Below are 56,293 nucleotides of genomic sequence, written 5' to 3'. Positions count from 1 at the left end.
TCAGCCCGGTCCACGCCTACCTCGCTCACTGGGCCGCTCTCCTGGAGATCGAGCGGCATCCTGATACGGCGCGGGCGTATCACCGGGCCGAGTACCTCGCCCAGGTAGCGACCGCTCCCGATGAGGCACGGGAACACCTGGTCAAGGCCGCAGCGATCTATCGCGACGCAGCCCGGGCGGTACGCGCGGCGTGACATGGCACTGGGAGTACGTTCCCGACGAGGAGACCGTGGCGGCAGGCGCGCCTCCTGGCTTCCTCGCCGAGGTCGAGAAAAAGGCTGACGAACTCGTGCGGGCGGCAGCGGCGCTGCACTTGCATGGAGCGGCCTGGCAGGCAGCGGATGAGGGTGCCAGGCACGCTTTCGTGGCGGGCGGTTTCTTCGTCTACATGATCACGCCGCGGTCCGAACTCGTCAGCATCTGGCAGGTAACGCCGGACCCGCTGCCCTGATCAGCAACAGCTCGGAGCCAGCTGGAAAAGACACCGGCGGACACAGTGACGACGCCTCCAGCGGGGTACTTGGAGTCGCGGATGGCTATGTGCGCCGTCAGGTCGGCGACCTCGACGCATTCGCCTCCGGTGCCCCCGCTGTAGGAGGCTTTGCGCCACGTTGCGGTGCCGAGGGGCATGCACTCGACGCACTGGCCGCCGGTGTCGCCGCTGTACGAGGACTTACGCCATATCGCGCTCGGCAGACCCGGGTTCGTTGCCATATCGCTCCTCCATAACGCGGGCGATCAGAGCCGCGGAATTCTCCACGGAGAGCGCTGCGGCTTGGAGTTGATCGTAACGGACCGCCCCTTCCCGGACAGCGTCCGGATTGGCTGTCATGTGCCCCTGGATGAAGTCCTCGGTGTAGATGATGTCGGGGTCCCGGTCGAAGCGCAGATGGGCGAACGAGCCCATCATTCCGGTGTGCGCGCCTGCCTCGAACGGCAGGACCTGCACCTTCACCCACGGTCGGTTGCGCATGGTCAACAGATGGGCGAGTTGGTCCCGCATCACCCCCCGACCGCCAACCTCCTGGTGCAGCACTGCTTCGCTGAGCACCACCCACGTCATCGGGGGACGATCCCCGCCCAACAGGCGCTGCCGGTCAAGTCGCGCGGCCACCTTCGACTCGAGCTCCGTGTCGTCGCGGATGCCAAGGACCGCACGGGCATACCCCTCCGTCTGGAGGAGACCGTCCACCAACTGCGCCTGGAAGGTAGAGATATACGCCGCCCTCGCCTCCATCTCCGCATAAGGCTGAAACCAACTAGGCAGCTGGCTGCGCAACACCAACCCCACCAGCCGAGAAAACGTCCCATCCGTCCCCAGCGCAGCATCCACCCGCTCCGAGAACTCCCGCGTAGGCACCCGTACCGTCGTCTCGATCTGGCCGATCAGGGACCCCGTGCAGAACACGATGGACCCCAATGCCTGCTGGGTCAGTCCCGCTGCCTCCCGAGCCCGCCGTAGCTCATAGCCGTAGTAGTCCAAGGGCGACCCGCTGGGATCAAGTTCGCGGATGTGCATGGCCACCACCTCCCTTTACAGAGAGTAGCCACACAAGCGCTCACAGATATGACCCCTGTGGAAAACAAATTAATACAAGCACGCTTGCTTGTTTCTGGCGCCGCTGCCATGCTCGCCCCATGGCTGACCCGACGCCCGTGATCGACGATCTCTGTGCGGAGAGTGAGGAACTCGACCGCATCGTGGCCGAGTTGGGCCCGGAGCAGTGGGCGCTCCAGACTCCCGCACCCGGCTGGACCGTGGCCCATCAGATCGCGCACCTCGCCTGGACCGACCACCACTCCGTGCTGGCCGTGACGGATCAGGACGCCTTCTCCCGTGAGGTCGAGAAGGCGCTCGCGCAGCCCGGTGACTTCGTCGACAACGGCGCGGCGGAGGGCGCCGCCAAGCCGCCCGAGCGGCTGCTCGCGGACTGGCGGGCCGGACGCAAGGCGCTGGCCGAGGCGCTGCGGGCCGCGCCCGAAGGTGCGCGTTTCCCCTGGTACGGCCCGCCCATGGCCACCGCATCCATGGCGACCGCCCGCCTGATGGAGACCTGGGCCCACGGCGGGGACGTGGCGGCGGCCCTCGGCGTGGAACGCACCCCCACCGACCGCCTCCGCCACATCGCCCGCCTCGGCGTCCGCACCCGCGACTTCGCGTTCGGCGTGCATGGGCTGCCGGTGCCGTTCGAGCAGTTCCGGGTCGAACTCGGCGCGCCATCAGGTGAGTTGTGGGTCTACGGCCCCGAGGACGCCGACGAGCGCGTCACCGGCCCCGCCCTCGACTTCTGCCTCCTGGTCACCCAGCGCGCCCACCGCTCCGACCTCGCGCTCGTGGCCGTAGGAGAGAACGCCGACCGCTGGCTGGACATCGCGCAGGCCTTCGCCGGGCCCCCGGGCAAGGGCCGCGCGCCGAAGGGGGATGCCCGGTGACGACCCGGCCACCCTTGCGCATCGGCAACGCCTCCGGCTTCTACGGCGACCGTTTCGACGCCATGCGCGAAATGCTCACCGGCGGCGAACTCGACGTCCTCACCGGCGACTACCTCGCCGAACTCACCATGCTGATCCTGGGCCGCGACCGGCTGAAGGACCCCGCCGCCGGGTTCGCCCGCACCTTTCTGCGCCAGTTGGAGGAGTGCCTGGGCCTCGCGCACGAGCGCGGGGTCCGCATCGTCACCAACGCCGGCGGCCTCAACCCGGCCGGACTCGCCCACGCCGTACGGCAGTTGGCCGAGCGGCTCAGCATCCCCGTCCGTGTCGCCCACGTCGAGGGCGACGACCTCACCGCCGCCCACCCCGGCAGCCTCGCCGCCCACGCCTACCTCGGCGGCTTCGGGATCGCCGCGTGTCTGCGCGAGGGTGCGGACGTCGTCGTCACCGGCCGGGTCACGGACGCGGCGCTGGTCACCGGGCCCGCCGCCGCGCGCTTCGGCTGGCAGCCGGGGGAGTACGACCGGCTCGCGGGCGCCGTCGTCGCCGGGCACGTCCTGGAGTGCGGGACACAGGCCACCGGCGGCAACTACGCCTTCTTCGGCGAACGGGCGGCCGATGTCCGGCGCCCCGGCTTCCCGCTCGCCGAGGTCCACGAGGACGGCAGCTGCGTCATCACCAAGCACCCCGGCACCGGCGGCTTCGTCGACATCGGCACGGTCACCGCGCAGCTCCTGTACGAGACGGGCGGTGCCCGGTACGCCGGGCCCGACGTCACCGCTCGCCTCGACACCGTGCGCCTCACCCAGGACGGGCCCGACCGCGTCCGGATCGACGGCGTACGCGGCGAGGCCCCGCCCCCGACCCTCAAGGTCGGCCTCAACCGCCTCGGTGGCTTCCGCAACGAGGTCGCCTTCGTCCTCACCGGCCTCGACATCGAGGCCAAGGTCGCGCTCGTGCGCGAGCAGATGACGGACGCGCTCGCCAAGTCGCCGCCGGCGGAGGTGCGTTGGGATCTGGTCCGCACGGACAAGCCCGACGCCGCGTCCGAGGAGACCGCGAGCGCCGTGCTCCGGCTCGTCGTACGGGACCCGGACGAGGCGGTCGTCGGACGGCCGCTGAGCGGCGCCGCCATCGAGCTGGCACTCGCCAGTTATCCCGGCTTCCATGTGCTGGCCCCGCCCGGAAAGGGCGCGCCCTACGGGGTGTTCGACGCCGCCTACGTCCCTCAGGGCGACGTCGAGCACGTGGCGGTGTTCGACGACGGGCGGCGGATTTCCGTGCCGCCGGCCGCCGACAGCCTCGTACTCGAAGACCTGCCGGAACCGGAGGCGCCCGAGCCGCTGTCCGCGTCCCGGGTCCGCCGCGCCCCTCTCGGGCTCGTCGCCGGTGCCCGCAGCGGGGACAAGGGCGGGAACGCCAACGTGGGGGTGTGGGTGCGGTCGGATGCCGCCTGGCGGTGGCTGGTGCACACCCTCACCGTCGAGCGGTTCCGTGAACTCCTGCCGGAGACGGCGGACTTGACCGTCGTACGGCACGTTCTGCCGAATCTGCGCGCGCTGAACTTCGTCGTCGAGGGCATCCTCGGCGCGGGTGTCGCCGCCCAGCACCGTTTCGATCCGCAGGCCAAGGCCCTCGGCGAATGGCTGCGCTCCCGCCATTTGGACATCCCGGAGGACCTGTTGTGACGGAGGACCTGTTGTGACGGTGATCAACTCCGGTCTGGACACGGCCGGTTCCGACTACCGCGAGAACCGCGACGCCATGCTCGCCAAGCTCGCCGACCTCGACGCCGAGCACGCGAAGGCGCTCGCGGGCGGGGGCGAGAAGTACGTGGCGCGGCACCGGAAGCGCGGCAAGCTGCTCGCCCGGGAGCGCATCGAGCTGCTGCTCGATGCGGACACGCCCTTCCTGGAGCTGTCACCGCTCGCCGCCTGGGGGAGCGACTACGCCGTGGGCGCCTCGCTCGTCACCGGCATCGGCGTCGTCGAGGGCGTGGAGTGCCTGATCACCGCCAACGACCCGACCGTGCGCGGCGGCGCCAGCAACCCCTGGTCGCTGAAGAAGGCCCTGCGCGCCAACGACATCGCGCTCGCCAACCGGCTGCCCTGCATCAGCCTGGTGGAGTCGGGCGGCGCCGATCTGCCGTCGCAGAAGGAGATCTTCATCCCCGGCGGCGCCATCTTCCGCGACCTGACCCGGCTCTCGGCCGCCGGCATCCCGACCATCGCCGTCGTCTTCGGCAACTCGACGGCCGGAGGCGCGTACATCCCCGGCATGTCCGACCACGTGATCATGGTCAAGGAGCGCGCCAAGGTGTTCCTCGGCGGGCCGCCGCTGGTGAAGATGGCCACCGGCGAGGAGAGCGACGACGAGTCGCTGGGCGGCGCCGAGATGCACGCGCGCGTGTCGGGCCTCGCGGACTACTTCGCGGTCGACGAGCCGGACGCCCTGCGGCAGGCGCGGCGGGTCGTCGCCCGCCTCAACCACCGCAAGGCGTACGAGGATCCGGGACCCGCCGCGCCTCCCAAGTACGACGCGGAGGAGCTGCTCGGCATCGTCCCCGGGGACCTCAAGATCCCCTTCGACCCGCGCGAGGTCATCGCCCGGATCGTCGACGCCTCCGACTTCGACGAGTTCAAGCCGCTGTACGGGACCAGCCTGACCACCGGGTGGGCCGCCCTGCACGGCTATCCGGTCGGCATCCTCGCGAACGCCCAAGGGGTGCTCTTCAGCGAGGAGTCGCAGAAGGCCGCCCAGTTCATCCAGCTCGCCAACCAGCGCGACATCCCGCTGATCTTCCTGCACAACACCACCGGCTACATGGTGGGCAAGGAGTACGAGCAGGGCGGCATCATCAAGCACGGCGCGATGATGATCAACGCCGTCTCCAATTCGAAGGTCCCCCACCTGTCCGTCCTCATGGGCGCCTCCTACGGCGCCGGGCACTACGGCATGTGCGGACGCGCCTACGACCCGCGCTTCCTGTTCGCCTGGCCCAGCGCCAAGTCGGCCGTCATGGGCCCGCAGCAGCTCGCCGGCGTCCTGTCGATCGTGGCCCGCCAGTCGGCGGCCGCGAAGGGGCAGCCCTACGACGACGAGGCGGACGCCGGGCTGCGCGCCATGGTGGAGCAGCAGATCGAGTCCGAGTCGCTGCCGAAGTTCCTGTCGGGGCGGCTGTACGACGACGGCGTCATCGACCCGCGCGACACCCGCACCGTCCTCGGCCTGTGCCTGTCGGCCGTCCACACGGCGCCCTACGAGGGCGCACGCGGCGGCTTCGGCGTCTTCCGGATGTGAGGCCCATGATTACTTCCCTGCTGGTGGCCAACCGCGGCGAGATCGCCTGCCGCATCTTCCGGACCTGCCGCGACCTGGGCATCCGGACGATCGCCGTGCACTCGGACGCCGACGAGAACGCGCTCCACGCGCGCGTGGCCGACACGGCCGTACGGCTTCAGGGCGCGGCGCCCGCCGAGACGTATCTGCGCGGCGACCTGATCGTGAAGGCGGCCGTCGCCGCCGGCGCGGACGCCGTCCACCCCGGCTACGGCTTCCTCTCCGAGAACGCCGACTTCGCACGCGCCGTCATCGACGCGGGCCTGGTGTGGATCGGGCCGCCGCCCGAGGCGATCGAGGCGATGGCGTCCAAGACGCGGGCCAAGCAGCTGATGGGGATCGAAGCCCTGGACCGGGAGCACGTCACCGAGTCCGACCTGCCGGTCCTGGTGAAGGCCGCCGCGGGCGGCGGTGGGCGCGGCATGCGGATCGTGCGCCGCCTGGACGACCTCGACGCGGCACTGGAGGGCGCCCGCGCCGAGGCCGCGAGCGCCTTCGGCGACGGCGAGGTCTTCGTCGAGCCGTACGTGGAGGGCGGCCGCCACGTCGAGGTGCAGATCCTCGCCGACACCCACGGCACGGTGTGGGCGCTCGGCACCCGCGACTGCTCCCTGCAGCGGCGCCACCAGAAGGTGATCGAGGAGGCGCCCGCCCCCGGCCTCTCCGAGCAGCTCACGGACGAACTGCACACACTGGCCGTACGCGCCGCACGAGCGGTCTCGTACGTCGGTGCGGGCACCGTCGAGTTCCTCGTCGCCGGCGACCGGGCCCACTTCCTGGAGATGAACACCCGCCTCCAGGTCGAACACCCCGTCACGGAAGCCGTGTTCGGCCTCGACCTGGTCGCCGAGCAGATCCGCGTCGCCGAGGGCCACCCCCTCGAGAACGACCCGCCACGCGCGCGTGGCCACGCGATCGAGGCCCGCCTGTACGCCGAGGACCCGGCCGCCGACTGGGCCCCGCAGACCGGCACCCTGCACCGCCTGGCCGTCCCCGACGGCGTCCGCCTCGACACGGGCTACGTCGACGGCGACGACATCGGCGTCCACTACGACCCCATGCTCGCCAAGGTGATCGCCCACGCGCCCACGCGCGCGGAGGCCGTCCGCAGACTCTCCGGCGCCCTGGAACGGGCCACCCTGCACGGCCCGGCCACCAACCGCGACCTCCTCGTCCGCTCCCTGCGCCACAAGGAGTTCACCAGCGCCGGCATGGACACCGGCTTCTACGACCGCCACCTCGACGACCTCACCACCCCGGCCCCCGACCCGTACGCCCCGCTCGCGGCCGCCCTCGCCGACGCCCGCACCCGCACCTCCCGCTTCGGCGGCTTCCGCAACCTGCCCTCCCAGCCGCAGACCAAGCGCTACGCCATGGCGGGCGAGGAGCACGAGGTCCGCTACCGGCACACCCGTGCGGGCCTGGAAGCAGACGGCGTACGCGTCGTGACGGCCACCCCCGACCTCGTAGTCCTCGAAGTGGACGGCGTACAGCGCAAGTTCGAAGTGGCCCGCTACGGCGACCGGGTCTACGTCAACACCACCCCCCTCACCGCCCTCCCCCGCTTCCCCGACCCCACGGCCCAACACGCCCCTGGCTCCCTCCTCGCCCCCATGCCGGGCACGGTCGTCAAGATCGCCGAAGGCCTGACCGAGGGGGCCCCTGTCGAGGCCGGACAGCCCCTCCTGTGGCTGGAGGCGATGAAGATGCAGCACAGGATCACAGCCCCCGCCACAGGAACGCTCACTGATCTGCCGGTGGCCATGGGCCAACAAGTGACGGTCGGCACGTTGCTGGCGGTCGTAGTGCCCACCCAGGGGCGCGGGGAACTGCGCGACCAGCCACAGACCACCCGCAGCCCGAAGGAGTCCTGATGGCCCTCGTCGAATCCGAAGAACACAAGGCGCTCCGCGCATCGGTGGCCGCCCTCGGCAAACGCCACGGCCGCACCTACGACCGCCAACAACTGTGGGCGGAGGCAGCCAAGTTGGGCTACCTGGGCGTCAACCTCCCCGAGGAGTACGGAGGCGGCGGCGGAGGCATAGCAGAACTCTCCATCGTCCTGGAAGAACTCGGCGCCGCAGGCAGCCCTCTGCTCATGATGATCGTGTCCCCGGCGATCTGCGGCACGGTCATCTCCCGCTTCGGCACCGACACCCAGAAACAGAAATGGCTCCCGGGACTCGCCGACGGCACCCGCACCATGGCCTTCGGCATCACCGAACCCGACGCCGGCTCCAACTCCCACCGCATCACCACCACCGCCCGCCGCGACCCCGACACCGGCGACTGGCTCCTCACCGGCCGCAAGGTCTTCATCTCAGGCGTCGACATCGCGGACGCCACCCTCATCGTCGGCCGCACCGAGGACGCCCGCACCGGCAACCTCAAGCCCTGCCTGTTCATCGTCCCGCGCGACGCGGACGGCTTCGAACGACGCGCGATCGACATGGAACTCAACGCCGTGGAGAAGCAGTTCGAGCTGACCCTCGACGACGTACGGCTCCCCGCCGACGCGCTCGTCGGCGACGAGGACGCCGGCCTGCTGCAACTCTTCGCCGGCCTCAACCCCGAACGCATCATGACCGCCGCCTTCGCGATCGGCATGGGCCGCTACGCCCTCGCCCGCGCCGTCGAGTACGCCCGCGACCGCCAGGTCTGGAAGACGCCCATCGGCGCCCACCAGGCCATCGCACACCCCCTCGCCCAGGCACACATCGACCTCGAACTCGCCCGCCTGATGATGCAGAAGGCCGCCCACCTCTACGACGCCGGAGACGACATCGGCGCAGGTGAGGCCGCCAACATGGCCAAGTACGCGGCGGGGGAGGCGTGCGTGCGGGCGGTCGACCAGTCCGTGCACACCCTCGGCGGCAACGGCCTCACCCGGGAATTCGGCCTCGCCTCATTGATAACCGCCTCGCGCGTGGCTCGTATTGCCCCGGTGAGCCGGGAGATGATTCTCAACTACGTCTCCCACCAGACCCTGGGTCTGCCCAAGTCGTATTAGGCCGTCGCCTTGGAGGAACCATGTTCCGCAGCGAGTACGCCGACGTCCCGCCCCTCGAAATCCCCATCCACGAGGCCGTCCTGGGCCGGGCCGCCGAGTTCGGTGACGCGCCCGCCCTGATCGACGGGACCGACGGCACCACCCTCTCGTACGAACAACTCGACCGCTTCCACCGCCGCATCGCGGCCGCGCTCGCCGAGGCGGGCGTGCGCAAGGGCGACGTGCTGGCCCTGCACAGCCCCAACACCATCGCCTTCCCCACCGCCTTCTACGCCGCCACGCGCGCGGGCGCCTCCGTCACCACCGTGCACCCGCTCGCCACCGCCGAGGAGTTCGGCAAGCAGCTCAAGGACTCCGCGGCCCGGTGGATCGTCACCGTCTCGCCGCTGCTGGAGACGGCACGTCGCGCCGCCGAACTCGCGGGCGGCGTCGAGGAGATCCTCGTCTGCGACAGCGCGCCCGGACACCGGTCGCTGATCGACATGCTGGCCTCCGCGGCCCCGGAACCACAGGTCGACATCGACCCCGTCGAGGACGTCGCGGTCCTGCCGTACTCCTCGGGCACCACCGGCATCCCCAAGGGCGTGATGCTCACCCACCGCCAGATCGGCACCAACCTCGCCCAGCTCGAACCGCTCATCCCGACCGCCCCCGGCGACCGCATCCTCGCCGTCCTGCCCTTCTTCCACATCTACGGCCTGACGGCCCTGATGAACGCGCCGCTCCGGCAGGGCGCCACCGTGGTCGTGCTGCCCCGCTTCGAACTGGAGACCTTCCTCGCGGCCATCCAGAACCACCGCATCACCGGCCTGTTCGTGGCCCCGCCCATCGTCCTGGCCCTCGCCAAGCACCCCCTGGTCGCCCAGTACGACCTGTCGTCGCTGAAATACATCATCAGCGCCGCCGCCCCCCTGGACGCCTCGCTGGCCGCCGCCTGCTCCCAGCGGCTCGGCTTGCCACCCGTCGGCCAGGCCTACGGCATGACGGAACTGTCACCCGGAACCCACGTCGTCCCGCTTGCCGCCATGCACGACGCACCGCCCGGAGCCGTCGGCAAGCTCATCGCCGGCACCGAGATGCGCATCGTCTCCCTCGACGACCCCGACAAGGACCTCCCCGCCGGCGAGTCCGGAGAGATCCTCATCCGCGGCCCCCAAATCATGAAGGGCTACCTGGGCCGCCCCGACGCCACCGCCCAGATGATCGACCCCGACGGCTGGCTGCACACGGGAGACGTCGGCCATGTCGACGACGACGGCTGGCTGTTCGTCGTCGACCGGGTCAAGGAACTCATCAAGTACAAGGGGTTCCAGGTCGCCCCCGCCGAACTGGAGGCCCTCCTGCTGACCCACCCCGGCATCGCCGACGCCGCCGTCATCGGCGTCTACAACGACGACAACAACGAAGTCCCGCACGCCTACGTGGTGCGCCAGCCGAACGCGGCCGCCCTCTCCGAGGGGGAGGTCATGATGTACGTCGCCGAGAACGTCGCCCCCTACAAGCGCGTCCGCCAGGTCACCTTCATCGACGGCGTCCCCCGCGCCGCCTCCGGCAAGATCCTGCGCCGCGAACTGCGGGCACTGAGGGAGCGCACGTGACCCTGATCGGACGCACGCGCGCGCGTGGAGTCGAGACACTCAGCCTCGACTCCACCGCCAACCGCAACGCCCTGTCGGCAGCCCTCGTAGGAGAACTGGCCGACGCGCTGACGGACTGCGCCAAGGACGGCGACGTACGCGCCGTCGTCCTCACCCACAGCGGCAACACCTTCAGCGCGGGCGCCGACCTGCGCGACCCGCCGCACCCCGACGCCCTCGTGGACCTGCTCCGCCAGATCGTCACCCTGCCCAAACCCGTCGTCGCCCGGGTCACCGGACACGTCCGGGCGGGCGGACTCGGCCTGCTCGCCGCCTGCGACATCAGCGCGGCCTGCACCACGGCGAGCTTCGCCTTCACGGAGGTCCGCATCGGCGTGGCCCCCGCGGTCATCTCCCTGCCCCTGCTGCCCCGCACCGACCCCCGCGCGCTGGCCCGCTACTACCTCACCGGCGAGCGCTTCGACGCGACCGAGGCGGCCCGCATCGGCCTGCTGACGGTCGCGGGAGACGACGTCGACGAGGCGCTCGCCCCGATCCTCGACGGCCTGCGCAGATCCGCGCCCCAGGGGCTGGCCGAGACGAAAGCGCTGCTCACGGCTAAGGTGCTCAAGACATTCGACCAGGACGCGGCCGACCTCACCGCACTCTCGGCCCGGCTGTTCGCCTCCCCCGAGGCCCACGAGGGGATGACGGCCTTCCTCGAACGAAGAGATCCCCCATGGGTGCTGTGACGCGCTGTGAGATGGGTGCTGTGACGCGCTGCGAGATGGGCGCTGTGAGACGGACAGGGACGCTGTGAGATGGCTGCCGTGACCTCGGTCGACCACGACCGCGACCGTGACCGCGTGCCGAAGCAGGACCGCAGCCGGGCCACCCGGCAGCGGCTCCTGGAAGCCGCCGTGGCCTGCCTCGCCGAACACGGCTGGGCAGGCTCCACGGTCTCCGTCGTCGCCGAACGCGCCGGCGTCTCCCGAGGCGCCGCCCAGCACCACTTCCCGACCCGCGAGGACCTCTTCACCGCCGCGGTCGAATACGTCGCCGAAGAACGGTCCACGGCGATCCGCGCCCTGTTCCCCGAGGGCACCGCCGGTGACCGGCGGGCCGTCGTGGCCGCACTCGTCGACCTCTTCACCGGCCCCCTGTTCCGGGCCGCACTCCACCTGTGGGTCGCCGCCTCCGACGAGGAGCAGCTGCGCCCCCGCGTGACCGAACTCGAGGCCCGCGTCGGCCGCGAGACCCACCGCATCGCCGTGGAACTCCTCGCCGCCGACGAGTCCCGCCCCGGCGTACGCGAAACCATCCAGGGCCTACTGGACATGGCCCGAGGCCTAGGCCTCGCCAACCTCCTCACGGACGACCGGGGGCGACGGGAGCGAGTGGTGACGCAGTGGGCGTCACTGCTGGACGCGGCGCTGGGCTGAGGGGCGCCGGGTGGGCTGGGCGGTGAGGGGGGCGCCGGGCGGCTTGCGTGCGCCTGGCGGCTCGGGCGCGCCCAGCGGCGTGGGCAGCGCGGGCGGTCTGGGCACGCCAGGCGGCCTGGGCACCGCGGGCGGCCTGCGTGCGCGGGGCGGCGTGAGTGCGCGCCGGGCGGTTTGGGCAGCGCCTGCGGCCTTCGCACACCGGGCGGCTAGGGCAGTGCGGGCGGTCTGGGCAGTGCGGGCAGCCTGAGCGCGCCGACTGGCTTGGGCGCGCCGGGTGGTCTGGGCAGTGCGTTCGGCCTAGGCAGGCCGGGCGGCTTGGGGCGCGCCCAGCGGCGCGGGCGGCGCGTGCGCCGGGGAGCTTGAGCGTGCTGCGTGGCTTGGGGGCGTCGGGCCGCCCGGGTGCGCCCGGTGGGCTGGGCGCGCCGGGCGGTCTGAGTGGGTCGGGGGTGCGATGCCGGCGCGTCCTGCCCCGCGTCAGTGTGCGATGTCGTCGTAGCCCTCGATCTCCTGCGGAGACCGCGGCCCCGGGCCCACGTAGCGCGCCGACGGGCGTACCAGGCGGGCCGTTCGCTTTTGTTCCAGGATGTGTGCCGACCAGCCGGCCGTGCGGGCGCAGGTGAACATCGAGGTGAACATGGGTGCGGGGACCTCGGCGAAGTCGAGGACGATCGCCGCCCAGAACTCGACGTTGGTCGCGAGGACCCGGTCCGGGCGGCGGGCGTGCAACTCCTCCAGGGCGGCCTTCTCCAGCGCCTCGGCCACCTCGTAGCGCGGGGCGCCCAGTTCACGGGCCGTGCGGCGCAGCACGCGCGCGCGTGGGTCCTCCGCGCGGTACACCCGGTGCCCGAAGCCCATCAGCCGCTCGCCCTTGTCCAGCGCCTGCCGCACATACGCCCCGGCGTCCCCGGTCCGCTCGATCTCCTCGATCATGCCGAGCACCCGTGACGGCGCCCCGCCGTGCAGCGGCCCCGACATCGCCCCTACGGCACCCGACAGCGCCGCCGCCACGTCCGCACCGGTCGACGCGATCACCCGCGCCGTGAAGGTGGAGGCGTTCATGCCGTGCTCCGCGGCCGAGGTCCAGTACGCGTCGACGGCCGCGACATGCTTGGGGTCGGGCTCGCCCCGCCAGCGGATCATGAAGCGCTCGGTGATCGAGCGGGCCTTGTCGATCTCCCGCTGCGGCACCATGGGCCGCCCCTGCCCACGGGCCGACTGGGCGACGTAGGAGAGGGCCATCACGGCCGCCCGGGCCAGGTCCGCGCGGGCCTGCTCGGTGTCGATGTCCAGCAGCGGCTTGAGGCCCCACACCGGCGCCAGCATGGCCAGCGCCGACTGCACGTCGACACGGATGTCACCGGAGTGCACGGGAATCGGAAACGGCTCGGCGGGCGGCAGGCCGGGGTTGAAGGCGCCGTCGACGAGCAGCCCCCAGACATTGCCGAAGGAGACGTGACCGACCAGGTCCTCGATGTCGACGCCCCGGTAGCGAAGGGCGCCGCCCTCCTTGTCCGGTTCGGCGATCTCCGTCTCGAACGCGACGACTCCCTCGAGTCCGGGTACGAAGTCGGACATCAGGCGGCTCCTCGAGATGTGTACGGCAGTTGTGTACGGGCTTTGTGTATGGGCTTTGTGTACGGCAGATATGTACGAAGACGTGCACGGCAGGAATGACGGCCCGCCGGCCGGTTCCCCGGTCGCTTCGTGCGACTCGTGGTCCTGGGCGGCCCTCCAGGTGATGCCCCGTGCTGCCGGTGCCTCAACCAGAACGGGACCAGCACGATATCCCCGGGTGCCAGTTCTGGGGAACCTTTACGGCACTCAGTGCCATATCCCCCTCTCCCGCATGATGCGGGACACGGCACAAGACGGCACGCGCGCATACGGCAGGATGACCGCGTGACCGACCGAGACGCCGTCCCCCTCGATCCCGCCGCCATGCGCAAGCAGTACCGCGCCGAAGGGCTCACCGAGACCGATCTGGCCGCCACCCCGGTCGCGCAGTTCGCGCGCTGGTTCGAGCAGGCCGCGACCGAGGCCCACCTCTTCGAGCCGAACGCCATGATCGTCTCCACGGCGAGCGCCGAGGGCCGCCCCGGCTCACGCACCGTGCTGCTCAAGCACTTCGACGAGCAGGGTTTCGTCTTCTACACCAACTACGGCTCCCGCAAGGCCGCCGACCTCGCGGAGAACCCGTACGTCTCACTGCTCTTCCCCTGGCACCCGATGGCCCGCCAGGTCATCGTCACGGGCATCGCCCGCCGCACCGGCCGCGACGAGACGGCCGCCTACTTCCGCACCCGCCCGCACGGCTCCCAGCTCGGCGCCTGGGCCAGCGCCCAGTCGACCGTGGTCCCCTCTCGCGCCGCACTCGACGCCTCGTACGCCGAACTGGCCGCCCGCTACCCCGAGGGCGAACAGGTCCCGGTCCCACCCCACTGGGGCGGCTTCCGCGTCGCCCCCCAGACGGTCGAGTTCTGGCAGGGCCGCGAGAACAGACTCCACGACCGCTTGCGCTACGTGGCCGAGGCGGACGGAAGCTGGCGCGTGGAGCGGCTCAGCCCCTGAGGGCTCCTGAAAACGCAGACGACCCGCGAGCTCGGGTCCCCCTGCCTCACGGCGGGGAAGCCGGCCGGACGTACCGGCGAACTCGCGGGTCGGGTGACTGCTTGGGATTGGGCCGGCTGCGCGTCTCTAGCACGCGCTGGTCCGGCACCGCACTTGGTGTGGTGGCGAGCCGCTAGCCCGCAGCCACCTCGCGCGTCCGGGTGTCACTCATGTACCCGATCACCTCCTTTCGACGTAGGCCACACACTAGGAACCGGTCGGCCGCCGATCAACCGGTTTTCCGGGATATTGACGGCGGGGTTCCGGGCGGGTGCTGTAGCCGTAGCCGTCGCCCCTCTGCAGTAGCCGCAGATTCCGGTGGGAGACGTTGATGCGGCCTTTGGGCGTGCTGAGGCTGTGCTGCCCTCTGGCTCGTACGCAGACGCGGCCGGTCCATGTGCCCGTCCACTTGCCCGTGGGCACGGTGGCCCGTACGAGGTCTCCGGTGACGTATCCGAAGTGCTGCTTGGTACGGGCGCGCCGAAGCCGCGGAAACCCGAATCGGTCGGGAGTCGTGCGGGCGTAGGAGCCGCGTCCTGTTGCCTTGACGACGAGAACCCGGGAAGGGAAACGAACGATTGCGTCCCCGTGCTCGTGGTCCAGGTGTCCGACGGACAGCGCGTCGAGGGTGTGCGACTGGCCACCGGGTGGCATTCATTGCGGCGGCGTCATGCAGGGGTGTCTCGCCCTGCTGGAGGATCCTCGCGAGCCGGTCCGGGGATGCGGCGAGGAAGACCTCGACGGGCAGAGTTCCTTTCCGCCTGTTGCAGGGTACGCAGGCGAGGACAAGGTTGGAGATGCGGCTCGAGCCGCCTCGGCTGCGGGGGCGGAGGTGCTCGATGTTCAGGCGTACGCCGGTGACGCCGCAGTAGCTGCATGCACTGTTCCACCTGGCGTGCAGGTACGCACGGGCGTCAGTACCGGCAAGCGTTCCCTGCATGCCCGTGCCCGTGCCCGTGCTCGTCGAGTGTGTGTCGAAGCCGCCACTCTCCACGTGGATCTCGGCGACGGGTGCGTAGCGGCACAGGCGTGCTGCCTGGGAGAAGACCGTGTCGACGCGATGCCGCAGCGAAGGCGGCAACCAGCTCTCCCGGCGAGTCCGATTGTCGGAACGGGGCGCGCGGTAGCGGCAGTTGGCCGAGCGGCGCCTGCGCCGATATCCGGCGCGCTGCTGCATGCAGCCACGGATCTGATCCCCGCGGTGCTGGAGTTCGACCGAGACGAGACCACGTCGAACGGTGCCGGTGGCGCCCCGCTCGTTGATCTCCTCTTTCTCGTCGGTCAGGTGCAGACCGGTGCCCTTGGAACCGGGATCGATGCGTAATTGGACCCCGTCGACTTCAGAGTCGGCGAGCGCCCGGTCCTTCAGCCGGATGGTGACGGGAACCGCCCGTGTACACGTGCTCATGTGCAGGAGCGTGACCGCTCCCGGTCTCTGCCTCCTCCGCCGCCGTGGCAGCGTTCTCGACGTGACGCCGACGGGTGCAGGTGCCCAGCCCGTCGGTCTCCCCTCGCCCATGTTTCCTGCCGGTGCCTCGTACGGCGACGAGGTGTCCGTGAGCCGTTTCGTCCCTGCTCTCGGGCTGGTCGCTCGACCGGCCTGGGCCGGGGGAGCGAGCGACCTCCCTTCTCGTTCTCGATGTACGCGAGTCACGCTAGTGATCAGTCAGCCGAGTCCGAAGTGGAGTCGGAGGATGGGGCTCAATCGTGCGAACAACTGCGAATCGTCGAACACGTAGCCGATCTTCTTGCTAGAGGGCCTCGCTTCACCGAAAGGTGCGGCTGCGGTGAGGCCGAGTGGTGTGTGCTCGGCAGTGAGTGCGAGCTGTGGATTGATCTTCGGGTGGTGTGCGCCGGATCATGGAGGGCAGCGGTGTTGCAACGATTCCTTCAATCTTGGGGAACTCGATGTGTGCTGTGTCACGTTCAGGTTGGATGATTGCTAGTGAGCGAATCGCCGCGCCGTAGGTGCGGACGCAGCTTGGCAGGGGGTCCAGGTGAGTGCTTCCCGGCGTAGTGGGACCACCGACGAGCTGGGGCCGGACGAGCCCGAGCGGGTGGGGCCCGTGGGCCCTGACGGCTCCGATCTGCTGGCCGCCCTGCTGGACGGGATGGACGCGGCGCTGTGCGCCTTCGACGCCGGCGGTGTCGTGACCCACTGGAACCGCGAGGCCGAGCGGATTCTCGGCTGGAGCGCGGCCGAGGCGGTGGGACGGCACGGATTCGCCGGATGGGCGGTGCGGGAGGCGGACGCCCAGGAGGTCGAGGAGCGGCTGATGTCCGCCATGGCGGCCCCCGGCCGGCAGGTGCACGAGTTCGCGCTGCTGACGAAGGACGGCGGGCGGGTGCTGGTGCGCACGCAGTCCGCCGCCGTGCGCGGTCCCGACGGCAAGCCCGCCGGGGTGTACTGCGCCTTCAGCGAGGTCCACACCCAGATCGACCTGGAGCGGTCCATCGCGCTGAGCGAGGCGCTGTTCGAGGACGCGAGCTGGGGCGTGGTCCTGGTCGACGCGGATCTGCGGCCCGCCGTGGTGAACGCGCATGCGGCGCGCGCCCTCGGGATCGGGCGTACGTCGGCGCTGGGCCGCCCGCTCGGGGAACTGCTCGCGCAGGGCGTGGAGGAGCTGGAGAGCGCGCTGACGCATGTGCTCGCGGAGGGTGCGCCGCCCGCGCCGGCGGAGATCTGGGTGGCCGTGCGGACCGCGGAGGGCGAGGAGCGGCGCTGCTGGCGCTGTGGCTTCGTACGCCTGGCCTCGCCGCTCGCGGAGGAGCCGGTGCCGCTCGGGGTGGCGTGGCTCTTCCAGGACGTGACCGAGGGCAAGCAGACCGAGCAGGAGGCGGCGCAGCTGCGCTTCCGGGCCAATCAGCTGCACCGTGCGGCGCGTGCGGCGGGGGAGTGCGAGGACCCGCGGGAGGCCGCGACCGTCCATCTCGACTTCGCGCTCGCCGGATTCGCGGACCACGCGCTGATCGACCGGGTGGCGGGCGGTGCCGTGGCGGACGTGGAGGCGGAGGGGCCGGTACGGCTGGTGCGGGTCGCCGCGACGCCCACCGGGGCGCCCGGGCCGAGCCTGCACACGGGGAAGGCGGGCCTGCCGGTGCGGTACGGCCCGGGGCATCCCGCGCTGCAGTGCGTGGAGCGGACCGGGTCCGTGCGGGCGACCGTGGGCGCGGTGCCGGCGGCGCAGGCGCGGGAGTGGGCGCTGGCCCGGCAGTGGCCCGGGGACACGGTCCACGCGCTGTGCGCGGTGCTGCGCAGCCGGGGGCGGACGCTCGGTGTCGTGACGTTTCTGCGTGGGGGTGGGCGGAGCCCGTTCGAGCGGGTCGACGCGGTGTACGCCGAGGATGTCGCCGTACGGATCGCGGCGGCGCTGGATCTGGCGAGCGTGGTGCGGAGCGACGGCTGAGGGCCCGCCCCCACGCGCGCGTGCGCGACCGCCGCTACACCGTGCCGGTACGCGCGTGCCGGTACGCGCGTGTCGGTCGGCGCCGGTACGCGCGTACCGCTACCGCTGGTAGAAGATCCGGTCCCCGTACTGCTCCATCACCCGGCTGTTCCACTCGTGCCCGCCGTCGACGTTGCCCGAGCGCAGCAGTGGGGGTTCGATGCCGCGGTCGGCGAGGGTGCCTGCCGCCGTGGCCATGACGGCCTGCATGATCGCGCTGGTGACGACGGTGGATGCCGGGGCGAAGGGCGCGGGGACGGTGTCGACGGTGAGGGTCGCGTCGCCGATGGCGATCTTGGAGTCCAGGACGACGTCGCAGTGGTCGCGCAGATAGGTGCCCGTGCTGTGCCGGGAACGGGTCTGGGTCGCGTACGCCACCGACGTCACACCGATGACCTTCACGCCGAGCGCGCGGGCTTTCATGGCCATCTCGACGGGGAGGGCGTTGCGGCCGGACAGGGAGATGATCACCAGGGCGTCGCCGGAGCGGAGCGGGGAGCACTCCAGGACGGTGCTCGCGAGGCCGTCCACCCGTTCCAGGGCGGAGCCGAGCGTGGCCGGCATGACGTCGACGCCGACGACCCCGGGCACGGTGAGCAGGTTCATCAGGGCGAGCCCGCCCGCGCGGTAGACGACGTCCTGTGCGGGCAGGGAGGAGTGTCCGGCGCCGAAGGCGAAGAGGCGGCCGCCGTCCGCGACCGTGTCGGCGAGCAGGGTGCCGGCCGCCCTGATGGGCTCCGCCTCCTCGTCCCGGACCCGCTGCAGGAGTTCGATCGCGGCGTCGAAGAACTGGTCGGCCAGTTTGCCGTCGCTCATGCGGGTCCTTCCGGGGCGGGCTCGGTGGTCTGTGTCGCGGATCACCGTGCGGTCTGGACCAGTGCCGTGTCAATACGGCAGGGCGGGCTGCCCGGTTCGCGAGCATGGGCCGCCCGGATCACAGGGTGCGGGCCGTCCGGTTCACGGAGTGCGGGCCGTCCGGTTCACGGAGTGCGGGCCGTCCGGTTCACGGAGTGTGGGCCGTCCGGTTCACACCTGTGGGCCGCCCGGCCCATTGCGCGGGGAGCCCCGGTTTCAACGGCGCGGCACGGTTGTCAGTGGTATGCGTCAGAATTGAGTCCAGGGCCAGCGCACGCGCCGGGAAGCTGTCGTGCTTCCGGCAGATCTCACAAGGGGCACGTATGTCCGGACTGATCGACACCACGGAGATGTATCTCCGCACCATCCTCGAGCTGGAGGAGGAAGGTGTGGTGCCCATGCGGGCCCGGATCGCCGAGCGCCTGGACCAGAGCGGACCGACCGTCAGCCAGACGGTGGCGCGCATGGAGCGCGACGGCCTGGTGTCCGTCGCCACGGACCGCCACCTGGAGCTCACGGACGAGGGCCGCCGCCTCGCGACGCGCGTGATGCGCAAGCACCGGCTCGCCGAGTGTCTGCTGGTCGACGTGATCGGCCTGGAGTGGGAGCAGGTGCACGCGGAGGCGTGCCGCTGGGAGCACGTGATGAGCGAGGCCGTGGAGCGGCGCGTGCTGGAGCTGCTGCGCCACCCGACCGAGTCGCCGTACGGCAACCCGATCCCGGGCCTGGAGGAGCTGGGCGAGAAGGACGGCGCGGACCCGTTCCTCGACGCGGGCATGGTCTCGCTGGCGGACCTCGATCCGGGCGCGGACGGCAAGACGGTCGTGGTGCGCCGTATCGGCGAGCCGATCCAGACGGACGCGCAGCTGATGTACACGCTGCGGCGGGCGGGTGTGCAGCCCGGTTCGGTGGTGAGCGTGACGGAGTCGGCGGGCGGTGTGCTCGTGGGCAGCGGCGGAGAGGCGGCCGAGCTGCAGTCGGACGTCGCCTCCCATGTGTTCGTCGCCAAGCGCTGAGCCCGGGCGCTGGGCCGAGCGCTGAGTCAGGCGCTGCGCCGAGCGCTGACCTCGGCCGGCGGGCCGCGTCCCGCCACGATGCTCCGACGTGTGTCAACTCCCGGTGTTCCAGGGGCGTTTGAGGCGTCGACCGGGTGTGCGGGCCACTTTCCTCGATGTGAAGGTTCGGTGGCCGAAATCGCGGGCGCTCGGACGTTTCGCGTGCGAGGCTGTCGCGAGAGGCATATGACCTGAGGGGGCGGGAGGATGTGCCGCAGACGTGCTGAGAGCCCCGGCGCCTTGCGGCGCCGGGGCCCGTCCTCCCCTGTGCTGACCCGGAGCCCCGAGCTCCCAGGGTCATCCCCCACGGACCGTTTTCCCCGAGCGGTCCGCTTCCCGCTGAAGATCTCCCCTCGGCGGCGGCGATCATTCCTCGCGCGAGGTCACTCGTACGAGGGGTGTTGCCCGCAAATACAGCATCTTCGAACGTCTTTTCGATAGCCTGCGACTGACGGATCAGGGGGTTCGCGGGAGGAACAGCAAGCGGTACGGCAACGGCAGACGCGGTTCACGGAGCTAGTTCACGGAGCCAGGGGGGTGCCAGGACCATGGCGCGACGCATCGACGTGAGCGGGGCGGGTGGCGTACGCCTTGCGGCCTGGGAGTTCGGCGACCCGCCCAAGACCGATCCGGCGGACGGCTCGACGGGCGAGGACGCCCCGGGCGTTCTGTTATTGCACGGCCTGATGGGCCGCGCCTCGCACTGGGCCTCCACCGCCCGCTGGCTCGCCGAGCGGCACCGGGCCGTCGCACTCGACCAGCGTGGCCACGGACAGAGCGACAAGTCCCCACTCGCGTCCTTCACCCGTGAGGCCTACGTCGAGGACGCCGAGGCCGCTCTGGTGCAGCTGGGCCTCGCACCCGCCGTCGTCATCGGCCATGCCATGGGCGCGCTGACCGCGTGGCAGCTGGCCGCGGCCCGGCCCGATCTGGTGCGGGGCGTGATCATCTGCGACATGCGGGCGTCCGCGCTGGGGGCGGCGTCGCAGCGGGAGTGGGCGGCGTGGTTCAAGGCGTGGCCGGTGCCGTTCGCCACGCTGGCCGATGTGCGCAAGTGGTTCGGCGAGGACGATCCGTGGGTGGAGCGGCCCAATCCGGCGCGGGGGGAGTTCTACGCCGAGGTGATGCATGAGTCCGCCGACGGGTGGCGGCCGGTGTTCGTGCCCGAGCAGATGCTGCAGTCCCGGGAGACGTGGGTGTACGACGCGCACTGGGAGGAGTTGGCGCAGGTGCGGTGTCCGGCGTTGGTGGTGCGGGGGCTGGATGGGGAGTTGGGGCGGGCGGAGGCGCAGGAGATGGTGCGGGTGTTGCCTCTCGGCGAGTATGCGGAGGTTGCTGATGCTGGGCATCTTGTGCATTACGACCAGCCTGAGGGGTGGCGGGCCGCTATTGAGCCGTTTCTGGAGGGTGTTCGGGGTGTGTGAAGTTGGCGCCTAGGGGGGGTGGGGGGGGCGGTTCTTTGGCGGGTGCGGGTGCGTTGGGGTTGTTCGCGCAGTTCCCCGCGCCCCTAAAAGCCTGCAGTTGCCCTGCGCCTGAAAGCTTGCTGTCACCCCATGTCCTGAAAAGTGGCCTTCGGTATCCCTTCAGCCCTTGCTCACCGCCGTAAGGATCTCCGGTAGGCGGGCTGCTGTGCGGGGGGCTGCGAGGTGGAGGCCGGTCCAGGTGAGGGTGGTGCCGTAGGCGGCGCCGAAGGGGAGGAGGAGCCAGGCCCAGTCGTCGCCGTTCTTGGCGATGCCGGCCCAGATGGCCGCGGCGATGACGGGGGAGCACAGCAGGGCCGCGGAGACCATGCCGCCGAAGATGGAGATCCAGGCCAGGCCGGTCTGGCCGGGGACGACGTTCTTGTAGCCCTCCTGCGGGATGGAGTACGGGAAGCGGGCGGAGGTCCAGGCGCCGGTGGCCATCATCGCGCCGAGCAGGGCGAGGGAGAGGCCGAGTGCCTGGGGCAGCCGGGGCCAGTCGTCGAGCATCGCGGTGGTCAGGACGGTGACGAGGGTGGTGTACGGCAGGGTGATCACCAGCAGGGCCAGCGCCCGTGCGCGCAGCTCGACGTAGGCGTCGTGCGCGGAGGAGATCGTCGTGGCGACCATCCAGAACGCCGAGGTGTCCTGCCCGAACTGGTTGTACATCTGGATGCCGAGCATCCCCGCCGCGAAGCACGCGAAGTAGATCGAGCCGGTGCCCTGCAGCGCGTTGAACACCGGCACGATGAGGCCGATCGCCAGCGAGGTCACCCAGGCGGCCTTGGTCTTGGGGTCGCGCCAGATGTAGCGCAGGCTGCGCTCCATGACGGTGCCGGTGCGGCCGGCCGGCAGCAGCCGGGCGAGACCGCCGGAGGTGCGCTCACGAGTGGTGGGGCGGTCGGTGGCGGCCTGGAGGGTGGAGCCGTCGGGGGCGGTCATCAGCTTGGTCAGATGACGCGACCACACGGCGATCAGGGCGTACAACGCGACTGCACTCAGGGCGAGTTGGGCGACGGCGACGCCGTAGGAGCCCTCGCTCACGGAGTCCACCGCACCGACCGCCGACGCGGGCGGCACCCACTTCAGCACGTCGGCCACCGGGTCGAGCTGCGAGAGCCCGGACGAACCCAGGCGCTGCGCACCGAAGTTGACCAGCTGGGCCCCGATCGCGATGACCAGCCCGCTGAGGACGGCCAGGTCGCGGCCCTTGCGGCTGGTCAGCAGCCGGATGTTGGCGGCGGCGACCGCCCGCGCCAGCGCCACGCACACCAGCAGGGCGAGGACCACGGCCACGACGCCGACCGCGTACGCCGCACCGCCGTGCGCGACCGCGATCACCGAACCGATCAGCAGCAGCAGCGTGAACAGCGGCCCGAAGCCCACCAGGGAGGCCATGAGCAGCGCCCGCACCAGCGGCCGGGGCCGCAGCGGCAGCATCACCAGCCGTGTCGGGTCGAGCGTCTCGTCGCCGCTGGGGAAGAACAGCGGCATCACCGCCCAGCCCAGCGCCAGCACCGCCACCAGGAGCGCCACCACGGACAGGGCGTGGTCGTTGCCGTGCAGCGCGATCAGGCCGAGCAGTTGCAGGGCCCCGAAGAGCACCACGATCACGGCCGACACGACGTAGGCGGCGCGCCGCCCGCCGGACTGCTTGAGCCCGTTGCGCAGCAGCGACAGCTTCAGCCGTACGACGACGGGGGTGATGTTCGCCTGTCCCGTCATCGTGCCCCGCCGCCCAGCCAGTCGAGGTCGGAGCCCGCGTCGCGGCCGCCGGCGCCGACGAGTTCGAGGAACGCCTGCTGCAGCGAGGCCGCCTCCCCGCGCACCTCGGCCAGCGGACCGTGGGCGCGGATGCGGCCGGCGGCCATGACGGCCACCCAGTCGCACAGAGACTCCACGAGCTCCATGACGTGGGAGGAGAAGACGACGGTGGCGCCCGAGGCGGTGTAGCGCTCGAGCACCCCGCGGATGGTCTGGGCGGACACCGGGTCGACGCCCTCGAACGGCTCGTCCAGGAAGAGCACTTCGGGGTTGTGCAGCAGCGCGGCGGCGAGCCCGATCTTCTTGCGCATGCCCGTCGAGTAGTCGACGACGAGCTTGTGCTGGGCGCCCGCCAGGTCGAGCACGTCGAGCAGCTGGGTGGCCCGCTTGTCGACCTCGGCGCCGGGCAGCCCCCGCAACCGCCCGCTGTAGCCGAGCAGTTCGCGGCCCGAGAGCCGCTCGAAGAACCTGAGCCCCTCCGGCAGCACCCCGATGCGCGCCTTCACCGCCGCCGGATCGCGCCACACGTCCTGCCCGACGACCTCGACGCTCCCCTGATCGGGCCGCAGCAGTCCCGTCACCATGGAGAGAGTGGTGGTCTTGCCCGCTCCGTTGGGTCCGACCAGCCCGATGAACTTCCCCGCGGGCAGGTCGAGATCGATCCCGGCGACGGCGATCTGTTGCCCGAAGCGCTTCCAGAGCCCTCGCACGCGCACGGCGGCGGCAGCGACCTCGTTTCCCTCTGTCATGCGGGAAACCCTAGGGGGTCGTGCGCGCCGGGGGAGGTCAGCGGTCGCGTCCGCAGGCGTAGGCGAGGGGGGAGATCAGCTCCTCGGCGTCGGGCAGCCAGCGGTTGGCGGGGGTCGGACGGCAGGCCCACTGCACGGCACCGCGCGAGCCGTAGCGGGTGGGCGGCGCGGCCACATACGCCCCCTCGCCGAGCGCGACCAGGTCGAGCGAGGCCGGCGACCACCCCAGGCCCCGCACCAGCTCCGCCATCTTCACCGCGGCGCCCGGCAGTACGAAGAAGTGCATCCGGCGGTCGGGCGTCAACGTCACGGGGCCGAGGGTGAGTTCCATGCGCTCCATGCGGGCCAGCGCGAGGAAGCCCGCGCTCTCCGCCACCTCGATCGCGTCGAACGTACGGCCCGTCGGCAGCAGGATCGACGCCGTCGGCTGCTTCTGCCACATCCGGCGCGCGACGGTCGCACTGCCCGTGGCCTGCGTCGCCCAGTCCTCGCGGGCGGGATGCGCGCCGGGAGCGGCGCACGCCGCGTCGCCGCAGGAGCAGTGCTGCACCCCGTCGACGGCTTCGAGCCAGGTGCCGGGAAAGACGTCCCAGTGGCGCTCCTCGGCGTAGCGTACGGCGGTCTCCTGCAGCGATTCCCCACGCTGCTTCGGGATCTGAGCGGCTTCGGTGCCCGCGATCGTCTCTTCCACGATGAACTCAACTCCCGCACCCACCTCGGGTTACGGGGGTAGCGCGCGCGGGGGAGGAGCATTGATCCCGCGTCCGGGGCGCATGGGTGCATGAGTGGGGGCGCGCGGGAGGAACCCCGGCGTGATCCGGGTAGCCACATGCGGGGTTGGCATCCATCTTTACCCCGGCAATCCGCGCAAGCCTCGCATTTTACTTACGGCACCGGGGCATTGATCTTCACGGCCGGATCTTTTCGCTTCAGGGGTTGTTCCCAGGGGGTACGCCATGGCCGCAAGGCCTCTCGTCGCGCGACAGCCGAACGAACGGTTGCAGGCGCTCATCCAGGAGGCGGGGTGCTCGAACGCCGGGCTCGCCCGCCGGGTCAACATGTGCGGCGCCGAGCACGGCCTCGACCTGCGCTACGACAAGACGTCCGTGGCCCGCTGGCTGCGCGGGCAGCAGCCGCGCGGACGCGCCCCGGCGATCATCGCGGAGGCACTGGGCCGCAAGCTGGGCCGTACGGTCACGATCGACGAGATCGGCATGGCCAACGGCAAGAACCTCGCCTCGGGCGTCGGCCTGCAGTTCTCGCCGACCGTGCTCGGGGCCATCGAGCAGGTCTGCGAGCTGTGGCGCAGCGACGTGGGGCGGCGGGACTTCCTGGCCGGCTCGTCCGTCGCCGCGTCCGCGCTCGTCGAGCCGAGCCGTGACTGGCTGATCTCCGCGCCCGACTCACAGGTCTCGCGCTCGGCGGGGCCGCGGGTGGGGCAGTCCGACGTGGCGGCCGTGCGCGCGATGACACAGGCGCTCACCGATCTGGACCACCAGTACGGCAGCGGGCATGTGCGCCCGGTCGTCGTGCACTACCTCAACAGCGTGGTCTCGGGGCTGCTGGCGGGCTCGTACCGCGAGGCGGTGGGCCGCGACCTGTTCGCCGCCGTGGCCCGACTGACCGAGCTCGCGGGCTACATGGCCGTCGACACCGGTCAACCCGGCCTCGCCCAGCGGTACTACATCCAGGCGCTGCGCCTCGCACAGGCCGCGGGCGACCGCGGATACGGCGGATACGTGCTGGCCGCCTCCATGAGCCATCTCGCCGCGCAGCTCGGAAACCCGCGGGAGATCGCGCAGTTGGCGCGGGCGGCGCAGGAGGGGGCGCGGGGGCGCGTGACCCCGCGCGTCGAGTCGATGTTCCATGCGGCGGAGGCCCGCGGACATGCCCTGATGGGCGATGCGCGGGCGGCGCAGACGGCGTCCGGACGGGCGGTCACGGCACTGGAGGCGGCCGACGCCGCCTCCGGGGACGACCCGGTGTGGATCACGCACTTCGACGAGGCCTATCTCGCCGACGAGTTGGCACACTGCCACCGGGACCTCGGACAGGCCGAGCCGGCCGCACGGCGCGCCCAGGAGGCGCTGGACCGGCTCCCCGAGACCAAGGCGCGCAGGCGGGCCATCGGCTATGTGCTGCTGGCCACGGCGCTGGTGCAGCAGCGCGAGATCGAGCAGGCCTGCCACACCGGTCTGAAGGCGGTCGACCTGCTGGGCAACCTCCGCTCCAACCGGGGCGCCGAGTATCTGGAGGACTTCCAGCAGCGGCTGGAGCCGTACCAGGAGGAGCCGGTGGTAAGGGAGTTCGGGGCGCGCATGGACATGCAGGCGGCGGCCTGAGCCCGCGCCGCCCGCGAAGGGTGGACAAATACAGCGCGGTGTCGACCGGTTTTGTTACTGCGGTCACAGGGAAGGAGGTTCGGTCCTGAGCTGCGTGGCACCCGGCTCGGGGGACCCGGTAGCGTGAGCCGACGATTCCGAAGGTCCCCCATTCGTAGGAGTCCCGGTGACGCAGAGTGGACAGGGCGAGGAGCCCTCGCCGCGCGAAGCGCGCGAAGGCATCGTGCTGCCCTCCGACGGCGGCGAGCCGCTGCTGCCGGGAATGCTGAACGCGCAGGCCCCGGTGGGCCCGTACGGCGGTGCCCACAGCGGCTCGTACGGCGGTCAGCAGACCGGCGCGTACAACGGCCCGCAGGCCGGGGCCCCGACCGGCGGCCAGGCCTGGGGCACGCCGTGGGGCCCCGACCAGAGCCGGAGCCCGGCCCCGCAGCCGGGCGAGGGCTGGGGCGCGCAGCCGGCCCAGCCGTGGAACGAGCCCGAGCAGCACCAGCAGCCGGCCGCCGGCCAGTGGGGTGCGCCCGAGCCCGACCCGTCCCGGTCGCTGCCCCCGCAGAGCCCTGCGGAGCCGTCGTACGGCGCGGCCCTCCCGCCCGCCGAGCACGGGCAGCCGGCGCCGCTGCCGCCCGCCTACGGCTCCTACGGCGGCCCGCAGCCGCCCGCGGCGGACGAGGGCGCCACGCAGTACCTCCCCCCGGTCGCCGCGGCGGTGGACGAGGGGGCGACGCAGTACATCCCGCCGGTCCCGCCCGGCGCCCTGCCGCCCGAGGTGGGCGCGGCCGAACCGGCCTCCTCGGAGGCGACGCAGTTCCTGGGACACGCGCAGCAGCCCGGTGCCGGGCCGATGCCGCCCGCGTCGGGGCCCGACGCCGAGCCCACGCAGTACATCCCGCCCGTGACGGACCAGGCGCCGTACGGCGCGCCGCAGGGCGGCGACCGGCAGCCGCCCGCCGAGTTCGACAACCTCTTCCGCAGTGGGCCCGGCGGCGACAGCCCGGCAGGCGCCACCCAGCAGATGCCCCGCTTCGAGCAGCCGCCCGCGCCGTCCGGCTACGCCCAGCCGCCGAACTCCTACACCCCGCCGCCGACCTCGTACGGCCCCACGGGCGGCGACGACGGCCGGGGCGGCCGCGGTGGCCGCAGCCGCTCCCGGATACCCCTCATCGCGGGCATAGGCATCGGCATCGTCGTGCTCGGTGTCGGCGCGGGCGCGCTGCTCGGCGGTGGCGGGGGCGACGACGGCACGGACAAGAACCAGACCGTGTCCGCCACGGCCCCGGCGACCGAGGGCTCGGCCTCTCCCGCGGCGGATCCGGCCGAGCAGCAGGCCGTCGCGCTGGACAAGCTGCTGGCCGACAGCGGCGACAGCCGGGCCTCGGTCATCCAGGCGGTGGCCGATGTGAAGGGGTGCAAGAACCTCTCCCAGGCCGCCTCCGACCTGCGCTCCGCGGCCAAGCAGCGCAACCAGCTGGTCACCCGGCTGGCCGGCCTGTCCGTCGACAAGCTGCCGAACAACGCCGCGCTGACCTCCGCGCTGAACCAGGCCTGGAAGGCGTCCGCGTCGGCCGACAACCACTACGCGGCCTGGGCCGACCAGGTGGGCGGCAAGAAGGGCTGCAAGAAGGGCCAGGCGCGCACGACCCCGCAGACCGGGGCCGGCAACCGCGCGAGCGGCACCGCCAGCCAGCAGAAGGCGAAGGCGGCCCAGCTGTGGAACGCCATCGCGAAGCAGTACGGACTGACCGAACGCCAGCCGACCCAGCTCTGAGGAGCGGGCCGGACGGGCGCGACGACGGGCGCCGGGCGCGCGGGCGTGAACCTCAGTTCACGTCCGCGCCCTCAAGCGTCTTGGTCACATTGACGAACCCCTTGTCCACCGCGACCAGCCGGCCCTGGCGCACCCTCTGAAGCGTCAGGTCGGCGTTGACCAGGCGGGGGAAGCCGATGGCGGCCAGCGGGCTCTCGGTGGCCCAGCTCAGCGTCGGCGTGAGCCCGCCCGTGCCGATCTTCAGGCCGTCGTCGAGGGTCTTGCGCACGGTGTCGGCGGTGACGTCCTGGTCGCCGAGCGACTCCACGACGGCCTTGAAGACCGTGTACGCGATCCAGGTCGTCTGCACCCCGGCGTCCGCGGGGTCGATACGGTTGTCGCCGAAGGCCTGCTCCTGGATCACCTTCTTCATGGGGTCCCAGCGCGGATCGCTGGTCACCGGGTACCAGCCGCTGACGTACGACCCCTCGTAGGGCCCCGACGGGCCGCCGGACTCGTTGATCACCGTCTGGTCGACGCTGTCGAGCGTGGCGGCGGTCTTCACCGCGGGGTAGTCCTCGCGGTCGCGCCGGAAGGAGTCCATGAAGGTGTCGGTGCGGTCCCCGAGCGCGGGGATGACGCACCCCTTCTTCGCCGGATCCGCGGTCGAGGCCGTCAGCGCCTTGCGCGAGGGGCCCGCGTACTCGGTGGTGTCGTCCGCCGCCCGCTGGTCGACCGAGGAGGGGTGTCCGCCCGCCTTCAGGCCGGAGTCGAGCATGGCGGGCAGTTCGTCGCCCGCGATGCTGTCGGGCCTGATGAGCGCGACCGGGCCGCAGCCGGCGGCCAGTTCCCGGCCGAGTCCGGCCAGCAGGGAGGGCTGGCCGCCGTTGACGGGATAGGACAGCGGGCTGGTGAACTCGGCGGTGGTGACGCCGTAGCCGCCGATGTAGGGGATGCCGGCGCTCTCCAGCGTGGGCAGATACGAGTCGCCGTACTGGCTGTAGGAGCCGACGACCGCGACGACGTCGTCCTTGACGGCGGTGTTGGCGCACTTCGCGGCGGCCACGCTGTCGTTGTGGTCGTTGCAGGTGACGACCTTCAGCTTGCGGCCGCTGAGGCCGCCGTGGGCGTTGACCCAGCGGGCGTAGGCCTTGGCGAAGGCGGGCATGCCGGGCTTGTTGGTCGAGCCGGTCTGCTCCGGCGCCCAGGTCATGACGGTGATCGGGCCGTCCCCGGAGCCCCCCGTGGCACCGGGGATGGCCCCGCATCCGGCGGCGAGCGACGCGCACGCGGCCAGGGCCGCCGTCGACAGGACGGTGGCTCTGCGCGGCCGGGTGCGGATGGGGAGGAGGGTGGTGCGGGTGCGTCGCCTACCGGTCATGGGCACACACGCTTCCGCCACATCGCCAACCCGGGGGTGACCCTCGGTTATCGAACGGTGGCGTCGAGGTGAATTACGGGGGTCGCCGAGGCGCCCGAGCGGAAGAACGTACGATCGGTGACCGTGCAAGCTCCGGAGAACTCTTCCCGCCGCGGCCGTCGCTCATCCACCATGGGCGGCATGCCACTCAACGACATGCCGTGGTGGCGCTGGCGCAGCAATGTGCGCTCCGCGCTGCACATGCTCTCCGACCCCGTCTTCCAGCGAGACGTATGGCTGGCCGGTGTCGACGGGTACGGAGACGTGACCGATGCCGTCTACCGCCTGGTCGAGGACACCTGGCTGGACAACTGGTCCGCCGAGAAGTACGTCGGCACCATATTCCGGGACTCCCAGGAGGCGGCCCTCGTCGACACCGCCGTGCTGCGGGTGCTGCGGATCATGCACCAGGTCGGGCCCGACGCCCCGGTCTCCGCGTATCTGGAGAACGCGGGCTGGCCGGAGGCGGTGCGCGCGGCCCGGGACGCCCATGTGCGGATGGCCACGGCCGACGGCGAGGAGCCGGACGCCCCGCCCCGCACGCTCGAGGTGCTGCGGATCATGACCCGTTCCGCGTGACGGACGCGGATTCGGCCGAGGACGTTCATATGGGACCCTGTCCTGCATGAACGAGCAGTCCAGCCGAGCCGCCGCACCCGGCGAGCAGTACGTCCTCACGCTCTCCTGCCCCGACAAGCAGGGCATCGTGCACGCCGTGTCGAGCTACCTCTTCATGACCGGCTGCAACATCGAGGACAGCCAGCAGTTCGGCGACCACGACACCGGACTGTTCTTCATGCGCGTCCACTTCTCGGCCGAGGCCCCGGTGTCGGTGGACAAGCTGCGGGCGAGCTTCGCCGCGATCGGCGACTCCTTCCAGATGGACTGGCAGATCAACCGGGCCGACGAGAAGATGCGCATCGTCCTCATGGTCAGCCGCTTCGGGCACTGCCTGAACGACCTGCTGTTCCGGGCCCGGATCGGCGCGCTGCCGGTGGAGATCGCGGCCGTGGTGTCCAACCACACCGACTTCGCCGAGCTCGTCGGGTCGTACGGCATCCCCTTCCACCACATTCCGGTGACCCGCGACACCAAGCCTCAGGCGGAGGCGCGCGTACTGGAGATCGTCCGCGAGAACGACGTCGAACTGGTCGTGCTGGCGCGCTACATGCAGGTGCTCTCCGACGACCTGTGCAAGCAGCTCAGCGGGCGGATCATCAACATCCACCACTCGTTCCTGCCGAGCTTCAAGGGCGCCAAGCCGTACCACCAGGCCCACGACCGCGGCGTCAAGCTCATCGGCGCCACCGCGCACTACGTCACCGCCGACCTCGACGAGGGGCCGATCATCGAGCAGGAGGTCGAGCGCGTGGGGCACGATGTCACGCCGGACCAGCTGGTGGCGGTGGGGCGGGACGTGGAATGCCAGGCACTTGCGCGCGCCGTCAAGTGGCACGCGGAACGACGCATCTTGCTGAACGGGCGCCGTACGGTGGTGTTCGCCTAGGAGCCGGGGGAGCTCGGTTTCGGATCGGCGGCCGTGGCGGGTTGCTGCCCGTCGGCGGGGGCGAGGGACGTCAGCAGCTGGAGCTTCTCGGCGGTGTCGCTGTCCTGGTCGGGGTAGTAGAGCACGAGCAGCAGGTCGTTGACGGCGAGCTTCTCGCGGTTGAGGCGCAGTTCGCCCACGACCGGATGGTTGACGGTGCTGGTGTAGCCGAGCGCTTTGATGTCGTGACGTGCCCACAGGGTGCGGAAGCGGTTGCTGGCCAGGGAGAGTTCGCCGACGAGTTCCACCGAGCGCTGATCGGTGACGCTGTCGTCCACCGAACGGCGGAAGGCCGCGACGGAGTCGACGACCGCCGCCTCCCAGTCGTGCTGGAAGTGGCGTTCCTCGGGGTCGAGCAGCAGGGAGCGCAGCCGGTTCTCGCCGGGCCGCAGCCGCGGCGACAGGGCCATCGCGAGCTGGTTGGAGGCCAGGACGTCGAAGTGCCGGTCCTCGACGAACGCCGGCACGTGCACGGCCGCCAGCAGATGGTGCAACCGGGCGGGCAGGCGCGGTGTGCGCTGCTTGCGGCGCGTCGGCGGGCGGGGCGCGGTCAGCCCGAGCAGGTACTCGGTCTCCAGGTCGTCGAGGTGCAGGACGCGGGCGATGGCCTTCAGCACCTGCGGGGAGGGGTTGTGGTCCCTGCCGCGTTCCAGCCGCAGGTAGTAGTCCGCGCTGATACCGGCGAGCATCGCCACCTCCTCGCGGCGAAGGCCGGGGACGCGCCGGTTGGCGCCGGCGGGGATGCCGGCCTGCTGCGGCGTGACCACATCGCGGCGGGCGCGCAGATACGCGCCCAGCCGGTTCGCGTCGTCGTGGGGCATACCTGCCACGGTAGTCGCGGCCGGTGCGCGCAGAGGGGGTCCTGGCACACCCCTGGACCGGCAGGGCCTATCTGCCTGGGCAGCCGTTGGGCGAGCGTGGTGGCGGAAGATCCGGTAGCTGTTGGACGACTACCGGCGGTTATCAGGAGGATTCTGATGAAACTCACCCATCGCACCGTGCTCATCGTCGGAGGCACCTCGGGCATCGGGCTCGAACTCGCGCACCGGTTCGCGAAGGCCGGCAACACCGTCATCGTCGGCGGGCGCCGGCCCGCGCCCTCGGACGGCCTGCACTCCGTGCAGATCGACGTCACCGACCCCGCCTCGATCCTGCGGGCCCGCGACGAGGTACTCGCCGCCCACCCCGACCTCGACGTCGTGGTCACGATGTCCGGGCTCCTGCTCACCGAGGACCTGCGCGATGCCGCACACATCACCGACGCCGAGAACATGGTCGCCACGAACCTGCTCGGCACCATCCGGGTGATCGACGCCTTCACACCGCACCTGATCGGCCGCGATGCCGCAACGATCATCACGGTGAGTTCGGGCATCGCCTTCCTGCCCTTCCCCCTCATGGCCACCTACGGCGCCACGAAGGCCGCCGTCCACTCCTACACCGAGTCACTGCGCGCCCACCTGGCCGGGACCGGCGTCGAGGTCGCCGAACTCGTGCCGCCGGCCGTCGCGACCCCGGCCATGGTCAAGCTCAACCCGGCGGCCGTACCGGTCGACGCCTACCTCGACGAGGTGATGGAACTGCTCGCCGTCGAGCCCACCACGCGCGAGATCATCACCGAGGGCGCACTCCCGCTGCGCTGGGCCGAACGAGACGGCACCTACGCCGAACTCCTCGAGCGCCGCTCCGCACCACTGAACAACCTGCCCGGCCGCTGACCCACCCGGTTCCCGGGGGTCGCGCGCACCTGCCCGACCGGCCCACACACGACCCGCGCCGGCCGGCGAAACAGGGCCCACTCCCACAAGGAGCTGCAAGCGGCTACAAACGGCTCAACGACGCCGCAGCGAACAGCACATCCCTGATCGCCTCCTTGTCCCCCACCTGCCCAACCGCGGCTTCCGCCGGAGGCACATGCCCTGCGGCGAGGCGGCAGAACTCCACCCCGTCCAGAGCGACATGGGCCACCTCGTGCTCGACGGAACCCGGGTCCGCGACCGAGTCGAGAGGGATCACCCACTCCCCGCCGCCCAGGCCCTCGATCTCCAGGCGCAGGCCGCGGCCGGGGCGGCCGGTGGGGGCCGGGGCGGACCCGTCCGTCCGGCGGCGCTGGGCGACGGCGGAGGGCAGGATGCGGGCCGCGAGGTCGATCATGCGGTGCAGATGGCGCGGGGCGGGCGGCTCGTAGGGGTAGTCGACGGCCTCGGCGATGTCCTCCGCGTGCACCCAGCACTCGAAGGCGCGGTCCACCATCGCGTCGTGCAGCGGCAGTTCGAAGTCGCCGTAGGAGACCGCGAGGCGTGCGGAGCCCGAGTCGCCGCCCGCGAAGGACACCGTGCGGACCAGGTCGTGGGTCTGCTCGCGCCAGGGGGTCCGCAGGGTGCGGGTGTGCGGGGTGCGCCAGTACGCCTCGGTGCGGGCCCCGGGCGTGGGGCTGTCGGCGGCGACGTCGCCCAGCGGGTCGTCCAGGCCAAGCGCGATCGCGACCAGTCCGTCGACCGACAGCAGGTGCGCGAGGACTCCGGCGACGGTCGTACGGCGGGTCGCCGGGCTCTGGCCGTCGAACCAGCGCAGATCGACGGGGGTGTGCCACTCGGTGGCCCCGATGTCCTGCAGCAGGGCGTCCAGACGGGCCGTCTCGGCGTCGTACGGTGCCGCCCACTCGGGCACCGGGATGCGCGGCGGGCGCCGGTCGAGGCAGCCGTCCAGGACGCGGGTGCGCAGGGCGGGATCCAGGTCGAGGCTCTCCGGCGGGTGCAGCAGGCCGACGGCCTCGCGCAGCCGCAGCGCCTCGTCGGCGCAGCTGCCGCACTCGCCCAGATGCACTTCAACGGCCGCGGTCTCGCCCGGCGAGCAGGCGGCCAGCGCCCATGCGCCGAGGAGCGACTTGAGGACGTGGTGCTCCAGGTCGAGCGGGACGGGTGGGCTGTCCAGGTCCGCCGGGGCGGGCAGCGGCCGTCCGCCGTCCTCGACGGAGGCGCGGGGCATGGGTATGCGGGGCGGGCGGTCGGGGTCCCGGCCGGTGCCGCCGCCGCTTGCGGGGCCGCCGGGACCGCCGAGGCCCTGCTGGAGCTCGGGCCGGGCGTCCCGCTGCTCTCGCTTGTCGTCGTCCTCGAATCCCCCATGCTCGAAGCGGTCCGCGCTGCCTGCGTCGTTCACGCCGCACCCCCGTAGCCGGGCGGGGCACCGGGCGCGCCGGCGTCGTGGGCGGTGGACAGCAGCTGCAGGCCGAGGCGGAGCCTGCGGCGGGCCTCGTCCTCGGTGACGCCCAGGTCGGCGGCGGTCTGGCGGTAGTCGCGGCGCTGGAAGTAGGCGAGTTCCAGGGCGGCGCGCAGCGGGGTGGGCATGGACTGGACGATGTAGTCGGCGCGGGCGGCGACGGAGGCGCGGCGGACCCTGCGCTCCAGTTCCTCGGTGGTGCCGCCGGAGCTGCGGGCCAGGGCCGCGGTCTCGGTGGCGCGCAGCCGCTGCACGGCGAGGCGGTGGGTCAGCGTGGCCAGCCAGGAGCGCAGGGGGCCCTGCTTGGGGTCGTAGGACTCGGGGTGCTCCCAGACGTGCACGAAGACGTCGCGGGTGATGCCGTCGGCCGCGCGTTCGTCGCCGAGGACGCGGTGGGCGAGGCCGTGGACGAGCGAGGCGAACCGGTCGTAGAGCTCGCCGAGGGCGGCCGCCTCACCGCGTGCGAGCCGCTGCTGCATCTTGCGGTCCCAGCGGGGCGGTGCGTCCTTCTTCGCCATACGGCCCCCTCGTGCCCGTGTCGTCCCCGGTCCAGCCTGCGTCCATCGTCTCCTCGAATGTAGTCGGCACGTCCGAGGCCGCACGCCCCTTTGTGTCATTGGGCGCCCCCTGACCGGCCGGAGGTGATAGTGCACCTCCTCCATGGTGGTTCAGTTCTGATCGAACAGGATCGAAGACGACCAAAACAAGCCGTTTCCGCTCGCTTTTCGTTTCCAGTGCCGTGTTTCGGGGAACGGCCGCTGGGCAGCCGCGCTGAAAGGAAGCGTACGAATGGCTTCCGTTTGCGGGGGGTCCGGCGAACGAAAGGCCTGGTGGTGGCGTTCTATGTGATCGGCGACGAGCAGGGCGACTGGACCGTGCTCAGTGTGTCGGGCGAGCTGGACCTGGTGACGTCGCCGGTGCTGCGTCAGCGGGTGCACGACGTGGTGGCCGACGGCCGTCACAGCCTCGTCCTCGACCTCTCCGAGGTCTTCTTCTGCGACTCCAGCGGGGTCGGCGTCCTCATCGCCTCCCGCCGTCTGATCCGTTCCTGCCAGGGCAGCCTGCGGCTGATACTCCCGGCACAGGGTGCGGAGGACGGATCCCATGTGAACCGTGTCCTCGGTGCCCTCGGCGTGCGCCGCCTCTTCGACGTGTACGCCGACGTGGAGGACGCCGTCACCGAGCAGGCGGGCCCGCTCTCCGCCTGACGGGCACCGCAGCGGGTACTTCTGGCGAGGTCCGGGGCTTTCGCCACATCGTTGTCCCAAAATTCCCCCGGTCTTATCACAAGCGCCGCTTTTCGGCGGCGGGAGGGGCCACCGCGTCGTACGCTCCCGTCGAGATGCACCCGACGTGACGTGAGGCGGCACGAAAAGACATGGTCAGCAGCGAGTACGAGCGCAGGATCGCGGCCCGCTTCGCCGGCTTCGACCAGGACGGCAACGGCTGGATCGACCGTGAGGACTTCAGCGGGGCGGCCAAGGCGCTGCTCGCGGAGTTCGGTGTCGCGGCCCGCTCCGACAAGGGCCAGGCGATGTACGCCGGCGCGGAGGCGTTCTGGCAGGGCATGGCGGGCATAGCGGACCGTGACGGCGACCAGCGCATCACGCGCGAGGAGTTCGTGAACGGCGCGGTCAAGCGGCTGCGCGACAACCCCGACCGGTTCGCCGAGATCGCCCGGCCGTTCCTGCACGCGGCCCTGGACATCGTCGACACCGACGGTGACGGCGCGGCCACCGTCGAGGACACCGCACGCGTGCTGCGCACCCTGGGCGTGGACGAGGAGCTGGCCCGCGCGAGCGCCGCCGCACTCGACGCGGACGGCGACGGCAGGATCGGCGAGGCGGAGCTCGTCCCGGCGTTCGCCCGCTACTTCACGGTCCCCGAGTGACCGGGATCCGCTGAGGAGCGTTCGTGTGAGGAGCGCTGCCGTGCATAGCGCTCCCGCAGCTTGTACTTGAGCACCTTGCGCAGGGTCTCGTTGCGCGGAAGGGCGTCCACCACCTCCAGCTGCTCCGGCAGCTTGTGCACCGACAGCCCTTCCGCGCGCAGATACGCGGTCAGGGCGTCCAGGGTCGGGTCCCCGGCCCCCGGTCGCCTCTCGACGACCGCGCACACCCGCTCCCCGCGCTCCGTGTCCGGCAGCCCGATCACGGCGACGTCCCCGACCGCCGGGTGCGCGGCCAGCAGGTCCTCGATCTCCTTGGCGGAGATGTTCTCGCCCTTGCGGATGATCACGTCCTTGAGCCGGCCGGTGAGCACCAGATGCCCGCTCTCGGTCACGTGACCGAGATCACCGGTGCGCAGGAAGCCGTCCTCGTCGAAGGCCTCCGCGGTCTGCGCCGGGTCCAGATAGCCCTGGCACACGGCTTCCCCGCGCAGCCGCACCTCTCCGCCGACGACGCGTATCTCCATCCCCTCCGGCGGCCGCCCCTCCGTCGTCGCCAGGTTCTCGGCCGTGTCGTCCGGCGCCCCCATGGTGATCATCGGCACCTCGGTCATGCCGTACCCGTGGGTGAGCTGCACGCCCATCTCGCGTACGACGGCGTGGTATACCTCGGGCGGCTTGGGTGCCCCGCCGCCCGCGAGAAGCCGTAGCGAGGGGATGACCTTCCGGCCCGGCTGCTTGCGCTGCTCGGCGAGGAACATCGAGTAGAACGCCGTCGAGCCGCCCGCGACCGTCACGCCGTGCCTGCGGTAGCCCTCCAGCGCGTCCGGCAGCGCGAACTGCTCGAACATCACCGCGGGGAAGCCGTACAGCAGCAGCATCACCGTGTAGTCGGGCCCGGCGATGTGCGCGTACGGAAAGGCCATCGAGCCCACGTCGTCCTCGCGCAGGTGCAGCGCGTGCGCGAGGCAGGAGCCGCCCGCGATCAGCGAACGGTCCGTGTGCAGCACGCCCTTGGGGTCGGAGGTGGTGCCCGAGGTCCAGTAGATCCAGCGCACGGAGGTGCCGTCGGCGGGTGGGGCGGGCATGACCGGTGGATCGCCTTCGGGCAGGTGGTCGTACGCCTCGAAGATGCCCTTGGCGCCCAGCCGCCGTGCCATCGCGGTGTGGTCGAAGCCCCGCCACTCGCCGGGCACGGCGAAGTACTCCGCCTTCGACTCGCGCAGCGCGAAGGCGACCTCGCGGTCCCGGTAGAAGGGGATGATCGGCGTCTGCACGGCGCCCAGGCGGGCCAGCGCGAAGGTCAGCAGCGCGGTCTCGATGCGGGTCGGCAGCTGCCAGGCGACCACCGTGCCGGGGCGTACGCCCATGTCGTACAGGCCCGCCGCCACGCGCTCGGCACCGTCACGCAGTTCGCCGAAGCTCAGCAAGCGGTCGTCCTGGAGCAGGACCGGGCGGCCGGGGGTGAGGTCGGCGCGGCGGGCGAGGAGTTCCCACAGGGTGCTCGATGCGCTCAGTGCGTGGGCGGTGTCGGTCACGGCGGCCCCCTCGACTGGAACTGACGGGCTGTCAGATCGTGGGCAGAGCGTAGGGCTCGGCGCCTTGTCGGTCCAGGGGTGCGGGACTAGCCTGCTTGACGAAGTGAATCTGACGGTCCATCAGAAACCAGTCGCGTCAGGCGGAGGGGACCCATGACCGAACTGCCCCGCATCATCAGCGTCGACGACCATGTGATCGAGCCCGCACACCTCTTCGATACCTGGCTGCCCGCGAAGTACCGCGACCGGGGCCCGCAGCCGCTGACCGCCGGCATCGGCGAACTCGCCTACGTCGCCGGCAAGTACCGCATCACGATGGACCCGGAGGGCCAGCCGACCGACTGGTGGATCTACGAGGACCTGAAGTTCCCGTACAAGCGCAACATCGCCGCCGTCGGCTTCGACCGCGACGAGATGACCCTGGAGGGCATCACCCGCGAGGAGATGCGCCGCGGCTGCTGGGACCCCAAGGCCCGCCTGGAGGACATGGACCTCAACCACGTCGAGGCCAGCCTCTGCTTCCCGTCCTTCCCGCGCTTCTGCGGCCAGACCTTCGCCGAGGCGCACGACAAGGAGGTCGCGCTCGCCTGCGTGCGCGCCTACAACGACTGGATGGTCGAGGAGTGGTGCGGCGACAGCGGCGGCCGGCTCATCCCGCTGTGTCTGATCCCGCTGTGGGACGTGGAGCTGGCGGTCGCGGAGATCCGGCGCAACGCCGCCCGCGGGGTGAAGGCGGTCACCTTCTCCGAGATCCCCACCTACCTCGGCCTGCCCTCCATCCACTCCGGCTACTGGGACCCCTTCTTCGCGGTCTGCCAGGACACCGGCACGGTCGTCAACATGCACATCGGCAGCAGCTCCCAGATGCCGGCCGCCTCCCCGGACGCGCCCCCCGCCGTCCAGGCCTCGCTGAGCTTCAACAACGCCATGGCCTCGATGATGGACTACCTCTTCAGCGGGGTCCTGGTGAAGTTCCCGCGCCTCAAACTCGCCTACTCCGAAGGGCAGATGGGCTGGGTCCCGTACGCCCTGGAACGCGCCGACGACGTCTGGGCCGAACACCGCGCCTGGGGCGGCGTCAGGGACCTGATCCCGGACCCGCCGTCGACGTACTACTACCGGCAGATCTACTGCTGCTTCTTCCGCGACAAGCACGGGGTCGCCTCGATCGACGTGGTCGGCCGCGACAACGCCACCTTCGAGACCGACTACCCGCACGTCGACTCGACCTTCCCGCACACCAAGGAGGTCGCCCTCGACCATGTGAAGGGCCTCGACGACGAGACCGTGTACAAGCTCATGCGGGGCAACGCGATCCGCATGCTCGATCTCGACCTGGACCGCTAGTGGACCTGTCGTACACCCCCGAGGAGGAGGAGTTCCGGGCGCGGCTGCGCGAGTGGCTCGGCAAGATGCTGCCGACACTGCCGGACAAGCCGTCCCCGCAGGACTGGCCCGCACGCAGGGCCTACGACCTGGGCTGGCAGCGGATGCTGTACGACGCCGGGTACGGCGACGTGCACTGGGGCGCCTCCCCGACCGTGCGGCTGATCTTCCTGGAGGAGACCGAGAAGGCGGGCGCGCCCTACGTGGGCGCGAACTTCGTGGGGCTGCTGCACGCCGGGCCCACCATCGCCGCCGAGGGGAGCGAGGAGCAGCGGGCGCGCTGGCTGCCGCCGGTCCTGCGCGGCGAGGAGGTCTGGTGCCAGGGCTTCAGCGAACCGGACGCCGGCAGCGACCTGGCGTCCCTGCGCTCCCGCGCCCACCGCGACGGCGACGACTACGTGGTGAACGGCTCCAAGATCTGGACCTCGCACGCCGAAGTGGCCGACTGGTGCGAGCTGTTGGTGCGCACCGACCCCCGGGCGCCCAAGCACCGGGGCATCACCTGGCTCGCCATGCCCATGGACGCCCCGGGGATCACCGTACGGCCGCTGCGGACCCTGGCGGGGTCGGCGGAGTTCGCCGAGGTGTTCCTCGACGACGTGCGCGTGCCGGTCGCGAACCGGGTCGGCGAGGAGAACGACGGCTGGCGCGTGACGATGGTGACGCTGTCGTTCGAGCGCGGTACGGCGTTCGTGGGGGAGGTCGTCGCCTGCCGGCGGGTCCTCGGTGAACTCGCTGCGGAGGCGCGGCGGAACGGGCGGTGGGAGGACCCTGTGCTGCGGCGGAGGCTCGGGCGGCTGAACGCCGAGTTCCGGGCGCTGTGGCGGTTGACGCAGTGGAACGTGAGCGAGGCGGAGGCCTCCGGCGGGGTGCCGGGGGTGGGGGGGTCTGTTTTCAAGTTGAGGTATTCGCATGCGCGGCAGGCGTTGTATGACGTCGCGGCGGAGGTTTTGGGGCCGGATTGCCTGGACTTGGAGCGTGGGTGGGTGGTTGATCGGTTGTCGTCGTTGTCGTACACGATCGCTGCGGGGACTTCGCAGATTCAGCGGAACATCGTGGGGGAGCGGGTGCTCGGGCTACCCAAGGGGAGGTGAGTGGTGCGGTTTCAGTTGGGTGAGGCGCAGGTGGAATTGCGCGATGCGGTGCGGGGGGTGGTCGGTCGGTGGGCGGGTGGTGGTTCGTCGTGGCTTGGCGCGCAGTTCCCCGCGCCCCCAACCGGTACTGCCGTGTCCGGCGGTGGTCAGTTCCGGGTTGATCGGGGGATGTGGCGGGCTCTTGGGGAGCTTGGGGTTTTCTCGCTGCGGTTGGCCGAGAGCGAAGGTGGGGCCGGGCTCGGGTTGCCCGAGGCTGTGGTGGTGTTCGAGGAGATGGGGCGGGCGTTGGTGCCTGGGCCGCTTGTCGCCACGCATTGCGCTGCGGGGGAGGTGCCTGGTGCGGTCGAGGGCGAGGTGGTCGTGGCTGCGGCCCACGGGCGGCTCGTGGAGTGGCTGGAGGAGGCGGACGTGGTGCGGCGGGGGGCCGAGGGGGCCGTGCCGATGACGTCGGTGGATCCGCTCACGCCGCTGCACCGGGTGGCGGCGCCGGCCCGGCCCGATCCCGTCGCCGAACTGCTGACGGCGGCCGAGCAACTCGGTACGGCCGTGCGGGTGTGCGAACTGGCCGTGCAACACGCCCGGACCCGCGAGCAGTTCGGGCAGCCGATCGGGGCCTTCCAGGCGGTCAAGCACCTGTGCGCGCAGATGCTGGTGCGCGCCGAGGTGGCTCGGGCCGCCGTCTACGCCGCCGCCGTCACCGCCGACCGCGCGGACATCGCCGCGGCCCGGCTGCTCGCCGACGAGGCCGCCGAACGCGGCGCCCGCGACTGCCTCCAGGTGCACGGCGGCATGGGCTTCACCTGGGACAGCGAGGTGCATCTGCATCTCAAGCGGGCCTGGGTGCGGGCGCAACGCGGCGGCTCGACCGCGGAGCGTGAGGAGCTGCTCGCGGCCGATCTGGTGGCGTGAGAGGTGTCTGCCTGGGGCGCCGCGGAATCCGCCCCCGGGAATGTCACGGATTGTGGCGCAGCAAAATTACGGAGCGTTGATATCGGGTTGTGTCCGATGCGTGACCCGTCACGTCCTGGAGTCGGCGTCCGGCTCCGGTAGCTTCTGTGTGATGCGAGTGGTTCCGAGCACGAGCCGTGCCGGTGTCGCCCCCGAGGTGACGCCGGAACTGGCCTGTTCGACTCAGCGGAACGTGCGTCGCACAGTATGCCGTACGGGTACTCCTTCGCGCTGGAATATGCCCGAAGCGCTTGTTGGCGTGACTGTACGTCAACCATGCTGTCTTTTAAGGGATTCACGTTCCGTGACCCCTGCTCTGGGCTCTGCACTGGCCGTTGTCCTGGTCATGCAGAAAATGGCCACGAACGTGGCCCTCGTCGCGGCGCGAGCGTGGCGCGAGGTCATGTGTCCGCCGGTTCGGATGGTGTGAGCGGTGCAGGTGCTTCAGGTGCAGCTGGAAGTCCGGCCCGACCCCGCGGAGGTGGGGCGAGCCCGCAGGTGGGCCCGTTCACGCCTCGCCGGGTCCGGGATAGAGGCCGACGAGCCGCTCGCCGAGACGCTGATCCTGCTCGTCTCCGAACTGGTCACCAACGCCGTGGTGCACACCGGCTGTCCGGCCGTCCTGCGCCTTTCCCTGCCCGGTACGGCTGCCGAGACGGCCACGGTCCGGCTCGAAGTCGCCGACACCAGCGACCGGGCGCCCGTGCCCCGTTGCGTCGACGGCGAGGCGACCGGCGGCCGGGGTCTCGCCCTCGTCGACGGGCTCGCAGACCGCTGGGGCTGGAGCCCGGAGGGGGCGGGCAAGCGCATCTGGTGCGAACTCGACCGCTGCGGACAGTCCCGGGCCGCGCAGACCTGCAGGGGCGGTGTCTCGGCGTACGAGGGGCTGGCGTTCGAGGCGGTGTGACCGGCGCGCGGGCGCCGAGCATCCGACAGGGCCGGGGCACGCTCGCAGAATCCGCCCTCGCACCCCGTCCGGTGCGAGGCGGTGCGCCGGGACGTGCTTCCGTGCGCGGCCATGACAAAAAGGGCTTAAGTAATAAATCTCCGTATGGCTGTTGACGCACCGTGTCCGTTTGATCACGCTTGTGGTCAGCGATTCGCCGTGAGGGGACGGCGAGGGCTTCGGTGACGGAGGCCCTCGGCGAGCGTGGGTCGTGATGCGGCGTCGGTCGGCGGCGCGAGGTGCCGTGCTCGGGGCGGGAGCACCGCGTCGTCGGCCGAAGGCCCTCACAGGAGGGCGACCGGGGCCACCGGGGTTCCCGTCGCGCCGGCGAAGGGCTCGGGCATCGCCGAGAGCAGGAACGCGTAGCGGCCGCTTTCTCCACAGGCTGTGGACAACTCTTCGAGATTCCAGTTCTGGCCCTGCAGCATCCCCATCTCCACCAGGTCCAGCGCGTGCACGGGCAGCCACAGATCCTCGATCTCGGGCGGGAAGATCTCGAAGGTGAGGGTGTCGTTGGCGACGGCGGCGACATCGCGGGCGTGGAACCACTCCGGCGTACGGACCGAGAGGCCCGGTGAAGGGTAGCCGTACGCCTCCTTGTCGCCGGCGAGAAGGACCTGCACCTGTCCGGTCCGTACGAGCACGATGTCACCGGCACGCACGCGCGTGCCGCCGAACTCCTCGGCGGCCTCCAGGTCCTCGGGGGTGACCGCGTGCCCGCCCTCTAGCCGGTCCACGCCACGCGCGCGTGCCACGTCGAGCAGCACCCCGCGCGAGACGATGTGCCGCGCCTTGTCGATACCGCTGAACTCGGCGCCGCCGTGCGCGGTGACGGAGTCCGCGGGGCGGCCGTTGTAGAGCCTGCCCGAGTGCGAGACGTGCGGCAGCGCGTCCCAGTGGGTGGCCGCCTGCAGTCCCATGGTCACGGCGTCGTCGCTGCAGGCGACGGTGCCCGGGCCGAACAGCTCCTGGTTGATCTGCACCATCGTGTGCAGCGGATTGACCCGTCCCGGGATCATCCCGGTCTGCACGCCGTCCTGCTTCAGCGGCAGCGCGAGCGGGACGCGCCGGCCCGTGCGGACGGTCGCGGCCGCCTCGCGCACGACCTTGTCGGTGATCAGGTTGAGGGTGCCGATCTCGTCGTCGGCGCCCCAACGGCCCCAGTTGTTCACACGCTTGGCGATCTCGTGGAACGCGTCCGGCAACGACATCGGTCCTCCCCGGGGGCTTGTCTCCAGGTATCTGACGGGTCATAAAATCTAACGGTCCGTCAGAAACCGCGGGAAGGGGCCGGGCGTGGGGAACTTCTTGGCAGGCAAGGTCGTCGCCGTGACGGGCGCCGGGCGGGGCATCGGCCGCGCCGTCGCGCTGGCCGCGGCGGCCGAGGGGGCACGGGTCGTCGTCAACGACTACGGCGTCTCCGTCGACGGCGCCTCACCGACCAGCGAGGTCGCCGAGGCCGTGGTCAAGGAGATCGAGGCCGCCGGCGGGGAGGCCGTCGCCGTGGGCGACGACATCTCCACCATGGCGGGGGGAGCGCGTGTGGTGGACGTGGCGGTCTCTTCGTACGGGCGGATCGACGGGGTCGTGTGTGTCGCCGGGATTCTGCGCGAGCGGATGCTCTTCAACATGTCGGAGGAGGAGTGGGACGCGGTCGTCGCCACGCATCTGAAGGGGACGTTCACCGTGTTCCGGGCCGCCTCTGCCGTGATGCGGAAGCAGCGGGCGGGGACGTTGATCGGGTTCACCAGCGGCAACCATCAGGGGTCGGTGTCGCAGGCCAACTACAGCGCCGCGAAGGGCGGGATCATCTCGCTGGTGCGGAGCGCTGCGCTGGGGATGAGCAAGTACGGGGTGACCGCCAACGCGGTGGCGCCCGTCGCCCGTACGCGGATGTCGGCGAATGTTCCGATGGAGCTGGCGGAGATCGGGGAGCCGGAGGATGTGGCCGCCCTGGTCGTGTATCTGCTGTCCGATGCGGCGAAGGGGCAGGGGGTGACCGGGCAGGTGTACACGATCGCCGGGGCGAAGTTGGCGGTGTGGGGGCAGCCTCGTGAACTGCGTTCCGCGTTCGCCGCCGGTAGGTGGACGCCCGAAATGATCGCGGAGTTTCTGCCCGGGTCTGTGGGGGTGGATCCGATGCCCTTGCTTGAGCGGGTGGCGGCCATGGAGAGGGCTGCGGGGAGGGGGGAGCGGCCCAACGCCTGAGGGGGTGGGGGTTGTTGGTGGTTGGCGGGTGCGGGCTGGGTGTGGTTGGTCGCGCAGTTCCCCGCGCCCCTGAGGGTGTTGCAGTTGACCAGTTACCAGAGGAGTCCCGGTGGATTTCGCGTTTTCGGCTGAGGACGAGGTGTTTCGGAGGGAGGTACGGGAGTGGCTCGGGGGGCATCTCTCGGGCGCTGGGGATCGGCGGGGGTGGGAGAAGACGTTGGGGCAGGGGGGATGGATCGGGCTCGGGTGGGGGGAGGCCGGGTATGGGAATCGGACTGTTTCGCTGACTCAGCAGGTTGTCTGGGCGGAGGAGTATGCGCGGTCCGGGGCGCCTCCGCGGTCCGGGCATATCGGGGAGAATCTGCTGGCTCCGACGTTGATCGCGCATGGGTCGCAGGAGCAGAAGGCGCGGTTTCTGCCGCCGATCGCCGCCGGTGAGGAGCTGTGGTGCCAGGGGTACAGCGAGCCCGGGGCGGGGTCCGATCTGGCCGGGGTGCGGACGAAGGCCGAGCTGGGCGGGGACGGGTCGTACCGGATCAGTGGCCAGAAGATCTGGACCTCGCTGGCTCATGAGGCCGACTGGTGTTTCGTGTTGGCCAGGACCGAGCCCGGTTCAACCCGGCATCGCGGGCTGAGCTTCCTGCTCGTGCCGATGGACCAGCCGGGGCGCATCGAGGTGCGGCCGATCCGGCAGCTGACCGGCACCGGCGACTTCAACGAGGTGTTCTTCGACGGCGCGCGCGCCGAGCATGTCGTGGGCGGTGCGGGCAACGGGTGGACCGTCGCGATGAGTCTGCTGGGCTTTGAGCGCGGAGTATCCACGCTTGCCCAGCAGATCGGCTTCGCGGCCGAGCTGGGGCGGGTCGTGCAAGCGGCGGTGAAGTCGGGGACCGTCGCCGATCCCGTCGTACGCGAGCGGCTGGTGCGGCAGTGGGCCGAGCTGCGGGCCATGCGGTGGAACGCCCTGCGCACGCTGGGGCGTTCGGGCGACGCGGGCGCGCCCAGCGTGGCCAAGCTGCTGTGGGGCGGCTGGCATCAGCGGCTGGGAGAGCTGGCGATGCAGGTGCGGGGCGCGGGGGCCGGTGTGGGGCCGCAGGACTGGTCGCCCTCCGCGCCGTACGAACTCGACGCGTTCCAGCACCTGTTCCTCTTCTCCCGGGCCGACACCATCTACGGCGGCTCGGACCAGGTGCAGCGCACGATCGTCGCCGAGCGGGTGCTCGGTCTGCCCAGGGAGCCCAAGGGAGTTGTCTGATGCGCGCAGTGCTGTTCGACGGCAAGCGGGTCGAGGTCGTGGACGACCTGGACGTACGGGATCCGGGGCCGGGGGAGGTGCGGGTCGCGATCTCGGCGGCCGGGCTGTGCCACAGCGATCTGTCCGTGGTGGACGGGACGATCCCCTTCCCCGCTCCCGTGGTGCTCGGGCATGAGGGCGCGGGCGTGGTGGAGGCCGTGGGCGCCGGGGTCACCCATGTCGCGCCCGGGGACCATGTCGCGCTGTCCACGCTCGCCAACTGCGGTACGTGCGCGCAGTGCGACCGGGGGCGGCCGACGATGTGCCGGCAGGCCATCGGGCGACCGGGACGGCCGTTCTCGCGGGACGGGCGGCCGGTGTACCAGTTCGCCTCCAACTCGGCGTTCGCGGAGCGGACGGTGGTGAAGGCGGTGCAGGCGGTCCGCATCCCCGAGGACATTCCGCTGCCCTCCGCCGCCCTGATCGGGTGCGGGGTGCTGACCGGGGTGGGCGCCGTGCTCAACCGGGCCAAGGTCGACCGCGGCGACTCCGTGCTCGTCATCGGCACCGGTGGCGTCGGGCTCAACGTCATCCAGGGCGCACGGATCGCGGGTGCGCTGCACATCGTCGCCGTCGACGCGAACCCGGCGAAGGAGGACGTGGCCCGGCAGTTCGGCGCGACCCACTTCCTGACCTCGACCGAGGGCGTCAAGGAGATCCTGCCGACCGGGGCCGACCACGCCTTCGAGTGCGTGGGGCGCGTGGAGCTGATCCGGCAGGCGATCGACCTGCTCGACCGGCACGGTCAGGCCGTGCTGCTGGGGGTTCCGCCGGCGAGTGCCGAGGCGTCCTTCCTCGTCTCCTCCATGTATCTGGACAAGTCGATCCTCGGCTGCCGCTACGGGTCCTCGCGCCCGCAGCGGGACATCGCGCTGTACGCCGAGATGTACCGGGCGGGGCGGCTGCTGCTGGACGAACTGGTCACGGAGACCTACCCGGTCGAGGACTTCGAGAAGGCGAGGGCCGACGCGGAGGCGGGGCGGGTGGCGCGGGGGGTGCTCACGTTCTGACGCCGACCGAGGTACCGAGGTGGTGCGGATGGTGCTCACGCTCGGGCGCCGGTGCCGATGATGCTCACGTGTTGACGCGGGCGCCGGTGCGGGTCCGGGAGCTGCCGGTGCGGAAGGTGCGGCGGTAGGCGGTCGGGGTCACGCCGAGTGCCGACTGCAGGTGCTGCCGCATCGACTGCGCCGTACCGAACCCGGCCTGCTGCGCCACCTGGTCCACGGACAGGTCGCTGGACTCCAGCAGATGCCGCGCCCGTTCCACCCGCTGCTGGGTCAGCCACTGGCCGGGGCTGACGCCGACCTCCTCGCGGAAACGACGCGTGAAGGTGCGTACGGACATGGACTCCTGGGCGGCCATGTCGCGCAGCTGGATCGGTTCGTGCAGGCGGCCCAGGGCCCAGGCGCGGGCGCCGGTCGTGGTGGCCGTCTGGGGTTCGGGCACCGGGCGTTCGATGTATTGCCGCTGTCCGCCGTCGCGGTGCGGCGGTACGACCGTGCGGCGGGCGACCTCGTTGGCGACCGCCGTGCCGTGGTCGCGGCGCACCATGTGCAGGCACAGGTCGATGCCGGCCGCGACGCCCGCCGAGGTCAGGACGTCGCCGTCGTCGATGAACAGCACGTCCGGGTCGACGTCGACCTTCGGGAAGAGCCGCTGCAGCTGGTCGGTCTCCGCCCAGTGCGTGGTCGCGCGCCGGCCGTCGAGATAGCCCGCGGCGGCGAGCACGAAGACGCCGGTGCAGATCGAGGTGAGCCGGGTGCCGGGGCGGATGTGGGCGAGGGCGGCGGCGAGTTCGTCGGTGAGGACGCCCTCCTCGAAGACCGGGCCGAGTTCGTACGACGCCGGGACCACGACGGTGTCGGCGGTGGCCAGCAGCTCCGGGCCGTGCTCGACGGTGATCGAGAAGTCGGCGTCGGTGCGCACCGGGCCCGGCGGGCGGACCGAGCAGGTCATGACCTCGTAGAGCCGGCGCCCCTGGGCGTCCTTGGGGCGCCCGAAGATGCGGTGCGGGATGCCCAGCTCGAAGGGGAGCAGGCCGTCCATGGCGAGGACGACGACGCGGTGCGGGCGGAACGCGGGGTCGGCCGGCGTCTGCGGGACGGCGGGCTCATCTGACTGACCTCTCATGGCCCGATCCTAACGAATGCTGTCCTTCGGGCCAGTGGATGCACAGGAATCCGGCCGGGATGCTCGATGTCGTGACCCAGACAACCGAACCCGCAGCGGTCGACGCGGCGCCCGAGGCCCGTCGATCCGCTCGAGTCCACCGCGCCTGGTTCGTCGCCGCCGTCACCTTCGTGACGATCATCGGCGCGGCCGCCTTCCGCTCGCTGCCCGGACTGCTCATCGACCCGCTCCACGAGGACTTCGGCTGGTCGCGCGGCACGATCGGCGCCGCGGTCTCCATCAACCTCGCGCTGTACGGGCTGACCGCGCCGTTCGCTGCGGCGCTCATGGACCGCTTCGGCATCCGCAAGGTCGTGGCCGTGGCGCTGACCGTGATCGCACTCGGCTCCGGGCTGACCGTGTGGATGACGGCGGCCTGGCAGCTGCTGCTGTGCTGGGGGCTGCTGGTCGGCCTCGGCACCGGCTCCATGGCGCTGGCGTTCGCCGCGACGGTCACCAACCGCTGGTTCACCGAGCGCCGGGGCCTGGTGACGGGCATCCTCACCGCCGCGTCCGCCTCCGGCCAGTTGATCTTCCTGCCGGTGCTGTCCTGGATCGTGGAGAAGCACGACTGGAGGCCGGCGGCCGTCACGGTGGCCCTCGCCGCCCTCGCGGTCGTCCCCTTCGTCTGGCTGCTGCTGCGCGACCACCCGGCGGACGTGGGCGTGAAGCCGTACGGCTCCAAGGAGTTCGTGGAGAAGCCGCCGCCCGCGCGCGGCGCCGCCCGCCGAGCCGTCACCGTGCTCTCCACGGCCTCCCGCACCGGCACCTTCTGGCTGCTGGCCGGCACCTTCGCGATCTGCGGCGCCTCAACCAACGGCCTGATCCAGACCCACTTCGTACCCGCCGCCCACGACCACGGCATGCCGATCCAGGCGGCGGCCTCACTGCTCGCGGTCATCGGCGTCTTCGACGTGGTCGGCACGATCGCCTCCGGCTGGTTCACGGACCGCTTCGAACCCCGCCGCCTGCTGGCGGTCTACTACGCCCTACGCGGCATCAGCCTGCTCTTCCTCCCGATGCTCCTGGCACCGTCGGTCCACCCCCCGATGCTCTTCTTCATCGTCTTCTACGGCCTCGACTGGGTCGCCACCGTCCCGCCCACCGTCGCCCTGTGCCGCGAACAGTTCGGCGACGACAGCGCCATCGTCTTCGGCTGGGTCCTCGCCTCCCACCAGGTCGGCGCCGCCCTCGTAGCCTTCCTCGGCGGCGTCGCCCGCGACACCTTCGGCTCCTACGACATGGTCTGGTACGCCTCGGGGGCGCTGTGCGCGGCGGCGGCGCTTATGGCGTTGGTGATCCGGAGGAGGCCGGTTGCCGCGGTGGCGGCGGCAGCGTGAGCCGTGCGGCTCGGTCGGCGCGGGGCTCGAATTCGCATGGGTAGGCGGTGAGTTGGGGCCTGTCCTCGTACGTTGAGGACCGACTCCTCTTGCCGGAAGGATCACCGCATGTCGTTGGCTGAGTCCTGGGACAGGTACGCGGCCGGGAACAAGCCGCGCCGGGCCGTGAACGCCAAGGGTGATACGACCTGGCTGAACTGGACCCAGTACGCCGATCACGGGCCGAACGAGAGCGTTCTGGGCCCTGTGGCCGGGCGTCGGGTGCTGAAACTCGGCTCGGGGAGCGGTGACAACCTCGCGCACCTCGTGACGCTTGGCGCGACGGGTCTGGGGGTGGACCTGGCTCCCACTCGGGAGAAGGTCGCGCGGGAGCGATGGGGCAATCTGCCGGGCCTGGAGTTCCGTACGGCGGAGGCGACGGCGTTCCTTCGGGGGACGGACGAGACATTCGATGTCGTGCTGTCGATCTTCGGCGCCGTGTGGTTCGTCGACCCGGACACCCTGCTCCCGCTGATCCGCTCACGCCTGACACGGGGCGGCATCCTGGCCTTCTCGCATCTGCCCCCGGGCGGTGAAGGACCCAAGCCCGCCGGAGCCGGACTGCGGCACGACCGCACCCCGCACGAGTGGGAGCGCATCCTGACAAGGCACGGCTTCTCCGACGTACGGGCCTCTCTGATCGACCCGCCAGAGGGCCGGGCCGTGGGCACGATGCTTGTCCGGGCCCTGGTTGCCTGAGGCTGCGGGCGCCCGGGACGGGCGTGCCCCGGGCACCCACGGCATCGTCGTACGACCTGAGGGTGCGATACCTCTACGTCGTCATGCCCGGCCTGCCGCCATCATGCCGATGCAGTCGTCGAGTGCCGCATGCAACGGCGGTACGAGGGCGGCGAGTTCGGCGTCCGAGGCATTGTCGGCCTGGAGCACGGCGCCGACGATTGCGGCCAGGGCCGCGGCGCTCTGCAGGGCGTGCGCGTCGGCCAATGCCTCGAGAACGCCTCCGGGGCACGTGACCGCGAACGCCTCCTTCCCGGTGGCCGGATCGACGCCGAGGCTGCGAGGACGCGGCGCGGTCATACGGCGACCTCCCAGGGGGAGTGGTCCGGGCGCAGGGGCGTGAGCGCGGCCAACCGGCGCGCCTCCCGCTCCCGTTCGTCCCGCTCGCGTTCCCATACAACGACGTACGGCCGGACCAGGGGTTGGCCGTCGGCGGAGATGACGTGGAGCGGGCGCGGCCCCGGTCGGGGCGCGGGGGCGGGCGGACGGTGGGCGAGGGATGGCGGCGCGTCAGTGCGGTGCGCCCCGCGGGGAGGTAGAAAAGGCTCAGAATCGCGGCCAGTAGGCTGCGCATAGGTCGACTCCTGGTTAGTCGGCTGAGCCCCGGCACGGAAGCTCTCACCCTTCCCGCCGGGGCGTTTTCATGACCCCTGCATAGTATCGCCTTGTATCGACTTGTAGCGAGACGTATCTGGTAGAGCGCACATCAGTCCAGTTGCTTAGCGTCGACTCCATGAATCCTGACGCTGAGATCGACCACGGAGCGCCGCTTACTCCGTACCGGCAACTCGCAGAAATTCTGCGTGCGCAGATTCGGCGCGGCGACTGGCAGCCGGGGCGGATGGTGCCGAGCGAAGCACAGCTCGTGCAGCGGTACGGGATTGCGCGGACGACCGTGCGGCGGGCGCTCGGGCTGCTGGCCGATGAAGGCTGGGTGTATGCCGTACCTCAGCGGGGGTGGTTCGTCTCCGACCCCCTGCCGCCGTCACCCGACGCCCCCGCGCCCTCCGCCTAAACCGCCCTTCGGCGCCCGGGAGTTCGCGCCGAAACCGCGACCCGCGCAGGGTGAGGCCCAGATTGCGGCGGAGATCATCCAGCGCATCAGAAACGGTACGTATCCGCCGGTAGCCGCGTGCCGTCCACTCCGGAGATCGCCGGACGCGGGGTGAAGTCGAGCTGGGGACCTTCGTGGTCGACCCTTTGTCGCCCTCCTCCGGCCCCGCGCCCTCGGCCTGATCTCTCGTAGCCGCGGCCCGAACTCACGTGGGCCCTCGTGTCACCTTCGCCAGAAGAGGTGGTGGGTCACGCCGCTCGGGCTGGGGACGACTTCCAGGTGGAAGCGGTCGAGTAGGTCGTCGGGGGACTCCCACAGGCGTAGTCCGGAGCCGAGCTTCACCGGGGACACCGCCACATGCAGGGTGTCCACGAGGTCGGCGTCGAGGAACTGGCGGATGGTGGTGACTCCGCCGCCGAGGCGGACGTCCTTGCCCTGGGCCGCGTCCCGTGCCCGTTCGAGGATGGTGGCCGGGGTGCCGTCTACGAAGTGGAACGTGGTGTCGGAGAGCGTGAACGACGGGCGCGGGTGGTGGGTCATGACGAACACCGGGGTGTGGAACGGGGGCTCCTCGCCCCACCAGCCGCGCCACTCGTTGTCCTGCCAGGGCCCGCGCTGGGGTCCGAACTTGTTGCGGCCCATGATCTCGGCACCGATGTTGCGCGCGTAGTCCCGCGTGAAGTAGTCGTCGAGACCCCGGCTCCCTCCAGGATCCGTGCGCATCGGCCAGCTCGCCGTGGCTCCGGCCCAGGCGAACAGCTTCTCGGGGTGGTCGTGGCCGAACGGCCGCTCGAGACTCTGGTGCTCACCGGCACCGATCCCATCACTCGAGACGTTGAAGTTCATGACTCTCAACAGTTGTTGCATCCGGGGGTCCTCGCCCGTCCTCGTCAGTCCTGTCACGTCATCGTGCGGCAAGGCGCCGCACATCATGACGTCGAACGGGAGGTGGCCGGATCGACAGGGGTCCGCGACGTATTCAGGGCGTGCCGGGCGCGATCCATGCCCGCACGTCCGAAATGTCTTAGGACTGTACTCCTTAGAAGTACAGTCCTAACCCTTCCCCTTCTACGTAAAGCGCCCCTTGTGGAACAGCAGCGGAGCTGCGTCCCCGTCGGTCGTGCCCAGTGCGTTTACGCGGCCCACCACGATCAGGTGGTCGCCGCCTGTGTGTACGGCGTGGATCGTGCAGTCGATCCAGGCGAGGGTGCCCGTCAGGCGGGGGGAGCCGGAGGCTGGGGACGTGTCGTACTCGACCCCCGTGAACTTGTCCGTGCCGCTCCTCGCGAAGGTGCGGCACAGGGCGCTCTGGTCGGCGGCGAGGACGTTGACGCAGAAGGCGCCTGCGCGGGCGATGCGGGGCCAGGTGGTCGACGTGCGGCCGACCATGAAGGCGATCAGGGGTGGGTCGAGGGAGAGGGAGGAGAAGGACTGGCAGGCGAAGCCGGCCGGGGTGTCCTCGTCGGGAGCGGCCGGGGCGGTGATGACGGTGACGCCCGTGGCGAAGCTTCCCAGTACGCGTCGGAACTCGGCCTGGTCGACCGGCGCCCGTTCGTCCTCGCCGACGCACCGCAGCTCCGGGCGCGGCAGCGCCTCCACGGGGCTCGGAGTCCCGGTCGACCTGAGGTAGCGGACGGCGGCTGCTGCCGCTCCTGCGTGTCCCATCACAACCCTCATTGAAGCTGACGGTGCGTCAGATGGGAAGAGGGAAGAGTCAACAGCCCCTTCAACGGCCCTTGTACTCCGGGGTCGTGCGTCGGACGAAGCTGCGTACACCCTCCTGCGCGTCCTCCGTCGTCATATTGATCTCCTGCGCTGCCGCCTCCGTGGCGAAGGCCGTGGCGCGGTCGGTGTCCAGCGAGGCGTTGACCAGTTGCTTGGTCATCGCGAGCGCGCGGGTGGGGCCCGCGGCCAGTCGCGCAGCCCACTCGCGGGCCGTCTTGTCCAACTCCCCGTCCGGTACGACCCGGTTGACCAGGCCGAGGCGTTCGGCGTCGGCGGCCGGGAGCGCGTCGCCGAAGAACATCAGCTCCTTGGCCTTCTGGGGGCCGACCAGACGGGGGAGGAGGTAGGCCCCGCCGCCGTCCGGTACCAGACCACGCCGTACGAACACCTCGATGAAGCGCGCCGATTCAGCGGCCAGTACGAGGTCGCAGGCGAGCGCCAGATGTGCGCCCAGGCCTGCCGCCGTGCCGTTCACCGCCGCGATCACTGGCTTCTCGCAGTCGAGGACCGCCGCGATCAGGCGTTGCGCGCCGAGGCGCAGGGTGCGGGCCACATCGCCCGCGATCCGCTCGCCGCCTCCACCTGAAGCGCCCCCGCGCAGATCCGCCCCCGCGCAGAAACCCCGACCGGTCCCCGTCAGCACCACAGCCCGTACGTCCGGGTCCCCCGAGGCCTCGTCGAGCAGCGCGATGACGCGGTCGCGCTGCCCCGGAGTGAGGGCGTTGAGGGCTTCCGGCCTGTTGAGCGTGATGTACGAGACGCCGCCGACAGTCTCGTGCAGCACCCAGTCGACGCGGTCCTCCCCCATCAGCGGCACACCGCCAACGCATCCAGCGCCACGGCCCCCTGCCCCTGGGGCAGCACCATCAGCGGGTTGATGTCGAGCTCCGCGAGATCGTCCCCGAGTTCCACCGCCATCCGCTGCACCCGCAGCACGACCTCGACGAGCGCGTCGAGGTCGGCCGGTGGCCGCCCCCGCACCCCGTCCAGCAGGGCCCGCCCGCGCAGGTCGTGGAGCATGTCGCGGGCCTGGTCCTCGCCGAAGGGCGGCACGCGTACGGCGACGTCGTGCAGCACCTCGACCAGCACCCCGCCGAGCCCGACGGTGACCGTCGGCCCGAACAACTCGTCGTGCGTCACACCGACGACCATCTCAACGCCCCGCTCGACCATCTGGCAGACGAGGACGCCGTCCAGGGACACCCCTTCGTAGCGGGCGATGTCCGTCAACTCGCGGTAGGCGTCGCGCACCTGGCTCGCGGAGGTGAGGCCGACCTTCACCAGGCCCAGTTCGGTCTTGTGGGCGATCTGCGCACCGGACGCCTTCATCACCACCGGGTAGCCCACCAGGCTCGCCGCGCGTACGGCCGCGGCGGCGCTGGTGACCAGCTGCTCGCGCGGGACGCGGATGCCGTACGCCCGCAGCAGCTGTTTCGCCGCGTGCTCGCTGAGCTGCCGGCCCGGACTCATCAGGGCCTGCGCCTTGCGGAAGGAGGGCGAGGTGGTGCGGGGGGCCTCGTCGAAGGGGGAGTGGTAGTCGCGTACGAAGCGGTGGTGGTCGAGGTAGGCGCGGACGGCGGTGATGCAGTTCGCGACGGTGCGGAAGGTGGCCACGCGGGAGGAGCCCAACAGGACGTCGCGGTACGCCGGTTCGGTGCCCACCGGTGAACCCCACACCACGCAGACGAGCTTGTCCGTGCGCTCGGCCGCCTCCACCAGGTCCTTCACGAGACGGTCGCTCAGCGGCGGGAACGGGCCGGTGATCGGGCAGATCAGGACCCCCACCTCGGGGTCGTCGAGGAGGGCGTCGATGATCTTCCGGCCGCGCTCGTCACCGACCGGGTGCCCGCCGTTGTCGACCGGGTTGGCCACGTTCAGGTACCCGGGGATCCACTGGTGCAGCTCGGCCTGCTTCGCCTCGGACAGCGCGGGCAGCCGCAGCCCCGCCTCCGTCGCGAGGTCGGCGAAGTGCGCGCCCGTGCCGCCCGAGATCGAGTAGACGACGACGCCCTCGGCGCGCGGCGGGCGGGCGCGGGCCAGCAGGGCGGCGGTGTCCTGGAGTTCGTCGAGCCCGTCCACCCGGATCACGCCGAACTGCCGCAGTGCCGCATCCACCACCGTGTCGGCGCCGGTCAGCTTCCCGGTGTGGGAGGCGGCCGTGCGGGCGCCGGTCTCGGTGCGGCCCACCTTGACGGCGACGACCGGCACGCCCCGCCGGGCGGCCCGGTCCGCGGCGAGCAGGAACGACCTGCCGTCCTTGAGCCCTTCGACGTAGCAGGCGATCGCGCCGACCTCGGGCCGCTCGGCGAAGTAGGAGAGGAAGTCGGCGGTCTCCAGGTCGGCCTCGTTGCCGGTGGGCGCCCAGTGGGAGAGGCGGATGCCGAGTTCCTGGAGGGCGAAGACGGGGCGGCCCTGGTGCCCGGACTGGGTGATGAGCGCGATGGCCGGTCCTTCGAGGTCGTCCCGGAAGTGCTCGAAGGCGTTGAGATTGGTGTTGGGGCCGAGCAGCCGCATCCCGGACCGGGCCACGGTGGCCGCCAGTCGCTGCTGAGCGGCGGCTCCCTCGGCTCCGGTCTCGGCGAACCCGGACGCGAAGACGACCGCGAACTTCACCTTGGCCTCGGCGAGTTCCTCCAGCACCGGCAGCGGGTCGGCGAGCAGCAGGACGGCGAGGTCGACCTGTTCGGGCAGGTCGGCGACGGAGGGGGAGCAGGGCAGGCCGAAGACGGACGGGCGGCTGGGGTGGACCGGGTGCAGCCGCGCCCCGACCCGCTCGGCCCAGGCCACCAGCTGCCGGGTGATTCCGGTGTTGGGCCGCCCCTCGGCGTCCGAGGCGCCGATCACGGCGACGGACTCGGGGCGGAAGAAGCGGTCCAGATCGGGTACGCCGGCATAGAGCGGCCGGCCGCCGACGTCGAGGTCGTCGACGTCAGCCGGCCTGCCGTGGACGGCGGGCCCGGGTTGCTCGCCGCACGCGATGACCCGGGCCCGGCGGGAGTCGGTGGTGAGGGTGCCGTGGGTTGATCCAAGCATCGGTCCGCCCGCTCCTGTGTGACAGCACATGTCTGACGCGCCAGTAACTGACGCACTGTCAGATTACTGAACTGACGCCATGTCAGGAACTGGTCGGACGACCTCAAATGCTCGCGGAACAACAGGCCCCCTGTGCGCGCAGCGACAGGCCCTACAGCGCCGCCAGGACCTCCTTGGCCACCCGCTCGCCCGAGCGCACGGCCCCGTCCATGAAGCCGTTCCAGTGCGTGGAGGTCTCGGTGCCCGCCCAGTGGATGCCGCCGACCGGCTCGCGCAGGGCGGCGCCGTACTCCGTCAGGACGCCGGGCGGGGCGTAGGCGACCGGGCCGCCGCGGGAGAAGCCCTCGTTGTCCCAGCGCTGCAGGACGAAGGAGGTGGGGGACTTGGCCTTCTCGCCGAAGTAGGTCGCGTAGTCCTTGAGGACGGCGGCCTTCACCTCGTCCACGCCCGCCGCGTCGTACTCCCGCATCTCGTCGGCCTCGATGAAGCCCATCAGGGCGCCGTAGGAGGCATCGGGCGGGGAGTTGTCGAAGGTCGAGCGGACCACGCCGGAGTCGCTGACCACCTGGCCGTTGAGGCCGTCGGCCCGCCAGAAGGGGCTGTCGTAGACGGCGATCGCCTTGCCGATCGAGCCCATCGGCAGCCGCTGGCTCAACTGGTCGCGGGCGGCCGGGAGCAGGGGGTCGTAGGTGATGCGGGCCGCGAGCGGCGGCGGTACGGCGACGACGACCTTCCTCGCCTTCACCGTGATGCCGTCGGCCGTGACGACGTAGCCGCTGCCCGACCGCACGATCGACCGCACCGGCGCGCTCAGCACCACCCGGTCGCCGAGCGCGGCGGCCAGCTTGATCGGCACCTGCTGGGAGCCGCCGACGAACCGGG

Annotated in this window: 52 protein-coding genes (2 of these 52 only partly in view); 31 read left to right on the top strand and 21 right to left on the bottom strand. The window is 71.2% G+C overall.

All coding sequences use genetic code 11. The features are described 5' to 3' along the window. On the top strand, nucleotides 1–194 hold the 3' portion of the coding sequence (locus MQN93_RS16345) for a DUF6247 family protein (RefSeq protein WP_242710030.1). It extends 169 nt beyond the left edge of the window; the window shows 194 of its 363 coding nt (coding positions 170–363); its start codon lies off the left edge, out of view; it ends in the stop codon at nucleotides 192–194. Continuing rightward, nucleotides 191–451: a hypothetical protein gene (locus MQN93_RS16340; protein ID WP_242710029.1), complete on the top strand. Its 261-nt coding sequence runs from the start codon at nucleotides 191–193 to the stop codon at nucleotides 449–451. Before MQN93_RS16345 ends, MQN93_RS16340 begins: the two co-directional genes overlap by 4 nt. On the opposite strand, the gene MQN93_RS16335 is transcribed toward MQN93_RS16340, so the two are convergent. Together MQN93_RS16335 and MQN93_RS16330 are read right to left on the bottom strand one after the other, a co-directional pair. Next, nucleotides 385–714, bottom strand: coding sequence for a DUF397 domain-containing protein (locus MQN93_RS16335; RefSeq protein WP_242710028.1), 330 nt, complete (start codon nucleotides 712–714; stop codon nucleotides 385–387). The two genes, MQN93_RS16340 and MQN93_RS16335, sit on opposite strands and share 67 nt — an antisense overlap. After that, a complete protein-coding gene (locus MQN93_RS16330) occupies nucleotides 674–1,519 on the bottom strand; it encodes a helix-turn-helix domain-containing protein (protein ID WP_016436636.1) in 846 nt (281 codons plus the stop codon). Before MQN93_RS16330 ends, MQN93_RS16335 begins: the two co-directional genes overlap by 41 nt. 119 nt (nucleotides 1,520–1,638) lie before the next feature. Here MQN93_RS16330 and MQN93_RS16325 point away from each other — a divergent pair, with 119 nt between their 5' ends. From MQN93_RS16325 to MQN93_RS16290, 8 genes are all read left to right on the top strand, one after another. Then, nucleotides 1,639–2,433 carry a TIGR03084 family metal-binding protein gene (locus MQN93_RS16325; RefSeq protein ID WP_242710027.1) on the top strand — a complete coding sequence of 265 codons (795 nt, stop codon included), beginning with the start codon at nucleotides 1,639–1,641 and terminating at the stop codon, nucleotides 2,431–2,433. Next, complete coding sequence (locus MQN93_RS16320; protein WP_308404334.1) at nucleotides 2,430–4,121, top strand: acyclic terpene utilization AtuA family protein; 1,692 nt, start codon at nucleotides 2,430–2,432, stop codon at nucleotides 4,119–4,121. Before MQN93_RS16325 ends, MQN93_RS16320 begins: the two co-directional genes overlap by 4 nt. Before the next feature lie 13 nt (nucleotides 4,122–4,134). Continuing rightward, nucleotides 4,135–5,733, top strand: coding sequence for an acyl-CoA carboxylase subunit beta (locus MQN93_RS16315; protein WP_242710026.1), 1,599 nt, complete (start codon nucleotides 4,135–4,137; stop codon nucleotides 5,731–5,733). Between the two features lie 5 nt (nucleotides 5,734–5,738). Beyond that, nucleotides 5,739–7,646 carry an acetyl/propionyl/methylcrotonyl-CoA carboxylase subunit alpha gene (locus MQN93_RS16310; RefSeq protein ID WP_242710025.1) on the top strand — a complete coding sequence of 636 codons (1,908 nt, stop codon included), beginning with the start codon at nucleotides 5,739–5,741 and terminating at the stop codon, nucleotides 7,644–7,646. Then, entirely contained in the window at nucleotides 7,646–8,782 is a 1,137-nt protein-coding gene (locus MQN93_RS16305; protein WP_242710024.1) for an acyl-CoA dehydrogenase family protein, read from the top strand. Before MQN93_RS16310 ends, MQN93_RS16305 begins: the two co-directional genes overlap by 1 nt. Nucleotides 8,783–8,802: 20 nt before the next feature. Further along, complete coding sequence (locus tag MQN93_RS16300) at nucleotides 8,803–10,380, top strand: 4-coumarate--CoA ligase family protein (protein ID WP_242710023.1); 1,578 nt, start codon at nucleotides 8,803–8,805, stop codon at nucleotides 10,378–10,380. Then, complete coding sequence (locus MQN93_RS16295) at nucleotides 10,377–11,111, top strand: enoyl-CoA hydratase family protein (protein WP_242710022.1); 735 nt, start codon at nucleotides 10,377–10,379, stop codon at nucleotides 11,109–11,111. The genes MQN93_RS16300 and MQN93_RS16295 overlap by 4 nt, the downstream gene beginning before the upstream one ends. Nucleotides 11,112–11,180: 69 nt before the next feature. After that, the gene (locus tag MQN93_RS16290; protein WP_242710021.1) at nucleotides 11,181–11,801 is read left to right on the top strand and encodes a TetR/AcrR family transcriptional regulator; all 621 of its coding nucleotides are present in this window, start codon (nucleotides 11,181–11,183) and stop codon (nucleotides 11,799–11,801) included. Nucleotides 11,802–12,275: 474 nt separating this feature from the next. Here the strand turns inward: MQN93_RS16290 and MQN93_RS16285 are convergent, their stop codons facing one another. Next, nucleotides 12,276–13,376 carry a citrate synthase 2 gene (locus tag MQN93_RS16285; protein ID WP_242710020.1) on the bottom strand — a complete coding sequence of 367 codons (1,101 nt, stop codon included), beginning with the start codon at nucleotides 13,374–13,376 and terminating at the stop codon, nucleotides 12,276–12,278. A gap of 324 nt (nucleotides 13,377–13,700) precedes the next feature. Here MQN93_RS16285 and pdxH point away from each other — a divergent pair, with 324 nt between their 5' ends. Next, complete coding sequence (pdxH, locus tag MQN93_RS16280; protein WP_242710019.1) at nucleotides 13,701–14,369, top strand: pyridoxamine 5'-phosphate oxidase; 669 nt, start codon at nucleotides 13,701–13,703, stop codon at nucleotides 14,367–14,369. A 268-nt stretch (nucleotides 14,370–14,637) separates the two neighbouring features. Here pdxH and iscB read toward each other — a convergent pair whose 3' ends face one another. Beyond that, the gene (gene iscB / locus MQN93_RS44370) at nucleotides 14,638–15,816 is read right to left on the bottom strand and encodes an RNA-guided endonuclease IscB (protein ID WP_372504371.1); all 1,179 of its coding nucleotides are present in this window, start codon (nucleotides 15,814–15,816) and stop codon (nucleotides 14,638–14,640) included. A 589-nt stretch (nucleotides 15,817–16,405) separates the two neighbouring features. On the opposite strand from iscB, the gene MQN93_RS16275 reads away from it, so the two are divergent. Further along, nucleotides 16,406–17,815, top strand: a complete 1,410-nt coding sequence (locus MQN93_RS16275) for a PAS domain-containing protein (RefSeq protein WP_242710018.1) — start codon at nucleotides 16,406–16,408, stop codon at nucleotides 17,813–17,815. A 99-nt stretch (nucleotides 17,816–17,914) separates the two neighbouring features. On the opposite strand, the gene MQN93_RS16270 is transcribed toward MQN93_RS16275, so the two are convergent. Continuing rightward, nucleotides 17,915–18,670: an SIS domain-containing protein gene (locus MQN93_RS16270; protein ID WP_242710017.1), complete on the bottom strand. Its 756-nt coding sequence runs from the start codon at nucleotides 18,668–18,670 to the stop codon at nucleotides 17,915–17,917. Nucleotides 18,671–19,032: 362 nt separating this feature from the next. On the opposite strand from MQN93_RS16270, the gene MQN93_RS16265 reads away from it, so the two are divergent. Both MQN93_RS16265 and MQN93_RS16260 read left to right on the top strand, forming a co-directional pair. Beyond that, nucleotides 19,033–19,725, top strand: coding sequence for an iron-dependent transcriptional repressor DtxR (locus MQN93_RS16265; protein WP_016436622.1), 693 nt, complete (start codon nucleotides 19,033–19,035; stop codon nucleotides 19,723–19,725). A 587-nt stretch (nucleotides 19,726–20,312) separates the two neighbouring features. Further along, entirely contained in the window at nucleotides 20,313–21,188 is an 876-nt protein-coding gene (locus MQN93_RS16260) for an alpha/beta fold hydrolase (protein ID WP_242710016.1), read from the top strand. A 159-nt stretch (nucleotides 21,189–21,347) separates the two neighbouring features. On the opposite strand, the gene MQN93_RS16255 is transcribed toward MQN93_RS16260, so the two are convergent. Genes MQN93_RS16255 through MQN93_RS16245 form a run of 3 tightly spaced genes read right to left on the bottom strand, consistent with a single transcriptional unit; the run spans nucleotide 21,348 to nucleotide 24,428 of the window. Further along, complete coding sequence (locus MQN93_RS16255) at nucleotides 21,348–22,949, bottom strand: transporter (protein ID WP_242710015.1); 1,602 nt, start codon at nucleotides 22,947–22,949, stop codon at nucleotides 21,348–21,350. Further along, nucleotides 22,946–23,737, bottom strand: coding sequence for an ABC transporter ATP-binding protein (locus tag MQN93_RS16250; protein ID WP_242710014.1), 792 nt, complete (start codon nucleotides 23,735–23,737; stop codon nucleotides 22,946–22,948). Before MQN93_RS16250 ends, MQN93_RS16255 begins: the two co-directional genes overlap by 4 nt. 37 nt (nucleotides 23,738–23,774) lie before the next feature. Continuing rightward, a complete protein-coding gene (locus MQN93_RS16245; RefSeq protein ID WP_242710013.1) occupies nucleotides 23,775–24,428 on the bottom strand; it encodes a bifunctional DNA primase/polymerase in 654 nt (217 codons plus the stop codon). A gap of 265 nt (nucleotides 24,429–24,693) precedes the next feature. Between MQN93_RS16245 and MQN93_RS16240 the strand changes: the two genes are divergently transcribed. Together MQN93_RS16240 and MQN93_RS16235 are read left to right on the top strand one after the other, a co-directional pair. Next, a complete protein-coding gene (locus MQN93_RS16240; RefSeq protein ID WP_016436617.1) occupies nucleotides 24,694–26,079 on the top strand; it encodes an NsdA family TPR-like regulatory protein in 1,386 nt (461 codons plus the stop codon). Between the two features lie 166 nt (nucleotides 26,080–26,245). After that, nucleotides 26,246–27,844: a hypothetical protein gene (locus MQN93_RS16235; RefSeq protein WP_242710012.1), complete on the top strand. Its 1,599-nt coding sequence runs from the start codon at nucleotides 26,246–26,248 to the stop codon at nucleotides 27,842–27,844. A gap of 52 nt (nucleotides 27,845–27,896) precedes the next feature. On the opposite strand, the gene MQN93_RS16230 is transcribed toward MQN93_RS16235, so the two are convergent. Then, complete coding sequence (locus MQN93_RS16230) at nucleotides 27,897–29,204, bottom strand: ABC transporter substrate-binding protein (protein WP_016436615.1); 1,308 nt, start codon at nucleotides 29,202–29,204, stop codon at nucleotides 27,897–27,899. A 117-nt stretch (nucleotides 29,205–29,321) separates the two neighbouring features. Here MQN93_RS16230 and MQN93_RS16225 point away from each other — a divergent pair, with 117 nt between their 5' ends. Both MQN93_RS16225 and purU read left to right on the top strand, forming a co-directional pair. Next, a complete protein-coding gene (locus tag MQN93_RS16225; RefSeq protein WP_037783141.1) occupies nucleotides 29,322–29,822 on the top strand; it encodes an SCO4402 family protein in 501 nt (166 codons plus the stop codon). Nucleotides 29,823–29,868: 46 nt separating this feature from the next. Further along, complete coding sequence (gene purU, locus MQN93_RS16220; protein WP_242710011.1) at nucleotides 29,869–30,750, top strand: formyltetrahydrofolate deformylase; 882 nt, start codon at nucleotides 29,869–29,871, stop codon at nucleotides 30,748–30,750. Here purU and MQN93_RS16215 read toward each other — a convergent pair. After that, nucleotides 30,747–31,610, bottom strand: a complete 864-nt coding sequence (locus MQN93_RS16215; RefSeq protein WP_016436612.1) for a helix-turn-helix domain-containing protein — start codon at nucleotides 31,608–31,610, stop codon at nucleotides 30,747–30,749. The two genes, purU and MQN93_RS16215, sit on opposite strands and share 4 nt — an antisense overlap. 156 nt (nucleotides 31,611–31,766) lie before the next feature. Between MQN93_RS16215 and MQN93_RS16210 the strand changes: the two genes are divergently transcribed. Beyond that, nucleotides 31,767–32,507, top strand: coding sequence for an SDR family oxidoreductase (locus MQN93_RS16210; protein WP_016436611.1), 741 nt, complete (start codon nucleotides 31,767–31,769; stop codon nucleotides 32,505–32,507). Nucleotides 32,508–32,610: 103 nt separating this feature from the next. On the opposite strand, the gene MQN93_RS16205 is transcribed toward MQN93_RS16210, so the two are convergent. Both MQN93_RS16205 and MQN93_RS16200 read right to left on the bottom strand, forming a co-directional pair. Further along, on the bottom strand, nucleotides 32,611–33,948 hold the full coding sequence (locus MQN93_RS16205; protein WP_016436610.1) for a zf-HC2 domain-containing protein: 1,338 nt from the start codon (nucleotides 33,946–33,948) through the stop codon (nucleotides 32,611–32,613). After that, nucleotides 33,945–34,526, bottom strand: a complete 582-nt coding sequence (locus MQN93_RS16200; protein ID WP_242710010.1) for a sigma-70 family RNA polymerase sigma factor — start codon at nucleotides 34,524–34,526, stop codon at nucleotides 33,945–33,947. The genes MQN93_RS16205 and MQN93_RS16200 overlap by 4 nt, the downstream gene beginning before the upstream one ends. A 309-nt stretch (nucleotides 34,527–34,835) precedes the next feature. On the opposite strand from MQN93_RS16200, the gene MQN93_RS16195 reads away from it, so the two are divergent. Together MQN93_RS16195 and MQN93_RS16190 are read left to right on the top strand one after the other, a co-directional pair. Next, entirely contained in the window at nucleotides 34,836–35,216 is a 381-nt protein-coding gene (locus MQN93_RS16195; RefSeq protein ID WP_037783281.1) for an STAS domain-containing protein, read from the top strand. Between the two features lie 170 nt (nucleotides 35,217–35,386). Continuing rightward, entirely contained in the window at nucleotides 35,387–35,899 is a 513-nt protein-coding gene (locus tag MQN93_RS16190; protein ID WP_016436607.1) for an EF-hand domain-containing protein, read from the top strand. On the opposite strand, the gene MQN93_RS16185 is transcribed toward MQN93_RS16190, so the two are convergent. After that, complete coding sequence (locus MQN93_RS16185) at nucleotides 35,878–37,434, bottom strand: class I adenylate-forming enzyme family protein (RefSeq protein ID WP_242710009.1); 1,557 nt, start codon at nucleotides 37,432–37,434, stop codon at nucleotides 35,878–35,880. The genes MQN93_RS16190 and MQN93_RS16185 overlap by 22 nt on opposite strands. A gap of 153 nt (nucleotides 37,435–37,587) precedes the next feature. Here MQN93_RS16185 and MQN93_RS16180 point away from each other — a divergent pair, with 153 nt between their 5' ends. From MQN93_RS16180 to MQN93_RS16165, 4 genes are all read left to right on the top strand, one after another. Then, nucleotides 37,588–38,781 (top strand): amidohydrolase family protein, encoded by a 1,194-nt coding sequence (locus MQN93_RS16180; RefSeq protein WP_016436605.1) that lies wholly within the window; start codon nucleotides 37,588–37,590, stop codon nucleotides 38,779–38,781. Next, nucleotides 38,781–39,914 (top strand): acyl-CoA dehydrogenase family protein, encoded by a 1,134-nt coding sequence (locus tag MQN93_RS16175; protein WP_242710008.1) that lies wholly within the window; start codon nucleotides 38,781–38,783, stop codon nucleotides 39,912–39,914. Before MQN93_RS16180 ends, MQN93_RS16175 begins: the two co-directional genes overlap by 1 nt. Before the next feature lie 3 nt (nucleotides 39,915–39,917). Further along, nucleotides 39,918–40,823, top strand: coding sequence for an acyl-CoA dehydrogenase family protein (locus MQN93_RS16170; RefSeq protein WP_242710170.1), 906 nt, complete (start codon nucleotides 39,918–39,920; stop codon nucleotides 40,821–40,823). A 487-nt stretch (nucleotides 40,824–41,310) separates the two neighbouring features. Further along, nucleotides 41,311–41,769, top strand: coding sequence for an ATP-binding protein (locus MQN93_RS16165; protein WP_242710007.1), 459 nt, complete (start codon nucleotides 41,311–41,313; stop codon nucleotides 41,767–41,769). A gap of 323 nt (nucleotides 41,770–42,092) precedes the next feature. Here MQN93_RS16165 and MQN93_RS16160 read toward each other — a convergent pair whose 3' ends face one another. Further along, nucleotides 42,093–43,019 carry a cyclase family protein gene (locus MQN93_RS16160; protein WP_242710006.1) on the bottom strand — a complete coding sequence of 309 codons (927 nt, stop codon included), beginning with the start codon at nucleotides 43,017–43,019 and terminating at the stop codon, nucleotides 42,093–42,095. 85 nt (nucleotides 43,020–43,104) lie between these two features. Here MQN93_RS16160 and MQN93_RS16155 point away from each other — a divergent pair, with 85 nt between their 5' ends. The 3 genes from MQN93_RS16155 (at nucleotide 43,105) to MQN93_RS16145 (ending at nucleotide 46,320) form a co-directional block, all read left to right on the top strand. Beyond that, nucleotides 43,105–44,016 (top strand): SDR family NAD(P)-dependent oxidoreductase, encoded by a 912-nt coding sequence (locus MQN93_RS16155; RefSeq protein WP_016436600.1) that lies wholly within the window; start codon nucleotides 43,105–43,107, stop codon nucleotides 44,014–44,016. A 109-nt stretch (nucleotides 44,017–44,125) separates the two neighbouring features. After that, a complete protein-coding gene (locus MQN93_RS16150; protein ID WP_242710005.1) occupies nucleotides 44,126–45,271 on the top strand; it encodes an acyl-CoA dehydrogenase family protein in 1,146 nt (381 codons plus the stop codon). Continuing rightward, nucleotides 45,271–46,320: a Zn-dependent alcohol dehydrogenase gene (locus tag MQN93_RS16145; RefSeq protein ID WP_016436598.1), complete on the top strand. Its 1,050-nt coding sequence runs from the start codon at nucleotides 45,271–45,273 to the stop codon at nucleotides 46,318–46,320. The genes MQN93_RS16150 and MQN93_RS16145 overlap by 1 nt, the downstream gene beginning before the upstream one ends. A 64-nt stretch (nucleotides 46,321–46,384) precedes the next feature. On the opposite strand, the gene MQN93_RS16140 is transcribed toward MQN93_RS16145, so the two are convergent. Continuing rightward, nucleotides 46,385–47,443 carry a GlxA family transcriptional regulator gene (locus tag MQN93_RS16140; protein ID WP_016436597.1) on the bottom strand — a complete coding sequence of 353 codons (1,059 nt, stop codon included), beginning with the start codon at nucleotides 47,441–47,443 and terminating at the stop codon, nucleotides 46,385–46,387. Between the two features lie 71 nt (nucleotides 47,444–47,514). Between MQN93_RS16140 and MQN93_RS16135 the strand changes: the two genes are divergently transcribed. Then, nucleotides 47,515–48,822: an MFS transporter gene (locus MQN93_RS16135; protein WP_037783276.1), complete on the top strand. Its 1,308-nt coding sequence runs from the start codon at nucleotides 47,515–47,517 to the stop codon at nucleotides 48,820–48,822. 108 nt (nucleotides 48,823–48,930) lie between these two features. After that, nucleotides 48,931–49,560 carry a class I SAM-dependent methyltransferase gene (locus MQN93_RS16130; RefSeq protein WP_242710004.1) on the top strand — a complete coding sequence of 210 codons (630 nt, stop codon included), beginning with the start codon at nucleotides 48,931–48,933 and terminating at the stop codon, nucleotides 49,558–49,560. Nucleotides 49,561–49,641: 81 nt separating this feature from the next. Here the strand turns inward: MQN93_RS16130 and MQN93_RS16125 are convergent, their stop codons facing one another. Further along, nucleotides 49,642–49,899, bottom strand: coding sequence for a hypothetical protein (locus MQN93_RS16125; protein WP_016436594.1), 258 nt, complete (start codon nucleotides 49,897–49,899; stop codon nucleotides 49,642–49,644). 433 nt (nucleotides 49,900–50,332) lie between these two features. On the opposite strand from MQN93_RS16125, the gene MQN93_RS16120 reads away from it, so the two are divergent. Further along, a complete protein-coding gene (locus MQN93_RS16120; RefSeq protein WP_016436592.1) occupies nucleotides 50,333–50,614 on the top strand; it encodes a GntR family transcriptional regulator in 282 nt (93 codons plus the stop codon). A gap of 261 nt (nucleotides 50,615–50,875) precedes the next feature. Here MQN93_RS16120 and MQN93_RS16115 read toward each other — a convergent pair whose 3' ends face one another. The 5 genes from MQN93_RS16115 to MQN93_RS16095 all read right to left on the bottom strand — a co-directional run. Then, the gene (locus MQN93_RS16115) at nucleotides 50,876–51,520 is read right to left on the bottom strand and encodes a dihydrofolate reductase family protein (RefSeq protein WP_242710003.1); all 645 of its coding nucleotides are present in this window, start codon (nucleotides 51,518–51,520) and stop codon (nucleotides 50,876–50,878) included. 201 nt (nucleotides 51,521–51,721) lie between these two features. Further along, a complete protein-coding gene (locus MQN93_RS16110) occupies nucleotides 51,722–52,318 on the bottom strand; it encodes a flavin reductase family protein (RefSeq protein WP_242710002.1) in 597 nt (198 codons plus the stop codon). Between the two features lie 61 nt (nucleotides 52,319–52,379). Next, the gene (locus MQN93_RS16105; RefSeq protein WP_242710001.1) at nucleotides 52,380–53,186 is read right to left on the bottom strand and encodes an enoyl-CoA hydratase/isomerase family protein; all 807 of its coding nucleotides are present in this window, start codon (nucleotides 53,184–53,186) and stop codon (nucleotides 52,380–52,382) included. After that, nucleotides 53,186–55,411, bottom strand: a complete 2,226-nt coding sequence (locus MQN93_RS16100) for an acetate--CoA ligase family protein (protein WP_242710000.1) — start codon at nucleotides 55,409–55,411, stop codon at nucleotides 53,186–53,188. The genes MQN93_RS16105 and MQN93_RS16100 overlap by 1 nt, the downstream gene beginning before the upstream one ends. A 151-nt stretch (nucleotides 55,412–55,562) precedes the next feature. Continuing rightward, on the bottom strand, nucleotides 55,563–56,293 hold the 3' end of the coding sequence (locus MQN93_RS16095) for a flavin monoamine oxidase family protein (protein WP_242709999.1). 781 nt of this gene lie beyond the right edge of the window; only the last 731 of its 1,512 coding nucleotides appear in the window; the start codon falls outside the window, past its right edge; the stop codon is at nucleotides 55,563–55,565.

It is taken from the genome of Streptomyces spinosisporus, from assembly GCF_022698145.1.
Taxonomy (GTDB): domain Bacteria; phylum Actinomycetota; class Actinomycetes; order Streptomycetales; family Streptomycetaceae; genus Streptomyces; species Streptomyces spinosisporus.
The sequence above is the reverse complement of the archived record's forward strand: the minus strand, read 5'-3'. Positions and strand labels throughout refer to the sequence as shown.

Bases quoted from the DNA above. Each gene is read 5' to 3' on its own strand.
- MQN93_RS16285 (WP_242710020.1), bottom strand. From the start codon at position 13,376: ATGTCCGACTTCGTACCCGGACTCGAGGGAGTCGTCGCGTTCGAGACG.
- MQN93_RS16270 (WP_242710017.1), bottom strand. From the start codon at position 18,670: ATGAGCGACGGCAAACTGGCCGACCAGTTCTTCGACGCCGCGATCGAA.
- MQN93_RS16145 (WP_016436598.1), top strand. From the start codon at position 45,271: ATGCGCGCAGTGCTGTTCGACGGCAAGCGGGTCGAGGTCGTGGACGAC.
- MQN93_RS16305 (WP_242710024.1), top strand. From the start codon at position 7,646: ATGGCCCTCGTCGAATCCGAAGAACACAAGGCGCTCCGCGCATCGGTG.
- MQN93_RS16100 (WP_242710000.1), bottom strand. From the start codon at position 55,411: ATGCTTGGATCAACCCACGGCACCCTCACCACCGACTCCCGCCGGGCC.
- MQN93_RS16130 (WP_242710004.1), top strand. From the start codon at position 48,931: ATGTCGTTGGCTGAGTCCTGGGACAGGTACGCGGCCGGGAACAAGCCG.
- MQN93_RS16110 (WP_242710002.1), bottom strand. From the start codon at position 52,318: ATGGGACACGCAGGAGCGGCAGCAGCCGCCGTCCGCTACCTCAGGTCG.
- MQN93_RS16140 (WP_016436597.1), bottom strand. From the start codon at position 47,443: ATGAGAGGTCAGTCAGATGAGCCCGCCGTCCCGCAGACGCCGGCCGAC.
- MQN93_RS16330 (WP_016436636.1), bottom strand. From the start codon at position 1,519: ATGCACATCCGCGAACTTGATCCCAGCGGGTCGCCCTTGGACTACTAC.
- MQN93_RS16200 (WP_242710010.1), bottom strand. From the start codon at position 34,526: ATGGCGAAGAAGGACGCACCGCCCCGCTGGGACCGCAAGATGCAGCAG.
- MQN93_RS16250 (WP_242710014.1), bottom strand. From the start codon at position 23,737: ATGACAGAGGGAAACGAGGTCGCTGCCGCCGCCGTGCGCGTGCGAGGG.
- MQN93_RS16180 (WP_016436605.1), top strand. From the start codon at position 37,588: ATGACCGAACTGCCCCGCATCATCAGCGTCGACGACCATGTGATCGAG.
- MQN93_RS16325 (WP_242710027.1), top strand. From the start codon at position 1,639: ATGGCTGACCCGACGCCCGTGATCGACGATCTCTGTGCGGAGAGTGAG.
- MQN93_RS16190 (WP_016436607.1), top strand. From the start codon at position 35,387: ATGGTCAGCAGCGAGTACGAGCGCAGGATCGCGGCCCGCTTCGCCGGC.
- MQN93_RS16210 (WP_016436611.1), top strand. From the start codon at position 31,767: ATGAAACTCACCCATCGCACCGTGCTCATCGTCGGAGGCACCTCGGGC.
- MQN93_RS16300 (WP_242710023.1), top strand. From the start codon at position 8,803: ATGTTCCGCAGCGAGTACGCCGACGTCCCGCCCCTCGAAATCCCCATC.
- MQN93_RS16310 (WP_242710025.1), top strand. From the start codon at position 5,739: ATGATTACTTCCCTGCTGGTGGCCAACCGCGGCGAGATCGCCTGCCGC.
- MQN93_RS16335 (WP_242710028.1), bottom strand. From the start codon at position 714: ATGGCAACGAACCCGGGTCTGCCGAGCGCGATATGGCGTAAGTCCTCG.
- MQN93_RS16125 (WP_016436594.1), bottom strand. From the start codon at position 49,899: ATGACCGCGCCGCGTCCTCGCAGCCTCGGCGTCGATCCGGCCACCGGG.
- MQN93_RS16120 (WP_016436592.1), top strand. From the start codon at position 50,333: ATGAATCCTGACGCTGAGATCGACCACGGAGCGCCGCTTACTCCGTAC.
- MQN93_RS16230 (WP_016436615.1), bottom strand. From the start codon at position 29,204: ATGACCGGTAGGCGACGCACCCGCACCACCCTCCTCCCCATCCGCACC.
- MQN93_RS16115 (WP_242710003.1), bottom strand. From the start codon at position 51,520: ATGCAACAACTGTTGAGAGTCATGAACTTCAACGTCTCGAGTGATGGG.
- MQN93_RS16160 (WP_242710006.1), bottom strand. From the start codon at position 43,019: ATGTCGTTGCCGGACGCGTTCCACGAGATCGCCAAGCGTGTGAACAAC.
- MQN93_RS16265 (WP_016436622.1), top strand. From the start codon at position 19,033: ATGTCCGGACTGATCGACACCACGGAGATGTATCTCCGCACCATCCTC.
- MQN93_RS16105 (WP_242710001.1), bottom strand. From the start codon at position 53,186: ATGGGGGAGGACCGCGTCGACTGGGTGCTGCACGAGACTGTCGGCGGC.
- iscB (WP_372504371.1), bottom strand. From the start codon at position 15,816: ATGAGCACGTGTACACGGGCGGTTCCCGTCACCATCCGGCTGAAGGAC.
- purU (WP_242710011.1), top strand. From the start codon at position 29,869: ATGAACGAGCAGTCCAGCCGAGCCGCCGCACCCGGCGAGCAGTACGTC.
- MQN93_RS16255 (WP_242710015.1), bottom strand. From the start codon at position 22,949: ATGACGGGACAGGCGAACATCACCCCCGTCGTCGTACGGCTGAAGCTG.
- MQN93_RS16215 (WP_016436612.1), bottom strand. From the start codon at position 31,610: ATGCCCCACGACGACGCGAACCGGCTGGGCGCGTATCTGCGCGCCCGC.
- MQN93_RS16290 (WP_242710021.1), top strand. From the start codon at position 11,181: ATGGCTGCCGTGACCTCGGTCGACCACGACCGCGACCGTGACCGCGTG.
- MQN93_RS16260 (WP_242710016.1), top strand. From the start codon at position 20,313: ATGGCGCGACGCATCGACGTGAGCGGGGCGGGTGGCGTACGCCTTGCG.
- MQN93_RS16240 (WP_016436617.1), top strand. From the start codon at position 24,694: ATGGCCGCAAGGCCTCTCGTCGCGCGACAGCCGAACGAACGGTTGCAG.